Source organism: Acaryochloris sp. CCMEE 5410, assembly GCF_000238775.2.
Classification (GTDB): Bacteria; Cyanobacteriota; Cyanobacteriia; order Thermosynechococcales; family Thermosynechococcaceae; genus Acaryochloris.
Map to the genome: position 1 here is coordinate 115,344 of NZ_AFEJ02000004.1, position 55,338 is coordinate 170,681.

Annotated in this window: 66 protein-coding genes and 1 pseudogene (2 of these 67 running past the window's edge); 15 read left to right on the forward strand and 52 right to left on the reverse strand. The window is 48.5% G+C overall.

Annotated features, from left to right (window positions below; all coding sequences use genetic code 11):
• On the reverse strand, nt 1-1,784 hold the 5' portion of the coding sequence (locus ON05_RS32805; protein WP_010480031.1) for a BTAD domain-containing putative transcriptional regulator. The gene continues 1,309 nt to the left of window position 1, outside the view; 1,784 of the gene's 3,093 nt are visible here — the first part of the coding sequence; its start codon is at nt 1,782-1,784; its stop codon lies off the left edge, out of view.
• 250 nt (nt 1,785-2,034) lie between these two features.
• On the opposite strand from ON05_RS32805, the gene ON05_RS32810 reads away from it, so the two are divergent.
• From ON05_RS32810 to ON05_RS32840, 8 genes and pseudogenes are all read left to right on the forward strand, one after another.
• Nucleotides 2,035-2,961 carry a hypothetical protein gene (locus ON05_RS32810; RefSeq protein ID WP_010480032.1) on the forward strand — a complete coding sequence of 309 codons (927 nt, stop codon included), beginning with the start codon at nt 2,035-2,037 and terminating at the stop codon, nt 2,959-2,961.
• 68 nt (nt 2,962-3,029) lie between these two features.
• Nucleotides 3,030-3,539 (forward strand): annotated as a pseudogene (locus ON05_RS32815) (OsmC family protein); the annotation flags it as partial.
• Entirely contained in the window at nt 3,508-3,606 is a 99-nt protein-coding gene (locus tag ON05_RS38860) for an SPW repeat protein (RefSeq protein WP_396150701.1), read from the forward strand. The pseudogene ON05_RS32815 and the gene ON05_RS38860, both read left to right, overlap by 32 nt.
• Before the next feature lie 273 nt (nt 3,607-3,879).
• Nucleotides 3,880-4,734: an Rpn family recombination-promoting nuclease/putative transposase gene (locus ON05_RS32820; protein ID WP_010480034.1), complete on the forward strand. Its 855-nt coding sequence runs from the start codon at nt 3,880-3,882 to the stop codon at nt 4,732-4,734.
• A gap of 369 nt (nt 4,735-5,103) precedes the next feature.
• Nucleotides 5,104-8,313, forward strand: coding sequence for a DEAD/DEAH box helicase (locus tag ON05_RS32825; protein ID WP_010480035.1), 3,210 nt, complete (start codon nt 5,104-5,106; stop codon nt 8,311-8,313).
• A gap of 53 nt (nt 8,314-8,366) precedes the next feature.
• Nucleotides 8,367-9,206 (forward strand): SWIM zinc finger family protein, encoded by an 840-nt coding sequence (locus tag ON05_RS32830; protein WP_010480036.1) that lies wholly within the window; start codon nt 8,367-8,369, stop codon nt 9,204-9,206.
• A gap of 138 nt (nt 9,207-9,344) precedes the next feature.
• The gene (locus ON05_RS32835) at nt 9,345-10,247 is read left to right on the forward strand and encodes a hypothetical protein (RefSeq protein ID WP_010480037.1); all 903 of its coding nucleotides are present in this window, start codon (nt 9,345-9,347) and stop codon (nt 10,245-10,247) included.
• Nucleotides 10,248-10,692: 445 nt separating this feature from the next.
• Nucleotides 10,693-10,932, forward strand: a complete 240-nt coding sequence (locus tag ON05_RS32840; protein ID WP_010480038.1) for a hypothetical protein — start codon at nt 10,693-10,695, stop codon at nt 10,930-10,932.
• 94 nt (nt 10,933-11,026) lie between these two features.
• On the opposite strand, the gene ON05_RS32845 is transcribed toward ON05_RS32840, so the two are convergent.
• The 5 genes from ON05_RS32845 to ON05_RS32865 form a co-directional block, all read right to left on the reverse strand.
• The gene (locus tag ON05_RS32845; RefSeq protein WP_010480039.1) at nt 11,027-11,521 is read right to left on the reverse strand and encodes a hypothetical protein; all 495 of its coding nucleotides are present in this window, start codon (nt 11,519-11,521) and stop codon (nt 11,027-11,029) included.
• 339 nt (nt 11,522-11,860) lie between these two features.
• Nucleotides 11,861-12,355 (reverse strand): hypothetical protein, encoded by a 495-nt coding sequence (locus ON05_RS32850; RefSeq protein ID WP_010480040.1) that lies wholly within the window; start codon nt 12,353-12,355, stop codon nt 11,861-11,863.
• An 81-nt stretch (nt 12,356-12,436) separates the two neighbouring features.
• The gene (locus ON05_RS32855) at nt 12,437-12,841 is read right to left on the reverse strand and encodes a hypothetical protein (protein WP_010480041.1); all 405 of its coding nucleotides are present in this window, start codon (nt 12,839-12,841) and stop codon (nt 12,437-12,439) included.
• 176 nt (nt 12,842-13,017) lie between these two features.
• A complete protein-coding gene (locus ON05_RS32860) occupies nt 13,018-13,683 on the reverse strand; it encodes a hypothetical protein (RefSeq protein ID WP_010480042.1) in 666 nt (221 codons plus the stop codon).
• Nucleotides 13,684-13,995: 312 nt separating this feature from the next.
• Entirely contained in the window at nt 13,996-14,625 is a 630-nt protein-coding gene (locus ON05_RS32865) for a Crp/Fnr family transcriptional regulator (RefSeq protein WP_010480043.1), read from the reverse strand.
• A 388-nt stretch (nt 14,626-15,013) separates the two neighbouring features.
• Here ON05_RS32865 and ON05_RS32870 point away from each other — a divergent pair, with 388 nt between their 5' ends.
• Together ON05_RS32870 and ON05_RS32875 are read left to right on the forward strand one after the other, a co-directional pair.
• Nucleotides 15,014-15,802 carry a PD-(D/E)XK nuclease family protein gene (locus ON05_RS32870; RefSeq protein WP_010480313.1) on the forward strand — a complete coding sequence of 263 codons (789 nt, stop codon included), beginning with the start codon at nt 15,014-15,016 and terminating at the stop codon, nt 15,800-15,802.
• 40 nt (nt 15,803-15,842) lie between these two features.
• Nucleotides 15,843-16,328 (forward strand): SRPBCC family protein, encoded by a 486-nt coding sequence (locus ON05_RS32875; RefSeq protein ID WP_010480314.1) that lies wholly within the window; start codon nt 15,843-15,845, stop codon nt 16,326-16,328.
• Nucleotides 16,329-16,447: 119 nt separating this feature from the next.
• Here the strand turns inward: ON05_RS32875 and ON05_RS32880 are convergent, their stop codons facing one another.
• From ON05_RS32880 to ON05_RS32995, 24 genes are all read right to left on the reverse strand, one after another.
• Complete coding sequence (locus ON05_RS32880) at nt 16,448-16,816, reverse strand: hypothetical protein (RefSeq protein WP_010480315.1); 369 nt, start codon at nt 16,814-16,816, stop codon at nt 16,448-16,450.
• A 16-nt stretch (nt 16,817-16,832) separates the two neighbouring features.
• Complete coding sequence (locus tag ON05_RS32885) at nt 16,833-17,708, reverse strand: DUF5131 family protein (RefSeq protein ID WP_010480317.1); 876 nt, start codon at nt 17,706-17,708, stop codon at nt 16,833-16,835.
• Between the two features lie 40 nt (nt 17,709-17,748).
• On the reverse strand, nt 17,749-18,375 hold the full coding sequence (locus tag ON05_RS32890) for an MT-A70 family methyltransferase (RefSeq protein WP_010480319.1): 627 nt from the start codon (nt 18,373-18,375) through the stop codon (nt 17,749-17,751).
• Between the two features lie 82 nt (nt 18,376-18,457).
• Nucleotides 18,458-19,585, reverse strand: a complete 1,128-nt coding sequence (locus ON05_RS32895; protein ID WP_010480321.1) for a hypothetical protein — start codon at nt 19,583-19,585, stop codon at nt 18,458-18,460.
• Nucleotides 19,586-19,735: 150 nt separating this feature from the next.
• Nucleotides 19,736-21,088 carry a DNA (cytosine-5-)-methyltransferase gene (dcm, locus tag ON05_RS32900; protein ID WP_039781910.1) on the reverse strand — a complete coding sequence of 451 codons (1,353 nt, stop codon included), beginning with the start codon at nt 21,086-21,088 and terminating at the stop codon, nt 19,736-19,738.
• Nucleotides 21,089-21,090: 2 nt separating this feature from the next.
• On the reverse strand, nt 21,091-21,252 hold the full coding sequence (locus ON05_RS32905) for a hypothetical protein (RefSeq protein ID WP_175307289.1): 162 nt from the start codon (nt 21,250-21,252) through the stop codon (nt 21,091-21,093).
• A 12-nt stretch (nt 21,253-21,264) separates the two neighbouring features.
• Nucleotides 21,265-22,314, reverse strand: a complete 1,050-nt coding sequence (locus tag ON05_RS32910) for a phosphoadenosine phosphosulfate reductase family protein (protein WP_010480325.1) — start codon at nt 22,312-22,314, stop codon at nt 21,265-21,267.
• A 10-nt stretch (nt 22,315-22,324) separates the two neighbouring features.
• Nucleotides 22,325-22,540 carry a hypothetical protein gene (locus ON05_RS32915; protein WP_029315703.1) on the reverse strand — a complete coding sequence of 72 codons (216 nt, stop codon included), beginning with the start codon at nt 22,538-22,540 and terminating at the stop codon, nt 22,325-22,327.
• Between the two features lie 48 nt (nt 22,541-22,588).
• A complete protein-coding gene (locus ON05_RS32920; RefSeq protein WP_010480327.1) occupies nt 22,589-22,843 on the reverse strand; it encodes a hypothetical protein in 255 nt (84 codons plus the stop codon).
• Between the two features lie 180 nt (nt 22,844-23,023).
• Nucleotides 23,024-23,281, reverse strand: coding sequence for a hypothetical protein (locus tag ON05_RS32925; protein WP_010480329.1), 258 nt, complete (start codon nt 23,279-23,281; stop codon nt 23,024-23,026).
• Between the two features lie 100 nt (nt 23,282-23,381).
• Nucleotides 23,382-23,765, reverse strand: coding sequence for a DUF4326 domain-containing protein (locus tag ON05_RS32930; RefSeq protein WP_010480331.1), 384 nt, complete (start codon nt 23,763-23,765; stop codon nt 23,382-23,384).
• 428 nt (nt 23,766-24,193) lie between these two features.
• Entirely contained in the window at nt 24,194-24,511 is a 318-nt protein-coding gene (locus ON05_RS32935; protein WP_010480334.1) for a hypothetical protein, read from the reverse strand.
• Nucleotides 24,508-24,954 carry a hypothetical protein gene (locus ON05_RS32940; RefSeq protein ID WP_010480336.1) on the reverse strand — a complete coding sequence of 149 codons (447 nt, stop codon included), beginning with the start codon at nt 24,952-24,954 and terminating at the stop codon, nt 24,508-24,510. Before ON05_RS32940 ends, ON05_RS32935 begins: the two co-directional genes overlap by 4 nt.
• Nucleotides 24,951-25,190, reverse strand: coding sequence for a hypothetical protein (locus tag ON05_RS32945; RefSeq protein ID WP_010480337.1), 240 nt, complete (start codon nt 25,188-25,190; stop codon nt 24,951-24,953). Before ON05_RS32945 ends, ON05_RS32940 begins: the two co-directional genes overlap by 4 nt.
• Before the next feature lie 120 nt (nt 25,191-25,310).
• Entirely contained in the window at nt 25,311-25,469 is a 159-nt protein-coding gene (locus ON05_RS32950; protein WP_175307290.1) for a hypothetical protein, read from the reverse strand.
• A 72-nt stretch (nt 25,470-25,541) separates the two neighbouring features.
• Nucleotides 25,542-25,697 carry a hypothetical protein gene (locus ON05_RS32955; RefSeq protein ID WP_175307291.1) on the reverse strand — a complete coding sequence of 52 codons (156 nt, stop codon included), beginning with the start codon at nt 25,695-25,697 and terminating at the stop codon, nt 25,542-25,544.
• A gap of 400 nt (nt 25,698-26,097) precedes the next feature.
• Nucleotides 26,098-26,313: a hypothetical protein gene (locus ON05_RS32960; RefSeq protein ID WP_010480341.1), complete on the reverse strand. Its 216-nt coding sequence runs from the start codon at nt 26,311-26,313 to the stop codon at nt 26,098-26,100.
• An 85-nt stretch (nt 26,314-26,398) separates the two neighbouring features.
• Nucleotides 26,399-26,629: a hypothetical protein gene (locus ON05_RS32965; protein WP_010480343.1), complete on the reverse strand. Its 231-nt coding sequence runs from the start codon at nt 26,627-26,629 to the stop codon at nt 26,399-26,401.
• Between the two features lie 85 nt (nt 26,630-26,714).
• Nucleotides 26,715-26,837, reverse strand: a complete 123-nt coding sequence (locus tag ON05_RS32970; RefSeq protein ID WP_255345118.1) for a hypothetical protein — start codon at nt 26,835-26,837, stop codon at nt 26,715-26,717.
• Nucleotides 26,838-26,937: 100 nt separating this feature from the next.
• A complete protein-coding gene (locus ON05_RS32975; protein ID WP_010480345.1) occupies nt 26,938-27,117 on the reverse strand; it encodes a hypothetical protein in 180 nt (59 codons plus the stop codon).
• A gap of 314 nt (nt 27,118-27,431) precedes the next feature.
• Complete coding sequence (locus tag ON05_RS32980) at nt 27,432-27,659, reverse strand: hypothetical protein (protein ID WP_010480346.1); 228 nt, start codon at nt 27,657-27,659, stop codon at nt 27,432-27,434.
• A gap of 97 nt (nt 27,660-27,756) precedes the next feature.
• Entirely contained in the window at nt 27,757-29,163 is a 1,407-nt protein-coding gene (locus ON05_RS32985) for a DUF3560 domain-containing protein (RefSeq protein ID WP_010480347.1), read from the reverse strand.
• Nucleotides 29,164-29,232: 69 nt separating this feature from the next.
• On the reverse strand, nt 29,233-30,321 hold the full coding sequence (locus tag ON05_RS32990; protein ID WP_010480348.1) for a class I SAM-dependent methyltransferase: 1,089 nt from the start codon (nt 30,319-30,321) through the stop codon (nt 29,233-29,235).
• A 62-nt stretch (nt 30,322-30,383) separates the two neighbouring features.
• Nucleotides 30,384-30,677: a hypothetical protein gene (locus tag ON05_RS32995; protein ID WP_010480349.1), complete on the reverse strand. Its 294-nt coding sequence runs from the start codon at nt 30,675-30,677 to the stop codon at nt 30,384-30,386.
• 314 nt (nt 30,678-30,991) lie between these two features.
• Between ON05_RS32995 and ON05_RS33000 the strand changes: the two genes are divergently transcribed.
• Both ON05_RS33000 and ON05_RS33005 read left to right on the forward strand, forming a co-directional pair.
• Nucleotides 30,992-31,189: a hypothetical protein gene (locus ON05_RS33000; protein ID WP_139026144.1), complete on the forward strand. Its 198-nt coding sequence runs from the start codon at nt 30,992-30,994 to the stop codon at nt 31,187-31,189.
• Between the two features lie 174 nt (nt 31,190-31,363).
• Nucleotides 31,364-31,882, forward strand: coding sequence for a nuclease-related domain-containing protein (locus ON05_RS33005; protein ID WP_236619150.1), 519 nt, complete (start codon nt 31,364-31,366; stop codon nt 31,880-31,882).
• A 228-nt stretch (nt 31,883-32,110) separates the two neighbouring features.
• On the opposite strand, the gene ON05_RS33010 is transcribed toward ON05_RS33005, so the two are convergent.
• A complete protein-coding gene (locus ON05_RS33010) occupies nt 32,111-32,449 on the reverse strand; it encodes a hypothetical protein (protein ID WP_010480353.1) in 339 nt (112 codons plus the stop codon).
• Between the two features lie 173 nt (nt 32,450-32,622).
• Between ON05_RS33010 and ON05_RS33015 the strand changes: the two genes are divergently transcribed.
• A complete protein-coding gene (locus ON05_RS33015; protein WP_010480355.1) occupies nt 32,623-33,447 on the forward strand; it encodes an RNA polymerase sigma factor RpoD/SigA in 825 nt (274 codons plus the stop codon).
• Nucleotides 33,448-34,058: 611 nt separating this feature from the next.
• Here ON05_RS33015 and ON05_RS33020 read toward each other — a convergent pair.
• The 16 genes from ON05_RS33020 to ON05_RS33095 form a co-directional block, all read right to left on the reverse strand.
• Complete coding sequence (locus ON05_RS33020; RefSeq protein ID WP_262562564.1) at nt 34,059-34,688, reverse strand: pentapeptide repeat-containing protein; 630 nt, start codon at nt 34,686-34,688, stop codon at nt 34,059-34,061.
• Nucleotides 34,678-36,363 (reverse strand): hypothetical protein, encoded by a 1,686-nt coding sequence (locus ON05_RS33025; protein ID WP_010480635.1) that lies wholly within the window; start codon nt 36,361-36,363, stop codon nt 34,678-34,680. The genes ON05_RS33020 and ON05_RS33025 overlap by 11 nt, the downstream gene beginning before the upstream one ends.
• A 116-nt stretch (nt 36,364-36,479) precedes the next feature.
• Nucleotides 36,480-37,670, reverse strand: coding sequence for a hypothetical protein (locus ON05_RS33030; RefSeq protein ID WP_010480636.1), 1,191 nt, complete (start codon nt 37,668-37,670; stop codon nt 36,480-36,482).
• Between the two features lie 2 nt (nt 37,671-37,672).
• Nucleotides 37,673-37,891 (reverse strand): hypothetical protein, encoded by a 219-nt coding sequence (locus ON05_RS33035; RefSeq protein ID WP_071826400.1) that lies wholly within the window; start codon nt 37,889-37,891, stop codon nt 37,673-37,675.
• Between the two features lie 211 nt (nt 37,892-38,102).
• Nucleotides 38,103-38,786: a hypothetical protein gene (locus tag ON05_RS33040; protein WP_010480637.1), complete on the reverse strand. Its 684-nt coding sequence runs from the start codon at nt 38,784-38,786 to the stop codon at nt 38,103-38,105.
• A 110-nt stretch (nt 38,787-38,896) separates the two neighbouring features.
• Nucleotides 38,897-39,244, reverse strand: a complete 348-nt coding sequence (locus ON05_RS33045; RefSeq protein WP_010480638.1) for a hypothetical protein — start codon at nt 39,242-39,244, stop codon at nt 38,897-38,899.
• Nucleotides 39,245-39,276: 32 nt separating this feature from the next.
• On the reverse strand, nt 39,277-39,408 hold the full coding sequence (locus ON05_RS33050) for a hypothetical protein (protein WP_255345120.1): 132 nt from the start codon (nt 39,406-39,408) through the stop codon (nt 39,277-39,279).
• Nucleotides 39,409-39,489: 81 nt separating this feature from the next.
• Complete coding sequence (locus tag ON05_RS33055) at nt 39,490-39,882, reverse strand: hypothetical protein (protein ID WP_010480639.1); 393 nt, start codon at nt 39,880-39,882, stop codon at nt 39,490-39,492.
• 118 nt (nt 39,883-40,000) lie between these two features.
• A complete protein-coding gene (locus ON05_RS33060; RefSeq protein WP_010480641.1) occupies nt 40,001-40,360 on the reverse strand; it encodes a hypothetical protein in 360 nt (119 codons plus the stop codon).
• A 67-nt stretch (nt 40,361-40,427) separates the two neighbouring features.
• Nucleotides 40,428-40,784: a hypothetical protein gene (locus ON05_RS33065; protein ID WP_236619166.1), complete on the reverse strand. Its 357-nt coding sequence runs from the start codon at nt 40,782-40,784 to the stop codon at nt 40,428-40,430.
• Nucleotides 40,785-40,794: 10 nt separating this feature from the next.
• Nucleotides 40,795-41,226 carry a hypothetical protein gene (locus ON05_RS33070; RefSeq protein WP_010480646.1) on the reverse strand — a complete coding sequence of 144 codons (432 nt, stop codon included), beginning with the start codon at nt 41,224-41,226 and terminating at the stop codon, nt 40,795-40,797.
• A gap of 117 nt (nt 41,227-41,343) precedes the next feature.
• Nucleotides 41,344-41,859 carry a YlqD family protein gene (locus tag ON05_RS33075; RefSeq protein ID WP_010480649.1) on the reverse strand — a complete coding sequence of 172 codons (516 nt, stop codon included), beginning with the start codon at nt 41,857-41,859 and terminating at the stop codon, nt 41,344-41,346.
• 95 nt (nt 41,860-41,954) lie between these two features.
• Nucleotides 41,955-42,326, reverse strand: coding sequence for a hypothetical protein (locus ON05_RS33080; RefSeq protein ID WP_039781985.1), 372 nt, complete (start codon nt 42,324-42,326; stop codon nt 41,955-41,957).
• Between the two features lie 23 nt (nt 42,327-42,349).
• Nucleotides 42,350-42,985: a hypothetical protein gene (locus ON05_RS33085; protein WP_010480653.1), complete on the reverse strand. Its 636-nt coding sequence runs from the start codon at nt 42,983-42,985 to the stop codon at nt 42,350-42,352.
• A 205-nt stretch (nt 42,986-43,190) separates the two neighbouring features.
• Nucleotides 43,191-43,616, reverse strand: coding sequence for a hypothetical protein (locus ON05_RS33090; RefSeq protein WP_010480657.1), 426 nt, complete (start codon nt 43,614-43,616; stop codon nt 43,191-43,193).
• The gene (locus ON05_RS33095; RefSeq protein ID WP_010480659.1) at nt 43,616-44,752 is read right to left on the reverse strand and encodes a ParM/StbA family protein; all 1,137 of its coding nucleotides are present in this window, start codon (nt 44,750-44,752) and stop codon (nt 43,616-43,618) included. The genes ON05_RS33090 and ON05_RS33095 overlap by 1 nt, the downstream gene beginning before the upstream one ends.
• A 397-nt stretch (nt 44,753-45,149) precedes the next feature.
• Between ON05_RS33095 and ON05_RS33100 the strand changes: the two genes are divergently transcribed.
• On the forward strand, nt 45,150-45,572 hold the full coding sequence (locus ON05_RS33100; protein ID WP_010480661.1) for a hypothetical protein: 423 nt from the start codon (nt 45,150-45,152) through the stop codon (nt 45,570-45,572).
• A gap of 16 nt (nt 45,573-45,588) precedes the next feature.
• On the forward strand, nt 45,589-51,207 hold the full coding sequence (gene mobF / locus ON05_RS33105) for a MobF family relaxase (protein WP_262562565.1): 5,619 nt from the start codon (nt 45,589-45,591) through the stop codon (nt 51,205-51,207).
• Here the strand turns inward: mobF and ON05_RS33110 are convergent.
• The 5 genes from ON05_RS33110 to ON05_RS33130 form a co-directional block, all read right to left on the reverse strand.
• Nucleotides 51,204-51,404 (reverse strand): hypothetical protein, encoded by a 201-nt coding sequence (locus tag ON05_RS33110; RefSeq protein ID WP_010480862.1) that lies wholly within the window; start codon nt 51,402-51,404, stop codon nt 51,204-51,206. The genes mobF and ON05_RS33110 overlap by 4 nt on opposite strands.
• Nucleotides 51,405-51,465: 61 nt before the next feature.
• On the reverse strand, nt 51,466-52,389 hold the full coding sequence (locus tag ON05_RS33115; RefSeq protein WP_262562566.1) for a hypothetical protein: 924 nt from the start codon (nt 52,387-52,389) through the stop codon (nt 51,466-51,468).
• Between the two features lie 31 nt (nt 52,390-52,420).
• Nucleotides 52,421-53,632: an FF domain-containing protein gene (locus ON05_RS33120; RefSeq protein WP_262562567.1), complete on the reverse strand. Its 1,212-nt coding sequence runs from the start codon at nt 53,630-53,632 to the stop codon at nt 52,421-52,423.
• A gap of 106 nt (nt 53,633-53,738) precedes the next feature.
• On the reverse strand, nt 53,739-54,128 hold the full coding sequence (locus ON05_RS33125; protein ID WP_262562568.1) for a hypothetical protein: 390 nt from the start codon (nt 54,126-54,128) through the stop codon (nt 53,739-53,741).
• Nucleotides 54,125-55,338 carry the 3' portion of a type IV secretory system conjugative DNA transfer family protein gene (locus ON05_RS33130; protein ID WP_262562569.1) on the reverse strand. 208 nt of this gene lie beyond the right edge of the window, so 1,214 of the gene's 1,422 nt are visible here — the last part of the coding sequence; its start codon lies beyond the right edge, outside the window — the gene reads right to left on this strand; its stop codon occupies nt 54,125-54,127. The genes ON05_RS33125 and ON05_RS33130 overlap by 4 nt, the downstream gene beginning before the upstream one ends.

The following is a 55,338-nucleotide window of genomic DNA, read 5'->3' on the forward strand; positions in this document are numbered from 1 at the left end:
CGCTCTGCCTGGTGACTGGGGTGCAAAATATTGGCCGTTTCCAGATTTTCTAAGTCCGTGAGCAGTTGATTGAGGGAGCTATCGGCAATCTCTAACAGAAGCATTGGATCGAAGCTATGGCCTAATGCTGCTGCCCACGGCAGCAGTTTCTGGGCAGTTTTGGGCAGACCTTGCAGACGCTCCTGAACCAAGCTAGATAGATTTCTGGAATCTCCAACATCCTGAAATGGGGTTTGAGCAACCGCTATCGCCAGCAAGGGATTCCCCCCACTATCAGCATAGACCTGGCTTGCCCGAGCAGCTGGGGTGGAATCAGAAGTATTGTAGGTGATTAATTCCAGAATATCGGTCGCGGTTAGGGGAGATAAGGGTAGGTCCAGTAGTCTATCCTCTCGCTGAAGTGTTTGGTGTAGGGTTGCGATCGCTGAATGCCCCAACAAGTTCTGCCTACGAGCACTACAGGCAAATTGAACAGAGGTACCTCTAAGGATTCTTAGACCATAGTGGAGAAGAGCGATTGAGGCTTCATCTAGCCAGTGAATGTCATCAAAAATAATCATGAGGGGCGGTTGTTGCTCAGCCATTCGAGCTATCAATGTAATGACAGCATCAAACAAGCGACCACGATCTTGGACAGTTATCTCTGTTTGGCTCCATTCAGGCAATAGAACGCCTATTTCTTCGGGTAGGTCTGCTGAAGCCAATTTGACAGAACGAAGTGCATCAATCCAAGCCCCATAGGGACGCAATGTTTCCGCAGCAAACCCTTGTCCCCATAGGAAGGTGCCTCCCTGTGCTTCAACAATTCCAGCAAACTCTTCTAGCAGACGAGTTTTACCAATTCCAGGCTCCCCCTCCAGAAGCAACAAGTTGGAGGAAGTGGTTGATAGCCATGTTTGCATCACCTGCCATTCCCGACTACGTCCCACGAATGGCGTCTGAGGGGATAGCTTCCTTGGCTGTCGGGCAACCTGACCCGCGATTAGTGTACTGGTGGTATGAGTTGGTGGGGTAATTGTGAGATCTTGTTCTGCAATCAGTTTTTGGTATAACGTCTGCATCTCAGTATTCGGATCAATGCCCAATTCTTCTCGGAGTTGGGTCATGCATTGGTGATAGCTTTGCAAAGCACTGGTGCGATCGCCTTGTTGCAGATACAACTGCATTAAGGTCAAATAACCTGACTCACTCAACGGTTCAAACTGGAGGAGTTGTTGACAATATGAGATAGCGTCGCGAACCTCCCCCAACGTTACAAGACATTGGATCAGCTCGGTTAGCCCCTGAACCATGAGTTGATATAGACGATCCCGTTCAGGCCCAATCCAATCGTCATAGCAAGTCGGTAGCAGCTCGCCTTGATAGAGTTCTAGAGCATGTTTAAGGGGTTCGATCTGATTTTGGGGATTTGCTTCGTACTGGGTAACTTGGGCCAGTGCTATTTCAAATTCAGCTACATCTAGCCAGCAGGGTAACTGAGGCTGCCATTGAATCGTCCGTGCCGTCACTTTCAAAAACTGATCGGCTGCGGGCAGCACCTGACGCAATCGATATAGCTCCCGTCGTAAATTGGTTTTGGCATCTGTTTCTGTAAGGTTCGGCCAAAACAAATCTGCTACCAATGAACGGGGTTGAGGTGTTTTCGCTTTAAGGACGAGGTAAGCAACTAAGGATTGATACCGATCTGTCTGCAAATTGGCAACAGACACCCCCTCATAGGTAATCCGCAGATGACCCAATAGATGGATACAAAGCTGTCCAGAAGATAGCTGACCCGATTCCATACTTCTACAACATCAGAGCAGAAAGACATCTATCACCACAACATTGGTGGGTTTAAATCCCTACTGGCAGCATAGTTGAGTCCCTTTTTACTTGGGCAAACAATGCACATACTTTAACCTTCCAATTGAGCCGGAAACGGCAAGTGGACGATTGCAGGACGTTTAGGCGACGCCCCTCCCATTAATTTGAAAACAAGGTCGAAACCACCCCTAATCTTTTTTCAATTCACCCATCTTGAAGGGACGTCTTATGAATACCTTGCTCCATAGTCCTGACCCTTATTTATCCATTCTGAAAGATGCAGCCAAAGTTAGCTGGCAGGTAGAAGATGTGTTGGGGGCAGGACAGTCTCTAGACTTCACACAGCCCTTTCTACCGGAGTCGTTAACACGGACCCAGATGCTCACTTGCCTTAGTCCTGCGGAACAACTCAAGTTGAACCAGATTCGTGGGAACAGCTATCTTCACCTATTTGGCCTGGTGGAAGAGTTCATCCTGCCGCTGGTGATGGATTACGTCAAAACTATTGGCTGCCAGGACATCGAGGCCACACAAGCCTATCTTGGCTTTGCAGAGCAGGAGAGTAAGCATATCCATCTGTTCCGGCAGTTTGCGGAGGCTTTTGCAAGCGGCTTTGGTAGTCCCTGCGACTGTATCGGTCCTGCGAAGGCAGTTGCTGACTTTGTACTTCGGCACAGTCCCCTTGGTGTTGCTTTAGTGACACTCCACATCGAATGGATGACTCAACACCACTTCTTGGAATGTGTCCAAGATCGTCAAGGAACAATTGACCCTCTATTCTTCAAGCTGCTGAAATACCACTGGCAGGAAGAAGCCCAACATGCTCGATTAGATGCCCTCATGGTGCAGTCGATGGCTCAAGCTTTGGATACAACTGCGATTGCCACAGGCATTGATGACTATCTCACCATCATTCAGTACCTCCAGGCTGGATTAGTTAACCAAGTGCAGCTTGATCTCACCAGCCTGGAGTATGCGATCCATCGGCAGCTGACGACAACTGAGCGGGAGCATATCAAAACCGCACAAGCAACTTCCTATCACCAAACTTTTCTCCTTTCCGGCATGACCCATCCCCGTTTTGTTCAGACTGTGCAACAGATCAGTCCGACCCGGTATGGCCGGATTGCCGAGCTGACGCAGATGTTCTCCTGAAGGTTCGGTTCAAACGCCTTAACCCCTGACTCAATTCCCCGTTCATTCAATTAATAAGGAGTTTATTGATGAATACTCAACAGCTACAAACCTTAAATGGCTACGACCCCAATGAATTGAAAGGAATTGCAGATGCGGTCGCCTCTGATCCTAAGCAAGCCAATATCACCTTCCAAGTCTCAACTGCTTGGGTGGATGGTCCCCGCTCCATCTCGCGCGTCAAGTCCTACGAATGGGGCAACGAAACCTATGACCGCGACTTCACTCTAGTGATTGATGAACCAGAAGAGGTGGGGGGGACCAATCTTGGTCCCAATCCCCAAGAAGTTCTACTCTCAGCCATCAATTCCTGCCTCTTAGCCACGTTCACTGAACTTTGCACCGTGGAAGGCATTCAGCTAGAGAAAGTTGAGATTGTCAGTAGAGGCCATTTAGATTTGCGGGGTTTCTTTGGTTTAGATGCCAGTATCAGTCCTGGTTATCAATCTCTAGACTGGACGTTAATCGTTAAGGGAGATGCCTCTGCTGAACAATTCCAACAGATTTATGAAGCAACTATTACCGCATCCCCCAATCTTTGGAATATGGCTCATCCTGTCACCTTGGTGCCTCAACTTCAGATCGAAGCATAGCGCTAGAACTTAGCCTCAAGCGTACTGGACAAGAATGCAAGTATTGATGGCCAGCCTTGAGCCACCTCCCGCATTCTTGTCCAAACCTATTATTCTCAACTGTTTGACCCATGCTAAGAGAGACAACTTGATGCTGTGACAACAGGAGACTTTATAAGTTTATAATCGCTCACTAGCAAGTCTCGTCACGAAAAATAACCACTCAACCCCCATTGGATGACTATTTCTTTGAGGGATGCTTGCCAAAATCTTTGAGCCTGCCCCTACATGCTGATATACTCCCTGCATGTTTGATTCTACCTGTAAGTTCCTTGCAGAGAGCTTTTCCAGTGATTATGCCTCTTGGCTTCTCGGTGAATCTATTCTTCTGACTGAACTCAGCCCCTCAGAACTATCATTAGAGCCGATCCGTGCCGATGCATTGATATTGCTAACTTCTGAGGAATATACTTTGCATGTGGAGTTTCAGACTGAGCCGGATCCGAATATGCCTTACAGGATGGCGGATTATCGTCTGCGAGTCTATCGTCGCTTTCCCCACAAACAGATGAAGCAAGTGGTGGTCTATTTGACACCCTCAAACTCAGATTATGTTTACCAGACAGCCTTTGAGATTCCTGGGATGCGTCATGAATTTGATGTCATTCGTCTTTGGGAACAACCCACACAACTTTTCCTTGAATCAACGGGTTTACTGCCATTGGCGGTTTTAACCAATACTCCTGATCAAGCCCAAACCTTGCGCCAGGTGGCTGAGCGAATCGATGCTGTTCCAGAACTGCGAGTACAAAGTAATGTCGCAGCCTCAACTGGGATTCTGGCTGGGTTAACATTGGAGAAGGATTTCATCAATCAGGTTCTGCGGAAAGAGATTATGCAGCAGTCAGTTATCTATCAAGAGTGGAAAGAAGAATTCCTACAAGAAGGTGAACAGACGGGCATCCTCAAAGGCAAGCTTGAAGGTGAACAATCTCTCATTCTTCGCCAACTCACTCGGCGCATTGGTGACGTTTCCCCAGAGTTGCGATCGCAGATACAATCTCTCTCCCTCGATCAGATTGAAGCCCTCGGTGAAGCCTTGCTCGACTTTACAGAATCCTCTGATCTGGTGGACTGGCTGCAGGAAAACCACACCGATTAACAGGTATTCCGCTCACTCAGATACACAGGTGGCACATCGGTAATTTGAGCCAAACGCAACATATTTTTGACCACTGAGTATGAATTCTATGATCACTTCAAATGATCCAGGGGGTTTATTCCAGATTTTTGTAAAACAATTGTGTTCAAGCGCTGTGCTGACTGTTCAACGCGTTAGTACAATGTGTAGTCACGCTTTCAACATAAAATACTCGACCCATATCTTATGTTCGCAAAAACTTACACCAAAAATTGTGTATAACCCAGAAGACTTGAACGTTAGGATTCAATCCCACTAACCAAGCCTGATACAGTTTGATTATCCCTCAGTGATGGGATGATGCTTGGTAGCCAACACCTGAGTTCAGTCATGAAGATTCTCCACGGAACCTGGATTCCTGATGAAACAGCTTTTATCCAAAAAGGGGCTTTCTATCTTTGGGTGGAAACCACTGAACCCAGTCACAAGCACACATCATCTCGGACTGTTCATCCCTGCCAGTTAGGAAGGGATGAATTAGAAGCCTTTCTGGACAATGAGTTAGGCGTGAAACCAGGGCGTCCGCTAGAGCAGTTGATTTCTCCTCGTTATTTCTTACTTCCCAGCGCAGATCAAGCCCCATTGCCTTCCCTAGAATTGGCTCGTTACCTAGAGCAATCAACACCTGAGACTTTTGAGTGGCAGTATTGGCAGGTAGATTGCTTTGAGGTCAAGACCTGGGTCAAAACAGGGCAGTACGAGCATCAACCCGTAACCGATATTATTAAGCTGCTCAATGAGCTGCACTTCATTGCCCTGCATAACCTTACTCAGATGCAGTTGGGGGCAGACTTACTGTTTTGGTACCACTACACCCAAACCCTCAAGCCCGTGCTGCTGAAAGACCAGTATATTCCAGCCCTGCGCTATCGCGAGGTATTGGCTGGTAAACGCCCATCCCAAAGGAGTAAGGCCAAGTCTAAAAAAACTCAAACCCAGCCCAATTTTGAGATTTACCCTGCGTGGGAAATTGTCAGTGAATCCTATGAGGCTGAGCTAGACCGATTTGTGGACTATATGCCCCTAGCTTGTGTCTGTGGATTTGCAGAAAATCCTGAAGTCCCCACTGTTTATGATCGCAAAACGCTCCTGCGACATTTTTCAGAGTATTTGCTCACTGAAATTATGACGACAGCCTACCTACCCACTAGCTATACGAAAAAAATCGCTAGCACCTTGCTAGAAGATTGTCTACGTGCACACAAGGGGCTGCATTATGCTCAAAATACCAATGAAGAGCTTTATCAGCAATGGCGCGTGTGGCGAGATCGCATTCGCCACACCCAAACCTCGATTCCCTTTTACCTCTGCTTCCAACTCCAAGATCCCCCCACCTCCGAAGACCCTTGGCAATTGCAATTCCTCGTTGCCCCCAAACCAGATCCGTCCCTGCAAATTTCTCTTGGGGAGTATTGGCGGCTCAAACCTAAACAACATCAGGAATGGCAAAAGCAGTTGGGTGAGAGCTTTGAACAGCATCTACTACTAAACTTAGGGTATGCGGCCCGGATTTATCCTCAGCTTTGGCAAGGGTTAGAAACCGACCAACCAATAGGCATTCCGCTAGATATCGGTGCGGCCTTGGACTTTTTACAAGAATCAGCCTGGGTTTTGGAGAATGCAGGCTATAAAGTCATGGTCCCCGCCTGGTGGACACCCAAAGGGCGTCAGCGGGCAAAAATCAAGCTGCGGGCTAAGGGGAAGTCTTCATCCAGTGCCAACGACAAATCCAAGAGCTACTTCTCTCAAGAGCGGTTAGTGCAGTATAAGTACGAGCTAGCTATTGGTGACCAGAAGATTTCGGAGGCGGAATGGCTGGAGTTGGTTCAAGCCAAATCACCCCTCGTCCAATTTCGGGGCCAGTGGATGCATTTGGATCAGGACAAAATGCAGGAGATGTTGACGTTCTGGAAAACTCAACAGGCCGAGAATCCAGACATGACACTCTTGGATTTTATGCGCATGACAGCGGCAGGTGGGGAAGATGTTGAAGTGGATTTCAACCGCGATAAAACCCTAGCCCAAATGCTGAAGCAGTTGCAGGATAAGAGTCAATTAGATGCAATCTCAGACCCCCAAACCCTGCAAGGGACGCTTAGGGAATATCAAAAGCGAGGGGTCTCCTGGCTGCACTACCTGGAGCAGCTAGGTCTGAATGGTTGTCTCGCCGATGATATGGGCCTAGGCAAAACGGTCCAGGTGATTGCCCGCTTAGCTCAAGAACGCGAGCAGTCTGCTAATGGTGAGCCCATTCCCCCAACACTATTGATTGCCCCCACGTCCGTCGTGGGCAATTGGCGCAAAGAAATTCAGAAGTTTGCTCCCCATTTGAGGTCCATTGTTCACCATGGTAGCGAGCGGGCTAAGACTGTTAAAGACTTTGAATTGATGGTGGAGCAAAACGATGTGGTCATCACCTCTTTTTCCCTGGCCCGCAAAGATAGTAAGTTATTTGATGCAGTTCCTTGGCATCGGATTGTATTAGACGAAGCCCAAAATATCAAAAACCCCAAAGCAGCTCAAACCAAGGCTATTCTCAAGCTCTCCGCCACCCATCGACTGGCTTTAACCGGAACGCCTGTAGAGAACCGATTATTAGATTTATGGTCCATCTTCAACTTCCTTAATCCAGGGTATTTAGGAAAGCAAGCTCAATTTCGCAAAAGCTTTGAACTGCCGATTCAAAAAGATAATGACCGCATGCAGTCAGCCACCCTGAAGCGGTTAGTGGAGCCGTTTATTCTGCGGCGAGTCAAAACCGATAAATCCATCATCAAAGATCTACCGGATAAGGTGGAGCAAAAGCTATACTGCAACCTCACCAAAGAGCAAGCCTCTCTCTATGAAGCCGTCGTCAAGGATATCTCAAGTGATATTGATGAGATGGAGGGCATCCAGCGCAAGGGCATCATTCTCTCGACCCTACTCAAACTCAAACAAATTTGCAATCATCCCCGCCAGTTCCTTCAAGATGAAAGTGACTTCCTCCCTGAACGCTCCCATAAACTTAGCCGCTTAACAGAGATGATCGCGGAAGTCATGGAGGAAGGAGAAAGTCTGCTGGTATTTACTCAGTTCACAGAACTCGGTGATGCTCTGGAAAAATATCTGCGCCAAGTCCATCATTACAACACTTTCTATATTCATGGCGGTACCAACCGCGATAAACGAGAACGGATGATTACCGAGTTTCAAGATCCTGACACTGGCCCCTCTGTCTTTATTCTGTCTCTCAAAGCAGGTGGGGTAGGTATTACCCTCACGAAAGCCAATCATGTCTTCCACTTTGATCGCTGGTGGAATCCCGCAGTGGAAGACCAAGCCACAGACCGAGCCTTTCGCATTGGACAGCAAAAAAATGTGTTTGTCCACAAATTCGTCGCGATTGGCACCTTGGAAGAGCGCATTGACGAGATGATTGAGGACAAGAAGAAACTCGCAGGGGCAATCGTCGGTTCAGATGAGTCTTGGCTGACGGAACTGGATAATGAATCATTCAAAAAGCTGATCACTTTAAGCAAGAATGCCATCTTGGAATAACAAGAATATTAAAACTGAAACTGACAAGCATCTGAACAACAAAGGAGTTATCAATGGCAGAATTTAGTCGAACCTGGTGGGGACAGCGCTTTCTTCAAGCCATTGAGCAAATTACTGATGCAGGTCGGTTAGGACGAGGGCGGTCCTATGCCAGAGGAAATAAGGTTAAGAGCTTTACTATCAAAGGTGGGTTGGTTCAGGCTGAAGTTAGAGGTTCGGTGAATCCTTATTTTGGGGTTTACAAAGAGCCTTTATATCAGACCACTATTGAATTTCACCCCATTAGTAAAGCAAATTGGGCGGCTGCGATCGCTTTTATCGCCTCCAAAGCCAGTCTGATTTCACGACTGATGCTCAATGAGATGCCCGATAACATCGAAGATGCCTTCACCAAACTAGATCTAAATTTACTCCCTCACCGCAACTCAAATTTCACCGCTCACTGCACCTGTCCAGACTGGAGTAATCCCTGTAAACATATCGCTGGGGTCTATTACCTCTTAGCCGCCGAATTAGACCAAGACCCGTTTTTACTCTTTGAACTGCGAGGACTCTCTCGGGATGATTTGCAAAAGGAATTGGCAAAGTCTCCCCTTGGACAAGCGTTGTCAGCCGAACTAACGGCTCAACAAACACCATTTCAGCCAGATGAGACTTATTACACTCAGCCCATGACCACAACAGCTCCTGACTTGAATCACCTCAAAGACTTTTGGCAAGGAGAAAAGCGACTGCCCCAAACCATTAATGCACCTCCAGCAACAGGGGTATCTGGGATTTTAGTGAAAACGCAGGGAGATTTTCCCGCTTTCTGGCCAAAAAATCAGTCTTTTATCGAGATAATGGAAGAATTCTATGATCGCGTTCGAGACAAGAGTGCTTCAGTACTTTGACATCAATTTTGGATTACTGCCATGTCAAAATCGTCTCGAAATCCCCAATCTAGCCCCATTAGTGATTAGATCAAGTGAATCGTATTCTGGGAAATCTCCCAAAACTGCTAATACATTCACTGATATCTGCAACAAACTATGGCCGCTGACAACAAATACTCCAAAGTACTCCTTGAGTTAAAGACTCACTACCAAGAGACAATCGCTGAGCTTGAAGCTCAAGCAAGTCAACTCAAGACCAAAATCGCGTCTCTGGATACGTTGATTGAAGACCCATTGTTAGGTTCTGATATCCTTTCAATCCTTCAAGGTGAAGCAGACTCAATAGAATCAGAAGCGCCAGACTCAATAGTTACCAACACAGTAGAACCTAAAGCCAAGTCTAAGAAAACTACTCAAAAAGCTGCTTCAAAGAAAAAGCCTACAACTTCTAAAAAGCCAGCTTCAACTGCAAAGTCAAAGGGCACAGTAAAACCGGAAGTTGAAGCTGAAGCGCCCCAAAAGAAGGCTGCTCAGAAAGTGTCACCCTCATCTGGGAAGAGAAAGTCTCCAACATCCAAAAAATCAGCCTCTGCACCAAAATCGACACAAAAGGTAGAGCCTAAAGTTGAAGCTACTTCCCCAAAAGCCGCTCAAAAAGCTTCCTCAAAAAAATCCTCAACCCCTAAGAAAACAGCTTCTCAGAACAAGGCCAAGAAAACTCAAAAACAAGCAGGCCGTTCTTCATCCAGTTCTCCGAAGATGAACAAACCCTATGACCAGATGAGCAAAATTGATGCAATTACACAGATCATGAAAGAGCAATCTGGAAATTTGGTTCACATGGATGATTTGATTTTGAAGCTATATGGTGAACTGAGTGGCGATACACTCAAAGTGGAGCGCAAACGAATGCACAACACTATGTATCAGGGCACCCAGAAAAATCTATGGGTTAAATCTCCTAATGTACCCATGAGTTATATCTTTGAAGGAAAATCACAGGCTCAATCCAAGGAATCCAAACCAGACCAGGCCAAGAAATCTCAAAAGAAGACCTGATGAGAGAATACTAGATAGCAGGGTTCAGCCAAGAGTCATTGCCTCAATCACGTGGATGCCATCATTCTTGTGATCGAGACTGCCTGAAAGTCACTCCTGAAAGCTGCAAGATCAACGAGCTAAACCCCGATCAGTCAATAGATTTAGGCGCATTGACTCTAGTATTTACGGTATTATTTCTTCTGGCGGTATATTATCGATTATCGCGTGACTAATCCTTTGATGCCTCACGGCGTGGCACATGGGAATGATTGCAGAAAAGCCACCCATTCTTGTTTAATTCGACTCGTCGCAGCAACAAGCAGTTCTCCCAGACAGGCAGGCCCACTTCACATACATTGAAAGTTAACATGTGCGATCGCATGTCCCAACCAACTGATTACTTGGGAACTATCTGGCTATCAAAAGACTCAACCTCACCAACGCAGGCAATCGGAGGTTCCAAGTGGCTGATACCATTCACGAACATAACGAATTAGGGCAACATATATGGAGTCTAAAGAATCTAACAGAACAGACCAAAGCTGCTGCTAAACGAGCTGAACAACACTCCCGTTCTATTGGGCAAGTTAGTCTGACCCAGAAATTATTGGATATCCAACGACAATTATGCATTCTTCAACTCAGACTCAAAGATTCTGAGATTCAGGAATGGACTGGAGAGCAAATGCATATACCCTTCTGAATCAACATGGGTAGTAACGGTTTAACTTCTCCATCACAGTACCAATAGCTACAACCCCCTTAAATCTGTCATAGTTGCGAATATCACTCGAAATCTATTCTTCAAGAGTTGCTGCAACTGAAAGAAAATAGCTACCCTTTTGAGGCTGTAAGTCAAAACTAGTAATAAAACGCTTGCAATCTGAGAAATAACGGTCTTTCCTCTCAATTAACTCGTGGATTAGACTTTGCATTTCCGCTTTAATGGTTTGGTCCATTTCAGAGGTTAGTTGAGGTAACATGCTGTCCATTGTTTCTTGCCGATTCTTTTTAGGTATTAAGGCGATATTCCAAGCTAGTACAGCAAGACCTAGCAAGCTTTCCACTTCTGCAAAATCATGGGCTGTTTCTTTGTAAGGTTCAACAAACGCCTGCAAAATCTCTGACATTTTGGCAACGCCCTGCGGATTCATAACCATGTTCTCAGAAAAATCTTTGCCAACTGTTTTCTTGACCTTTTTTCGCAGCCGCTTGTAAGATTTGTCGGCTGCTTGTCCATAATCCTGCTCTTGATGGATTAATTCACTAAAACCTTTTGATTTTCTAGCCATAAGAGTTTTCACGAATAGTTTATGAGATAGGAATTAAGTCGCATTGGAACATTACTGTCGCCAGAGATGAAGGCTGGCAATCAGGAAGAAGCCACCTATCACGACTAGCAACACAAAACGATGACCGTACATGGCTTATGCTCTGCATGAACCTGTTGACTCTATTCTCACTGCTAGAGGGTGTTAAAGCATAAAAGCTCAAAATAAAGACACCATAAGGATAGGCAGATTGCTAAAGAGATGCAAACCAACGGATCGGTACGATTTCCACCTCCCCATCAAAGCACCCATAGCAATAGACCCATCCAATTCACAAGGATTGAGTAGATAATATAAAGTCTATTCTTCGAGAGAAGAAGCAACGGAAAGAAAATAGCTATCCCCTTGGGGTTGCAAGTCAAAATTAGCAATATAGCGCTGACAGTCTGAGAAATAACAGTCTTTGCGCTCTATCAACTCATGGACTAAGGTTTGCAAAGCCGCTCCACTTTTTCGGTTCATCCCAGAGGCGACTTCTGACAACATGCTTTCTATAGCTTCTTGGCGGTCCTCTTTGGGTAATAAGGCGATATTCCAGGCAACAACAGCAAGACTCAGCAAGCATTCCACTTCTTCCAAACCATAAGCTGTTCCTTTGTAGGGATCAATAAATTCATTTAAAATATCGGACATTTTGGCAACGTCCTTCGGATTAATGGCTATGTCCTCAATAAGGTCTTTGCCAGTTGCTTCCTTGACCTTTTTATGCAACCGCTTGAAGGATTGAGCGGTTGTTTGTTCAACATCTTGTTTTTGATGGAGTAATTCACTAAAACCTTTAGATTTTCTAGCCATAATGGTTCTTCTGATGAGTCTTCTTGAGATTAAGCAACCAGATGCAAACTAGATTAACAAGAACAGGCCACTTGCTTCTTGCTATTGAGGTTGAGTCGCATGAAAGCTGATTTCTTGTATCCAGACATTGGTAAAATCTTCAAAATTTTCCCCAGGCACAAGGACATGGGTAGACTCGTGTAGGGTTGCAATAAATGCTTCGCGCCATAATTCCCAAGCCCGAATTGAGGGTAGCTCTAAATCTGCGCAGTATTCATGCCAGCTATCTTTCTGAAAAAGTGAGGGACCGTTGAGAACTTGCTTAAATTCAACTTCAATCAAGCCGAAATCAACCAGTTTTTGGATGAAAGGTGGATTTTTGAAGGGTGGCTTTCTGAGATCGGTGATCGGGGTTTCATAACAAAGCCGCACGGTCATCCCAGGATACTTCTTGGCTGTTCTCAGAAGCGCCAATTGAGTCTGAGTTAAGGACGGGATGCTGATCATAGTCTCACCTCACGCAGAATCATCTAACAGCCCTTACGGATACCCTTTGATACCCATAAGGACGCTACTTTCTAGTTCGATTTAGCTCAATCACCACCCAACCTTAAGCTACTGCCAGCTTATCAAAACCACCCAGCCCCCAGGTTCCCCCAGAGGCCAGGTCGCCAGTTGCTTGCCTAAGATTTAGCGGCTTCCCTCCTCATCATGCTAGAGAGCGATGATTCGACTTTCTTCTTAGCAGTCCGACGCTTCCCACCGCCACTAGCCACAACAGGAGCCGGGTCTTGAGGAACGGCCAACTCATCATCCAGTGGGTCAGGATCAACAGGTGGATCAAGGACTTGGACAGTGGATTCATCCTCTGTGATGATTGGCTCATCCTCAGCCACGGGTTCAATCTCCTCCAGGTCTTCAGTAATTTCAGGAGCCTGCTCCTCAGCCTCGACCTCAGAATTATCCTCGACCGGGCTGTCGGCCAGGAATGCCTGGGTCTGGACCTTGAACCAATCGATAGCCTTATCGTGAAGCTTCCAATGGGCATCAATCCGATCCGTGAGCTGGGACTTGATGAGCGCTTGGACGAATACTGTCTCTTGCTGACAGCCTTTGCGGTAGACCGCCACAGTTCGTTCCTTGACCTCCTCAAAGATGGGGCCATGCTTCTGGCTCACTTTGGATAGGCCCCAGGAGCAGAGGGCAGTGAAGTTTTTCCATCCTTGGATTTCCTTTCGGATAACGAACAGGAAGGCTTTGTTTGCAGCTAGGCCCACTTGGGTAGCGGCAGTGTCGATGACTTCGGTGTGGTCGGCTTGTTGGATTTTGACAGAAGTTATCAATTTCATGAGTGTTGTCCTTTGAATAATGAATAGTGGAACGACTGGCATGTGCAACCGAGTCGGCCATGTGGATATTGAGAAAATGCAAAGGCGGTCTTTGGGCCTCGCGTGAGAATATACCCTCGGGAGAAATCAGGCTCGATGTGGAGCCGTGGTGAGGTAATTTTGAGAAAAACTTTGGGTGGGAATGCCCCACTGCCTAGCCACTAGGGTAGCGTGGATAGCTTGGTGCTACAAGGATTGGGGGATTAGAGTTTCTGATCGGTGGAGGGAGGATACTAGGCAGAGCTAATGATTAGTGTGCAGGTGGTGAGAATTCTAAAACCTAGAGCTGTGGACAACTAAATGACGAGTTCTGTCGATAGATAGCCATCCTTCCTTTCGCAGTTCACCAAGAACGCGAGTGGCCGTCACACGAGTGACCCCCGCCAGATCTGCAATTTGTTGATGAGTTAATCGAACCTTAATTCGAATACCTTCTGGGGTCTGCTCCCCTATTTCTTTGCTAAGCAACAACAGCAACTCCCGACAGCGAGCGCTCACAGGATGGAGATGAACCAAGGCTAGCAAGTCTTCTGCCTGCTGTAAACGCCGATTGAGTTGAGACAGAATTCCTTGTGCCAGTACAGACGATCGCTCCAGTTCTATCTGAGTGATCCGCATCAGCACTACATCAGATAACGCAATCACTTCATAAGGGTCAATCTGGGTGAAGGGCAAACCAAAGGGCATCTCTGGATAAGCCAATCCCAGGATCGCCTCATTCCCCTCACTATCGAAAGTCCGTAGTTGAAGGATTCCCCGGCAAACCACCCAAAGTTCTTGAGAATGCAACGGAATCGTGATACCCCGCTTAAATTCGTAGGTTTGGCGTCCCTGATAGACCTCTTCGAGTAACTGCGACCCATTGTTGGGGGATAAAGTAGGTAAAATCTGGGTTGGTGGCATGGGTGAGTCCTCTGATGTAGCCTTTACACTCAAATCTCAATGTTGGGGTTAAACCTGAGTTAAGAGTCATTCTCAATAGAGTTACAACTAATCCCTGCAGAGTCATCCTAAATATCAATTCAACGTCAAACTATATCCGCTGAAATTCATATTTTACGTATGCTAGCAATTCTGTCGTAAAGTTGTCAGGTTTTCATTTCATATTCACAGTTGAGAAAATTATCAATATGATCTTCAACTAAATTCATTGAGATTTACTTATTTTCAACCACCCAGTCATGCATTACAGGCCAAGACTGGGACAAAAATATCGATACTCTGATTACGTTATTGTCGAAGCGGAATTAGGCTCGATCTATGATGAAGCTAGCCTTTCCAGGTGCCCCAGATGGCTTATCCCCTCTCAGCCACTAAACTCATCACCTACCAGCAGTGCCCCAAAGCCTACAACTTCAGATATGAGCGGGGACTCTCTTCACCCTCTGCCTTCGGTTCGCCTGCCTTTGGGATTGCCCTTCACAAAACTCTCGCAGATATCTACAAAGACTGGAATTACGATTACCCCCTGCCTTCCCTCGATTGGTTTACCGTTTGCTGGCAGCACCACACTGGAGAGATGAAACCTGCTCAGATTCATGAGGGGTGGATGGCCTTGCAGCTCTATTACGAGAAATACGTTGCCCCGCTACCCCAGATTCGTAAACCACTTGGCGTCGAGGGCAAGATCAAGGCCAGCTTCCAGGTGAACAATATCGAGTTTTCCATCACAGGTCGTTATGACCGCTTAGACTATACCGATAATGGCCTGGAACTGATTGACTACAAGACGAGCAAGACGATTGGCCCGTCTGATGGAATTGATCTACAGCTAGGACTTTACTTTTTGATTCTGGAACAGATCTACCCAGAAGCACTTGAAACGCTGAGTTTGATTTATCTACGGCAAGGTCAGAAAGTTTCATTTGATGTGACGCCTGAGCATCACCAGCAGGTACGGGAATTGATCGGGGACATCGCGGTAAAGCTCAGAGCAGATGATGAGTGGAAACCGGAAGTTGGTGAACACTGCAACCACTGTGGTTATCAGAAGTACTGTCCCGCGAAGTCCAAGAAGCCAGAGCCATTACCAGAGGGGACGAAGGAAGCGCGGCAGGTTCAATTAGTGTTGGGATTGTAATCAACACTTTAGTCATCCAAAGATGAGAATCTAAAAAAAAATGGCACACTACAATTTCATTACAGTTTGGGACATTGATGCCCCTATTGAGGACGTTTGGGAGCAACTGATTCACTCTGAAGATTGGCCTCAATGGTGGCCTGCTGTCCAAAGTGTTATTGAATTGGAAAAAGGGGATGAACAGGGGATTGGCAATATCCGTGAATATCATTGGAAAACTCCTCTCTCCTATGCTTTAAGCTTTAAAACTCGTTTAGTTCGCATTGAACCACCAATACTGATTGAGGGAATTGCAAGCGGAGAAGTGGAGGGAAAAGGAATTTGGGAACTTCAATCCATACCTAAAGGGACTCGCGTCCATTATTACTGGATTGTAGTGACAACCAAACTCTGGATGAATCTACTAGCATTGCTGCTTAAACCACTCATGGAGTGGAATCACAATGCAACTATGAAACAAGGTGCCCAAGGTTTAAGCCAAAGGATGGATACAGAGGTAACTTGTCAGGAGATGGCTGATTCCTAAGCTTTGGAAGTAAAGATCATGCAAGCTTTGATGATGCCCTTCAGTCGCAGTTGTAATGTTGTGATTTAGAGGGAGCTAGGAAATATGCCAGGGACTCTTGATCGAGCAACCAATAAACCCTATAAACACCTACGACTAGCATCTCCCAGCAAGAAAACATGGACGAGTTGCTGTGCAAATGCTATCGGTACTACCCAATGAGCGCAGCCCACGATCAGATACGCCTCTGGTTCTCCGGTGAAATAATAATCGAGACTGACGTTGCATTTGTTCACTGAGTCATAAAACATACAGGACAACTCAAAAAACTTGGTTGGGGCCATTTCCAGATTCACAAAGCCCTCAATGATAACTTCTGAAGTCTTAAAGAGTTGGATTTCGATCTTCAAGTGTCCTGGCCCAGATATTTCCAAAGTCTGAGATTCCATGCCGACTTGAGTCTCAGGCTTCAGACCTACTCGCCACCCTTCAATCTCCTCACTCCTCATCCGCAAATCACCTCCATTATCCAAACTCTGGGAATTCCCGCACTCGAAGATCCTTGGGCCATTCCTCAGCATCTCCACCCTTCGCAGAACGGAGCTTTGGAACACCCACGGGATTACTGCCAAGCTGCTTGATAAACACGGGGATATTGGCTGACTTGCATTGGTCTCGAATCAAGCGAATCCAAGCCACATCACAAGGCCGAGCGCCTGGGCCAGACTCACCCCCGGTGATGCACCAGATCGGAGACGATGATGCCAGATTAAGGTCTACTGCTTCCAATAACGGCTCACAACTCAAAAACCGGATGGAGGCTGGTGTTTGCCCGAGCAAAGGAATTCGCTCGTCTGCGGCCTTTTGGTTCTCAACTGATACACCTAACCAAAGATTAGATAGGGGCCAATCCCACTGACATGATTCAAGGTCGGCTAATACCTTGTGGTTGACATTGGCGGATCGGCCCTTATCAACAGCGGCAATCCGAATTCTATTTTTGGCACTCCTGAGATAATCCCGCATTCGTTTTGGCCGTTTGGTTAGCATCTGTACGGTAACCTGGGGGTTGAGCGCGATTGCAGCAAAGATCTGATCCAGCCACTCGTCTTTAACCGCTGAATGAAACGGGTCAGACATCGAGGGCATGAATACTCGGGTCGGTTTGCGGAACTTGAATAGCTTCTCCAACTGCTCAGGGACAAAGTTCACCTGACCCGTCCAGTTCCCTTTCTCATCGACAACACCGTGATACTGAGGAAATTGTTGCAGTCGTCCTGACTTAGAAGCTCTGGCCGCATAACAATGTTCACAACCGCTGCTTTTTGCTCCCTTGGCTCTAACCTTTGTACAACCCACCAAACAGTTGATAGTATGATCGGTCCATTCGATAGTGGTCATGTCTGTTTCTCCAAAAGTTTTTATCAGGCTTGCTTCAGCCCTATACTTCCGCTCCCCAACACTCCCAACCCGGACGAGGGCACCGAGAGAACAACTCGATACGCTGACCGCCCAAGGCATCCCCCAGTCGATCCGCCATCTGGTAGAACTCTTCTGGCTTTTGAGAGTGCTGACCAAGGGGAGCCTGGAATGCGGTGGGAATATTAGTCAATCCCAGTGCCATAAAGGTTTTAGCCTTTCCTTTGCGGCCTATAAGAACGTGTTCAGTTGCATTTCGACCGTAATGTCCTACACCGAATCTAATCTTGGACCTGTCTAATGTCGTCTTCACCCACGTATGTATGGCTTTGTACTCAAATCCCCATGCCTCCATAACTCTGAACGCCACTGGCAGATGGTTGTTTGTCGTCCACAACAACAAATATGAATCTGGAGCGGCAATCGAACTCACGGGCATTGCCATGATTTCTTCATCAGTCATCGCTGGGTAAGGGCACCGTCCCCGATGGGTTTTGTCGGATTCCCGGAGATGGTAGCTCCAAGGTGGATCAGCCGCTATCAGGGAGAATGCACCCACAGGGAGGAGTGGGGTATTCGGAATAAGGTTGAGCGTGATGGCAAGCTTCTGCTGCCCACGCTTATCGGTTGGTGCGTACATGGTTTTCATGGGTGATTCCAATGATGAATAAGGTTGTCATGGGGAGAGTGGCAGCACTCACAGACGACCGCTCTCTGTCTGGTCAAGTCATTCAAACCAGCGAGAGCTGCTTGACCTTCCCGGTTGCCTCTTGCCAGGTCTGCTCAAAGTAATTCGGTCGATGCACCTTGTTCTGGATAAAGCCAGGGGCCGCAACCCAGAACCCTTCACAGGCCAGGGACTCATCGGGGTTTCTTTGATAGTCATAAGCCCTGGTATAGGTCGGGTCTGAGGTATCGCAAGCACAGCCGTGTTGCTTGGCAATCACACTCACTTGGGTATCAGCAGCACGACGAGGCATCGGATCAGACACTCTCATGACTCGCCTACTGATCTGCTTGCCTTGATAAATGCGCTCGACTCGGTAAACAGCCCAATCAATTGAGTCCAGGTGATTTACGGCCATGTCCCTGACGAATTGGGGGGCAACCTCCCAGGCAGAGCGACTGGCATATAGCTTCATTCTGGGATTGAGAGCAAGCGCAGCAGCTTCCAAGGTCAGGGCATACTGGCCCGCCTCCGGTTCAGACTCCCAGCGCTGGCCCGCCTGTTCAGGCCTGCAGAATGGGCAGAACACACAAGCTGACTTGAGCCAATCCGCCCCGGTCTTCTCACGGATATAGTCAATGCAAGTCTCCCTGTCCCAGCCCCACTCTTGGAGCGGAAATCGGTAGTCTGACCCCATGCAAGGATAGTCCACGCACTTGGCTGAGCGCTTCTCTTCTCCCTTGGCATAGCCCAGGTAAGGACCGATAGCCTCACCAGAGAGATGATCCGTTATCCAACTATCGATGACGACACCTTTGAACTTCATGGCACAGGTATGCGCTCCACTCACGGGTTGGCTGGTGCCCGCAATTCTCAGGGAATGGCCGAGAGTGTAATCGCCTTCGATATGGCAGATTTGGGGATTTCGAGTGTCGCTGAGGACGGTGTAGCCATCTTTTTTAGAGTGGCCCGCCTTAGCGACCTGGACAAAGCGGATCTGGCGCTGTCGGAGCAAGGGCAAGAGGTGAGTCTCGACCAGACTCTTGGTGGATTGATGTTCGTTGCCTGTCTGAGCGGTTATCAATATCAGATCATCAAAACTCGCAAAAGGGCGGGTTCGGGGGTTATAAATCCAGGAAAGCAAAATTGCGGTTGAGTCAACTCCTAAACCCCAATTAAGTACATGGATCATGAGTGACTCCTGAAAACATCGCCCAGAAAGAAATAAAGAAACATGCCAAAGTAGATGGATTGCCAGAGCAGCCACCAGACAAGGGTGTAGCTATTCATGATTACCTCCCGAGTTTTCAGAATCCAGATAGAAACTGAAATATTTGTGGTTTCAAAAATTGGGGGATGACAGGGATTCCAGGCAACGAGTCAGAATCATCCGCATCACTGGTGGAGTGACAGCGTTGCCAAGCTGTTTGACCCTCTCTCGCTTATTTCCCAGAACTTTGTAATCCTGAGCAAAGGCCATTGCTGCCTGGATTTCATGGGGCTGCAACATGCGGAAATAGCAATCCTCAACAGAAATAGAATGATCCGGTTGCACCAAGGCATGACGATCCGCAGCAGTAATAGTGGGAATGGCAGCATCCATGCCACAGACCTGATCTGAGCCGCTGTAATAGCTGGTTAGAAAGGGTTGAACCAGAGAATTATGGTCAACTGTGGTGATTGTGGGCAGTGGATCACGGATGCTAGCAGCCTGTGCCCCGGTGTAGTTCCGCACAATAAACGGTGTTGCCAAGGCCATTGTTTGGCGGGCAGTGTGGGTGGGAAGAATCCCCTCCACACTCCGAACCCGACTGCTCGTGTCATTGCCGTAAGCCGTTTCCACCAGGACAGGATTGTTGAACTTCTGCAGCCCTTTACGGATGCGCTCTAGGGTCGCTGGCTTCAAGGGTCGTTTGCGTTCACCTACTTTGGTACTGGGATAGCTCCAGTCGATAGCTGTGTGTGCCGGGGTATAGTATGGCTCCACCACCTGGGCACAACTAGGACAGCGGTATACATATTGATTGCGCTTGCCGTAGCGCCCCCACTTCTTAAATGGGTTTTTCCAGGACTGAATAGCCTCGACTTCACCGCATTGGGAGCAGTGGGCCAGCGGGGTAAAGCTGAGGTTAGGTTTGGGGTTGTTTCTCCTCCAGAAGACGATGTACACCCGGTCTCTGCTTTGAGGTGCTTCAGCAAACATGCTGTTGAAGAAGACTGCCTCATGGTCATACCCCAAGGTATGCATGGCATTGAGCCAGCTATCGAACAGTATCCAGTGGCGCACCTCGACCACGTTCTCGACAACGACAAAGTTGTACTGATGAACCTCTGAAAATCTGACGATGTCCCATAAAGTAGCCCTTGACCTTTCTTCAGCCGGGTCAATGGTTTGGGGGTTGAACAAGTCCATCTGGCCCAGGTTCTTGCGCTTTCTCCCTTTGGCTAAACTATGGTTTGTGCATTCAGGGCTAGTAATCAAAATATCGGTACTGGGATAGCGGCGAGGGTCGCAAGCGCTGATGTCTGTGCAATCATGAGCCGTATTAGGGAAATTGGTGTTGTGGGTTTCCACTGCCTTCTCCCAATGATTGATTGCCATGACGATTTCACAGCCTGCTTGGGCAGCACCACTACTCGAACCGCCACAGCCGCAAAATTGATCGGTGACGGTGATATAGGATTTCTTCTTCATGACTAAGCCCCCAAACGATTGCATTCTCGACAGAACCCTTTGCTATCGAGATGTGAGGGTCTGTACCACTCGCCACAGGCACGGCATTGCTGCTTAGGCTTTGGGCTAAGACTTTGCTTGATAGTTTGAACAATCCGATGCAGAAAGCTGTGTTCTGATTTCATTGCTATTTCTCCTTAAGTCGGGCCTGCGTCCTCCCCAAATGCGCCCGCAGGCAGAGTCCAGGCATTCGGGTCAATGAGGATGGGTGCTGTATAGTCTTGGCTCAGGGCTAGCTGGAGCTGGTCAGGATGCTGGTGGATGGCCTCATAGACCTTGCCCTTGGTCGCCATCTCTGGGATGGAAAGCTTGTTGTCGATGGTATGCTGAAACGCTTGCTCGTACTGGTGCAGCCGCTCTGTGCGTTCTGGTGAGATGGCTAGATTGGAAGCCCATTGGTTGGGTGAGCCAAAGATACAGAACTGGCAGCTCAACCGCCCCCAGCCCAGATGGTAGGCAGGATGGGCCTGCACTCCCCAGCGCTGGATTGTTCCCCAGATTTGCTCAGTGGTATAGGCATGGACGGGACGCCAGTGGTCAATATGACGCCTGAGCTTATGGCTGTCCCGCCGATCAGTCCGGTGAGGCTCAAAACTCTGATACTTGGCCCTAGCTGCACTCTCCTGCGCCCGTTCCCCTGTGACCACCAGAGTTCGGGAATGGTTGAACCGGGATTGGTTGGCAATGGCGGTGCTAAGAACATCAATCTTCAGATACGAAGAACACCAGCGGGTTTTGAGGTCAGCGGTTTTGGCAGGAAACTTGCACCGAGTTCCAGGCTTGCCTTGCCCTCCAGAAACTTGCTCTCCATCAGGCGTTTCAAAGTGCGTGGGTGCCTTGGGTTGGTCCTTGCGACACATTTCGCGTTCTAGCCCTCCCTCCAGCCAACTCATATACAGAGGAAGGTCGAAGGCTTGGGCAAATTTGCGGCAGTAGTTCTCAGTGACAGGCCAGTCAAACAAAGTAGAGCTTTGGGGGTTGACTGGAGTATTGCTTAGACCATCGACAAGGTGGTGATGCAACTCAATCTTGCTCCTGTCCACTCCCAGCTCCATCAACCGGAGCAGACAACAGATAGAGTCCTTGCCTCCAGAGAAGGCAACGATGATGCAGTCATAGGTGGACAGATCAGGGAGCGTCGAAACACCGGGCACCTGGAGGGGCAAGACCATTTGGGTGGCGCTCATGATCCTGCCCCTAACAACACAACTTGAGTCGAACAGCGGGGCGTAAATCTGTGATTTTGACTGTGGTGAAGTTCTTACTCCACTCCCCGGATTTGTCCTTGGCAATCATCAGAACGTGCTGTCTGGAGACTGTTGAGAACACCTTGAGACGGGTGCCATTCTGTCTCCTGAGCGTTCCGAGGAAGTACACAAGATGATGCTGAGGCGAGTACACTAAATCGCTCATGGGATTTTCCTCCAGTATTCAATTGGTTAATTTGGGTTGTGGCTACCGTTAAAGTTCGAGATAGGTGACGGCAAATGCACCTTCAATATCTGCAGTGCATTTTCTAAAGCAGATGCAATCACCGTCTGGTTCTAGGAAGTACTCCATCCAATATTCATGGCGAACCTGATGAGCTTCAGCAGGGCAATCTGGATTGACGGCCTGAGCAAAAGTGGCTGGATCAAAATGACCGAGGGCATAGCAGCCTTGCAAGCCACCAATCCAATCACAGCCCACTTCCCGTAATTCCAGAACTTCGATCATGGGACTGTCTCCTATTTCTATTCATAAGCAAACAAAAGGATGAAGTTGCCACCCTTCTGTTGAGGTCGCGATTTTGCTGTGGTGGCTCACCCAAATCTGGCGGACATTGGGCAGATAAAATATAGATGTATTCTTCTCCGGCAACTCCCCAAACGGTGGGTTGCCCTTTATTTCGAGTTCTCAAACTTGGGCCAAGACCTTCAGGCCCACCTCCGTTTCGTCTCCTTCGTCCATCTCTCGTAGATTCTTCAGGTATTCTGGTGTTGGATAAATTCCCCGTGGTTTCCCACAGTCTTCACAGAGCCAACGACAATAGGGGCGACCAGAGGATTTATGGATCAATACTTGGGATGAGATCGCAAACTTCAGTTGATGACAACTATGGCAACGACGAATTCTCGGCACCTCTTGGAGCCGCACAGGTTGATATTGAAACATGGTAGATTTCTCCTAGATAGAAAATCTCAAAGATTCAACTTGAGGCGATTCTTACTAGCTGGAATCGCCTCATTTTTTATTCGATTGATTCACTACAGCCCTAGATGCCAGCGTCCTTGTGCTTCCACTCCAGGTAGGATTTAATGACATCGCCGTGGCAGGCCAGGGGAGCACACCAGCAGAGCAACTTCACTTCTGGCATGGCCTCCAGCTTGGCTAGCTCTGCCATCACTTGAGTACGATTGGGGCGCTTCCACATGCCAGACACAGTGACGTTGTATTTGTCAGCCAGACCTGGGACCACATCAACGGGATTGGCTCCCAGGTTGGCGACTTCATGGAGGTATTCACGGAACGCTGCGACCACTGCCATTCGCTCAGATTCATGGAACATATGAAAGGGATTACCAAGGACGCTGGCACGGTCGCAGCGGTAGCCCTTGACATTGCGATTATGGCGAAGATTAATGACGGTGATTGTCATAATGATTCTCCCAAAATAAAGTGGGAATCAAGACTACTTAAATTGCCCTAATTCTTCATAAATACAGCAGTCATGAAAATGCAGAAATGTATAGATAGTAAGGATTGTCTTGGTGAACGTGATAGATTTATAGGCATGAAACAGAAGCATTTTATGCTTTAGTCGGGGCAATTTTCCTGACTATGGATTGCCCTTTTACTCATTCGGCTAGACTAGTTTGTCAAAACCCACAATATAGAATCTGAGACTGTGTTAAATTTCATTCAGATTGTATGAACAGCAATCATTTGAGGGCGATCTAATATACTCCAGGTCGCCCTTTTCCATACCGCTTTGTCATCCTTCACCTCAATTGGGGCATCCTCATAGTTGTGAGTACGGATAACTACTTCAAAACCATCAACGAAATAGATCTCGACAGCTTCTCGTTACTGAAGCTGTCTTTTTTGTCTCAAGCTCCCCTCGCACCAGGCCATCCAAGATTTCGCCAACTGGCAATCACTGACTTCATCCGGTAGCTCTGCCCAGAACAACTCGAAGGCTTGCTGAGCCTGCCAGAAATACTCAAAATACCCCTCGCGCACCGACCAGTTGCACAACAACAAATTGCGGAGAAACAGAGCTTGGTAAGGATGAAGGCGACCGGGGTAAACCGGAAAACCCTCATCCTCACAGAAGCCCTTGATATCTTCCCGGCAATACTCCGTTAGAGTTTTCAGTGCTTGCCAGTCGATGGTCAGGTTCATATTCCAAACTTTTTCTGAGCAGAGATGAACAAGGTGCTAGCCGCACATTTGAGCGTTTCTTCACTAACTCCAGACTCCCCTAGCGCTCTGGATGCCTGTTTGAAACAGAACGCATAAAGATCAGCCCGACTCGTGATGTAACTTGCGATCGCACTTTTCACTTCTCCTTCCAACTCCCCAGTATCCAGGGGTGGTGTCTCGACCACCGGGGACTGACCCGGAGCCGGGGCTTGCTCGACCAGGCTGTACTTCCCTTTGGCATCCTTAGCGACCTGAACAGGTTGGCCTTTGCGGAGAGCTTTGAGCGCTGCATCATCGGGATTACCCCAAATCTTTATATCTTCTCCATCAGGGAGTGTGATTTTTGCATTAAGTCTTGGACCATGCTGGGTATCCCATTCTTTAGCGGGAAATTTGACCTTAGCAGTTAGTATTTGTGTCATTGTTCTGCTCCTTCTAATACGTCCATCAGTCCTGGCAAACTCTCATTGGCAGCAGCCAGCAGATCAGGAGGAATCACCGATAACACTTGGGGAGAGAACCCCCAGATCAAGATTGCCGGGTCCAGTTGTCCAGCCCTGGCAAATGCAATTGCTTGATCAATCGATAATTGACACCAGGCATTCTCTGGATGGGGAGCTGGTACAGGAGGCAAAGTCGGTAGGGTAGTAGTGGTCATAGGATTTTCTCCAGATAGGCGAAACCCCCAGCGAATCAGCCAGGGGAATTAATAGGTGTGAAATAAATTAATAGGTGTGATACGAGGGGATTGGGAAGCGCTTGGTGGAATAAAGGATAACTATTGTGCTTTTTCTCGTAACCCTTCTAGCTCATGAATCCAATGCTCAATCATACTCAGAACGTGGTTACGGCTAGACCAATCACCGTTAAACCCTTGAATTGCATGGGTTTGCAATTCCTTCAAAAACGCTATGTCTTTTTTGATGTCTTGTTGCATGGTTGAGTCCCCATGAAGAATTTAGTGCTAATCGATTCAGGAGTACATGGCTGAGATCGCATAGTCTCTGCTTTAAACCCTGCTCCAATACACTAGCCGCAACCCCATCGCAGCAACATACTCCCTGATGACCGACCCAAGGCATTCCTGGGTTTGGGCTTGCTGGAAATCAATCAACTGGAAGGAGCGGCCATTCCAGACTTCGATTTTGGCAGCGTGAATTTTCATGGGATTGCCTCCGGTGATTCAGAAGGAAGCCCCCCGGCAGTGAACCAGGGGGCTGATTAGTGTGAGGGAAAAAGCAAGGATAAGAAAAGAAAGAGAAAAGTTTGGGGGGGGGAGGGGGCTGTTAATTGGGTTGCAAGGTTTGGATGTATCCTTCCAATGATTTAAATAGGGAAAACCCCGGACAGGAGATGCCGGGGTTTTAGGGAGTAACCGAAGATCGAGTGACAAACCCAATCGGTGAGAGAAGAAACTCAAAAATGAAGTATTGAAGCTTAAATACTAGATAATGCTACTTATTTGTTAGGTATTAGACTACATTTCTAGACCTAATCAAGTTGTAAATCTGGGTACATATTAATCAAGTTCTCAACCAATCAGGGAAAAGGACGAGAAGCTGGCATCAAGCTTTGGGAGCTGCAAACCCTACCCTGGTACGATCCAGGATGGTTTGGACTGCTCTGATGCCAAGGGGATTATCAAGCCTGAGACTGGGATTTTGAGAATTCGGGTCAAGGACCCAAGCGATACCTTCAAAGCGTTTCCCGCACTCCACAGCAGCATCAACCCTGATTTGGTCATCGACCCAGACATAGGCATAGGTTATCTTTGGAGGCATGGGTCCAGCTCAATGAAAGGACATAGCAAAGCACCCTAGCAGAAAGGGCCAGGGTGCTTTGCAAGTATTGGGTGAAGGGATGGGGCTAGCTCAACACGGCGGGAACGATGATGGCAATCACAGCCGTTGCAATCAAGCCAAAGGCCAAGTTAATGAGCAGTTTAGAGGCTTCCCAATAGGTATCTGTTCGTTCGTTGGCGGATCGAACGTCTTTATCAAGAGCTTCGACCTTTGTTGTTAGCTCCTGAATCTGGCTCGACATCGTTGTTAAAGCCTGTTCGATCGGATTATTACTTTCAGGGGTAGATGCTGTCATTGCAAGCTCCTTGGTTACTGTCATTGTATCAATCGAAGAAGAAAAGCACCCCAGCCCGGAAGCCAGGATGCAGAGGAATGTGGGCCTATTGCTCGTCATATAGCTGTTGCAGTTGGTCAACCTGAGAAGGACTCAGGTCCAACTCCCAAACAACCTTGAACTCAGCTTCGGGATATTCGCAGCCTCCGTCAATGAGTTTATTGAGCATCTGTAATGCTCTCTCTATAAGACTTTCCATAATCACGTTCTCTGATTATTCCTGAAACAAAGCAGGGGCAGGATGCCCCTTGCTTGACCTGGAACTAACTCTAGGTATCTTCTGGGTGGGTATCAGGGACGAAATGACGGGAGTCTCCAGAATCAAAAGGCTGATGCTGGTAGCCATCCTGGGTCGGGACTGAGAGCCATTTCTTAGGAGTAGTCCAAGGCTGACTTAATTCAGCGTCAGTTCTGGGTTGCCAAGCTTGACTCATTAAATCGTTTAACATTGGCTCATACCTCTTAGTAGGTGTACAAGTGAGAGCCGCTGAAGTTCTGCCAGGAAGGACAGCGGCTCTTTCAATGAAAGTTTTTGAATTTGTCTCTAGTTTTTAGCCTTAGTCGGCATCGCCTTACGGTCGCGGCACCAGCTACAGGTGTTTGCTAGCAGTTGGGGGAAGGTCGCTGTCGCCCGGTCTTTTGTTGTTTATCTATGATTGTATAGTACAAAATTAGGCCAGAGAAGTCAAGCATTTTTAGGCGTTTTTATATAAAAAATCCCGATCATTGACCGGGATTTAAATAAGATTCTCTGTTGTATCGCTTAACTCTGTTTTTCAGCCTTTTTTCGCTGGTAATACTTTTTCATCCACTCTCGTTTATATGCCTTGCGAGCCTCTGTTTGCTCAAAACGCTCCTGAGCTTCCTTGACTTTCTGTTGGCCTTTCTCAGTAGATTGATATTTCTGCACTCCTTTACGCAAGACTTCTTTGCCCTTCTCAGTTTGAGCATATTTTTTGCTTGCCCGTTTCTCGGCTTCGCTGCTTGCCAAGGCTCAATCTCCTCTACTCAAGACACTATTCGTACAGTGTAGTGTTTTCCTGATCCAAGCTTCCAGCCCCAGCATATAAGCCAGGGCTGGAGAACTGCTATCGATGTGTTTTGTACTCAACTGAGAACGGGAAACCACCCAACGCTTGTTCTAGTTGCTCTATTACCTCCACAGAAATCGGTGACTGCCAACCAAAGCTAAACACCAGTGTGTGCGAGTAAAAGATGCAGTTTTCAGTATTAACGCCGTGGTCTAGGAGCCAGGTAAACCCGTCGAATTCCGTTTGTGCTTTCGTTATGGCCTTGTCATACTCCTTTTTGATATCAACCCGCTTTTTCTCCGCTTGCTGTTGCTGACGTGCAGCGTTGGCCTTGGTTTGGGCATCGACAATTACGGGAACCAAGAACTGTTGCTCATCCTCGGTCAACTTTGCACGTTTGGATCTGCGCTGATCATCAGGCATCAGCCGCAAGAGGTGATAACTATCAGGGGAGAGATAAGGTGAGCCGATGCAGTGATCGCAAAAGACTAGCTCGGTATCGTGGGGGTGTTTGTGGCCGCAATAACCACAAGATTTTGGCAAGGTGGGATCTGGCTCAGGCTTGGACACTGGAGGGGCGACCGGGACAGGCTCTAGAACTGAATCCAGTTCTCGTAAAGCTTTGAGGACTTGATCCACTGCATAGCGACCAGCACTGTTCAATCTACGCTGAAAAATTCCCTCTCTCGTCCGGTTGAAGGATTGACCTTTGACGATTCTGTAAGCAGGCTTGGTCAGACGCCGATCAAAGTCGAGCTGAATCCGGTTCACAACATTATTTTCAATGACGGTGACGCCCAGATCATCATGGCGGGTTTCTGCTGATTCTCCTTGCTCTGCTATGCGTTCGAGGTCAGCCTTTAACTGTTCAATCCGTTGTTTTGTATTGCGGATCGTGGCGTTATTGTTGGTTAAGGAATAATTGGGGTATCCAATTCGGCCACAAAAATCTGGGGTCAATAATTCTTGCGCTCTAGACTTGCTGATATTAGCCTTCTCCGCTACGGCCTTGACTCGTGCCTCTCCTTCAAGCTTTTTGGTTGAGCGGATGATTTTGTTAATCCGCTTCATCTCATCTTGGAGTTGTTGCAGCCCTTCAAGTTTGTGTTTCAATTTTGCGATCGCGTCAGGATCGTCCGAAGAAATTGCAGTATTATTCTGGATGCCCTCAAGCTTATCCTGGTAACGCTGGGCAGTATCAGCGTGTTCCGCAGCTTTGTCATAGTTTTGATTGACGCGCTTGCGGTAAGCCCGATCTCCCTTCTCAGAATGGTGACCCACGAGGATCGGCTGTCCAAGGGGGATGGCTGAGGCCATCTTTGAGGCAGTCTCATAACGCTGTTGGGACTCTTTCTGGTGCTTTTCAGCTAGTTCCTCGTAGCGTTCAATCTTCCGCTCTTTCTTGTCTTCAACGTGCTGGCGACGTTGCTCTAGAACGTCTTGAACGACTTCGGGATTATTCATGATGGCAATTCCTATGATTGATGGGATGTGGCGAGTGGGCGGTTTGATGGCACCGCTTAGGCCAAAGAATTAGGCAACAGAGGACGTTTGAGACTCAAACAGCGGTAACCCTGAAAACTGGGGGATGCTGGTTATGTCCACTCTGACGCCAAGCATCAACCTCGCGGCTTGCTCAAGGATCTGGTCGTCCCAGTACAAGAAAGTATTGCTCTCTTCCATGAACTGATAAATGCATTCCATGATCCGGGTTTTCGCAGGGCCAATAGTCTTGGTGTATTGCAGTTGAGCGTGCAGATTGCCATCAGAGCTAAGGGATTGCATCAAATGATAAAGCGCCACAGAAGCGAACCCCTCATAAGGCTGAAAGAATTGCTGTTCATCGCTCAGGGACCAATCACGCAGTTGCAGAAGCAGGGTAGATACCTTTGTTCCCTCAAAACGAGTGGGATTGTTCTCGACATAGCCGCACTTGCCAAGTAACCTTTGCAAATTCATCGCACTGCTATTGTTGCAATTGCAGGCAATCGACTCGGGCACAATCGCCGCAAGGGTGCCATTGTGCTTCAATGCTGCATGAGCCTTGAGAACATGTTGAACCCAATTGAAGCCCTCAAACGGGGGATTCATCGCAATCAGGTCATAGCGTTGTGTTAAGTTGACGCTTAAAAAATCCTCGCCCACGACATCAAATCCCTGGCCCTTCAGAATCTCCTGATTGATAGGATCAATCTCGTAGCAATCAATGGTTGCGTTTGGGTATCGTTCCCGTAGCTCTCTTGCGATCGCACCTTTGCCCGCTTCAGGTTCCAGAATGGTGAATGGAAAGTCTGACGCTTCGGGGAAGTCTGCAATAAGGAGCAAATCATCAATTGCTGCCTGTGGCGTTTCAAACAGGCTGTAAGGGTTAGTCTTGGGATATCTCCCTTGCTCTAAGAGCAATTGAATCTGGTCAGATGGGTCTTTGAAGCTCTCGTGATAAGAGCCATTCCAGAAAATACCCAGACTATGGATCAGGGGCTTGAATGCTGCATAATCCTTTGTGGACATCTGGACTGAAAGATCAACTCGATAGCTATTGCCATTACTGGAAACTTGAGCAGATTCCAGCGCCTCTCTATGTATAGACTTGAGGCGTTTTGAAGAAAAAATGATGGTCATGATAATTCCCTTCGTGGCGAGTGGGGATGAAAACGGGAGGGGGCAGAGGTGCCCCGGATGGTCTAGAACGGTTCGTCTGCTTCATCCTCAGCTCGGAGCTGGCGAGATGTCGGCACCGTTTGCCAGTCGGCAAGTCTGGAGCTAGGACCGTACTCGGACAGCACCCAGGTTCTGAGCCGATCACCTAATGAACCGACTCTGTTCTTGACAATGAAGTAGATTTCCTCAAGTTCACCACCGTCACGGACTCCAGGCCAATGCTCGACCTGACCGCAGACTAGGGTCACTTCAGGATAGAGAGGATCGGTAATCTGTTCGTCAACCTGTTTCTCAAGTTGCGTTAATGTAGTAATCATCTGTATTTCCTTTGGTAAATGGTTTACAGAGAGAGCCGCTGAAGATCTGCCAGGAAAAGCAGCGGCTCTTTTTCAATGAAAGTTTTGTCTCTATCCTTTGATTGCTTCTTCTAGCTTCTTTACCCAGTCTGGAAGACCTTGTGCTTTGCCTAGAAGATCATGTCTCTGGACTATTTCGGTGGAAGCCTTTCGGGGCGCTTGCCTTTCCTTTTAGTATGCTATTATTGTACACAAGCTATGCACAGCTTGTCAACACATTTACCCCAAGTTGTGTTTATGCTGTTGCTAATTTCATGCTAAAAAGGAAGACAATAATGGCAAAGGTAAAACTTGTTTATAAGCCATCTATGGCAGAAACCAAGCGTCCTCGTGTTGTGGCTTATCTTGATGACGAGGAAATGAAACAAAAACTTGAGATTTTAGCGGACAGACGATGCCGATCTGTTAGCAATCTTCTGCTAGCTCTTGTCAGAAATGAAATTGAACAGGCTGAAAAGTCTGGCGAGATATAACCAGAACTCAACACTCGCCTCATTAAGAGAATGGCTAAACCAGGACAATCAACTAGGAGAATGGCCCGACAAAGAAGGCTCAAAGCTTTCTTATCTTTCGGGTTAGCTCTGTTCATGATTATTCAAGGAGATTCAATCCTTCGATCACTGCTCAAGTCTGACTCACAGGCTTGGATGATCTCAATCACCATCAGCGGGGTAAGCATATTAGGTGGTAATCGTTTCTGGAAACGAGCTGATCAAGCAGCCCAAGGAGCCAGAGCAGAGGAGATGGTTGGAGCAACCTTGAACCAGCTTCGAGCTTATGCCTGGACTATCGAGCATGATATTCCTGTACCAAGATGGGGAAATGTCGATCACCTCGCCATCTCGCCATCAGGGAAATACTTCTGTATTGACACTAAATCAGGCAAGGGCACCATCGTTCTCAAAGGACATGAATTATCCAAGCAATACGGCAGAACAATTTACCCTTTCCCAAAAGGCAAAAGCATCCTCAAGGCTGTAAAAGGACAAGCAGGACAACTCCAAAAAAGTAGGGCAGCTACTTGGGTAAAACCAGTTTTATGTTTTGTTGGAAGCCAGGTTGAAAAGTCAATCTTGAATACCCAGGTGCAGGGTGTATTGCTGACCGATGTTCATTCAATTGCCAGCATTCTACAAAGTATGAGTGTCCACCAAAGTTTGAGCTAACTAAAACATTGCGATCGCAACCCGTATCACTCAACCCAACAACCCCCAGCCCGCCCCTAGGACCTGTCCTAGGAAGCTTTGGGGTTCGCCTCTGGCAGTTCAGCAGGCCCACTGTTCTTCTGGTGGTTGTTCGGGTGGTGGAGGTGTGAGGAGTGGTGGTATTGTTTGTGCGATCGCAGGGTTGCACTGAAGATAAGATCACCAGCCTGGTATTGGGAATGTTCTGGGCTAGTCCTCGTAGCTTAGGCTTTCTGGGTACAAAGCCGTCAAAGTGGTTAAGACTCGCTGAATACCCTCTAGGGCTTCAATGAGGCCAAATACCTCCATGTCTAGATCAGTCGCTAGATCAAACATTTCTTGAGCACGAGTTGTGTCGCCTTGGTTAACGACATCCATTGCCAACTGATGAAGGTTGAGTAAGTTGGTTCTCATCTCAGGGGGTTCCCAACCAGGACCATCTCCCAGAATGCCTCTAGCCTCATCGAGTAGATCCACGGCTGCGAGGAGATTTGTCGTCTCAAAGTTCTCATACAGATTCTGCCACTCTTCATCAGTCATTTGAGGCATGAGCCGCTCCAATTTCTCCAGCTTCAGTGCTTAGTGTAAGCCGAATGTTCACAACAAAATCGCAGGCATCACTGAATTACTTCCTCGCAGTTTCTTAAGAAATAACACAGGACCCTTCCCATACCAGGCATTTCGGGGTATTCCTCTATCAACGATGTTTGCAGGATTGGTTTATGACCACTCATACAGACAGCACTGGCGCTTATCTCAAAGAAATCGGACGCTACCCCCTTCTATCTCACGAAGAAGAAATCCAACTTGCCAGACAAGCCAAAGCTGGAAACCTTCGGGCCAAACAACGGATGATCGAGTGCAATCTGCGCCTGGTCGTCTCCATTGCTAAAAAGCATCAGAATCGGGGCTTGCCATTCATGGATTTGATCCAGGAGGGCAGCATCGGGCTGAGTAGAGCCGTTGAGAAGTTCGAGCCAGAGCAAGGGTATCGCTTCAGTACCTATGCCTATTGGTGGATTCGGCAGGGAATTACCCGCTCGATACAGAATAATAGTCGTGTGATTCGCCTCCCGGTATGGCACTGGCAGACGGGGAATCAAATCAAACAGACTCGACGACAGCTCTCTCAAGAATTCGGTCGTGAGCCTACGCTTGCTGAAATTGCACAAGCAATGGAGATTGACATCGAAAAGCTGAAGCAAAACATGCACCATCTTCAAGATGTTCTCTCTCTCGACATGCGGGTGGGGAAGGAAAAAGACACAACATTGGGGGAGCTGATTGAAGCAGATCATTCGACATCAACCTATCTTGAAGTGCTAAACCAGAGCGAAGAGGTATCGAGCTATTTATCACTGCTGGACGAACGACAACGCTATGTGGTTATCCAGCGGTATGGTCTAGAAAATGGTGAACCCCGAACAATGAAAGACATTGGTCAACAGCTTGGCCTCAGCCGGGAGCGAATCAGGCAGATTCACGAAAAAGCGATGAGGAAATTGCAGAAAAGCAGTGACCAAGCGACAAAGGCCAAAACTGCCTAGAGGCACAAAAAAGAGCTGACACTTGAGATTGATAAGTTTAGAGAAAACTATCTATCTAGCATCCTTACTAACTCATTGATCCAGCCGTAATACTCATCACTCTTGTAAACACGAGAAAGGTAGCACTGAGCCTGGATCTTGTACACCAATTCTTGGGCATGGTTCAAATCACATTCTCTAACTTTTGACCAATCAGGATTAACAGCAAATCTTTCAGTTCTTAGCAGCACCATCCGAGTTTATGCTTCGTTCTTTGGATAAACCTCAAAGCCCTCTTACACAAATGCCACCACGTCAACTGTATCAATACAGCATCATTTCTCCGTGATCAAAATCACGGAAATTGCTTTCTTTCGGAGGAATAAGCCATTTTTTTGCGATTAATGGTATTCATGCTAGTCATGATGCCTAGAAGAGGTGACTACATAAAGCATTGAGATTGCAAACAACGAAACCCAAACTATGGGCTTATTGAAAGATTTCCAAAAACTCTTCTTAAGTTCCATCATTGTCAACTCTCGTAGATAGACACAGATTAGGGATCTGAGGATGAATCGCTAGGCTTGTTCATGGGGTTTTAATCCTTCAGTAACCAGAATTCTGGTAGCACCTCAGAACTTCGCAAGGCTGATTTGCGCCCCATCCAAGTTCACCCCTCTCCAGCTCCTAACTCTAAATATCGTGCGATTGAGTGTTGCCCCCCTGAGATCACTGCCCCTAACAGAGGCAGACCTGAAATCCGCATCCGTTAGATCTGCTCCTGCAAAGCTGGTGGATTCCAAATTGCAGCCCACAAAGATGGCATTCTTGAGATTTACTCCCTTGAAGCTGGACCCCTTCAGATTCGACTCCCAAAAGTCGATACCCGTCAGATCCAGCCCTGAGAAGTTGCCACCCTCAATTTCTAGCAAAGGGAAATATCGCTCCCCGGCCTGATACCGCTCAATGATTTTCTTAGCCTTACTTTCAACAGTGTCATCCAGCCAATAAGGACCGTAATGTTCATCTAGCCACGGCATCCCCGTCCCGTGATTTTTCTGCTGTAATAGGTACTTACTTAGCCCTCGCTGGCTGAATCGCCAGTGACCATCGATGCAGGCACCAGGGCAATTACCTTGCAGGGTTGCATTCATCAGGCTGTCTTCGGTCAGCCCCAGGAACGCTGCGGCCTCGTGGGGGAGCAGTACCTTGTCTATCTGTGGGAGCTGGTGGGTGCTGGTGCTGGTGTGATTAGTTTGCATGGTGCGGACCTCCTTTGAATTCCCGACCCTGGCAGTAAAGGGGACCGCTGATCTGTAAACGCGAAACGTCTTCTTGAATTCTCAAGTCTGCGTCATCCCAAGAGAGTCGCTCATTGGACGGGAAGACCACGATCACATCACTTTTGCGAATGCAAGCCTGCTCTCCGTCTCCATAGAAGAGCTGAAACAGGCTAGGGTGTTCTTCATCAGTTTGAAGCGCATAACAGGACTCCCCAAACTCCTCTGCCTCTGTCTCGCTATTGAATGAGCAAAACGGCACTTCGATGATGTACTCACCACAGTCCCATCCCGTAATTGATCTGTGCTGAGAATTCCAAGGGTACTGGGGTAGTCTATCGACATTGAGGCGACCTTCCATGATTGCCAGCAATTCAGAATAGACTCCCCAACGGAAACGCGATAAGTTGAGCCACTTGAACCAATTTTTATCAGATGGCCTGATATTAGGATCTTGAGGGCCTTGCCATATACACAGTAGGTCAATTTCTATTGCTGAATCGTCATACTCGCAAATCTCATAGCCAAAGAACTTGATCAGTAGGTGACAGACGGATTCTGGCATTGGTTCACAATCCGAGATTTCATCATATCGGCCTTGCTGGTGGTAGTCATAAGTCGTGCTATATCCCTCAGAAATGAGGTAGTAGGCATCCAGCTTTGCTTGGGTATGGGTTCTGGTTGGATGTCGAACGCAAGTCATCTTGCTTTTCAGATAACTGGCCTCATGCGTTATCCAGAAAATACTTGGATTGGGAGGCACCTTAATCACTTTTTCTGTAGCCACTTCCTCAATCAAAGGTATGTCAGCACCCGTGGCTAGATTTACCTTTCCGCCAAGGATATTGAGGACTCTATTCAAGCTATTCAGATTGAAGTTTATTACTGGGTCGAAAACCCAGCCTCTATCGGAATGGCGATGGGATGCATAGACCCGTTTCCAGTCATTACCACCGATGAGTTGATTAATCGTGATACGATTTCCCAGCTGCTCTATGTCTATCGTCGGGATGCCCTCAAATGGTCGGCCAAATACTCGCTGGGTAATGCAGAAGCTCTCAGGCTCATCAGTGCCAGCCTCAAAAAACTCGATAGCTTGCTCATAAATATTGTGAATATCAGCACCTCCACTACTTGGATTTGCAGCCAAGGATGCTTTTGGGTTGTCGATGTATCTTTCGTAATCCTCAAATCCTTGAAGCGTCATGGCATGAACCTCAAGGGCCAAACCTGGCTTATACCGTCGGTGGTTAATACCTGCCATTAATTCAGGGTTTAACAGGCAATCTGCAAGGTCGGTGTGGGTCTCTTCATCTGAGAAAAACAGATGCTTCCAATTCCAAACATCGTACAGATCTATCTCGTCTAGTTCTGCTTCTGGGTCCACATTTGGCTGATGTGTTGCACCATAATACTTCTGCAATAGGTAGCAAACATGCTCTGAAAATATGGCTTCTTCTAGGTTTGGGAAGTCTTGAATTGCATTACGTCCGTATTCCCATGCGTCCCAGTGGATTGAAAGGATATGCAAAATGGATTCAACTAAATCAAGCTTAGTGCCGGGGAATGTAATGTTTGTTTCTGTTGGCTTATTAATGCGAGGGCCAAAGGTAATCCAGTAAACGGGGTTACCCACGGGAGTAACTGCGGTTTGCATCGCTATTTCCTCCATTGATTAATAGGTATGAAGTGGATAATTTGCCTAGGCATTACAAGTTCTGTGCAGAATTTGAAGTGCCTAGGCAATACAAATTCCAGAGGGAAAACAAAAAACTAAACAGCAGGATTCAACTCAGGCTCAGCATCTTTCTGTGCCCTGTCTGCGATGGATTCAGCTAAGCGAGTGAAATAAGCCCGATCCTCAGCGGTGGTGTGGTCGAAGAAATAATTGTGTCCAACACCCCGGATGTCCTGATGACTGAAAAATCTTGCATTGCGATAGATGTGATTCAGGAGATCATGATCGGCGCATCGAGCAACATTGATCTCGTACTCTCCCTTCATAAAAAGGTATGTGCCATCGTCGTACAGAGTGCCGCCCTCGGCATCTTCCATCGGACTCCCAAAGGCAGTGATGATTTGCGCTAGATGGTCAAAGATGGGTTCTTCAACTCTCTGCTGAGGTTGGGGTATTGGATCGGGAGCAGCAGATTGGCGTTTAGCATGAGATTGAACACTCTGGGAATGCATACCCCGATCAATCCTGCGGCGCTGGATAAACTGAAAACCATCAAATAGATGACGTGCAACCTGACGGGCATAGTCCTCAATCCCTCGCTGCTCTTCTTCAGGTGTTTCAAACCCCTCCTTCTGTGGCTTGATGCAAAGTTTACAGTCACTGGGGAATGCAGAAGCTTCAAACCGTGCCCAGACAAACTTACCCTCAAGGCTCCTAGGTTTCCGCCCGTGAACAATCTCCAGGTATCCACTCCGATCCGTGACATAGAAGCTAAGGTATTCGTGATAATCCTCGATGGCTAGCTGGCATCGCTGTAAAACATACTGATAGAAGCCTTCAAACGTCGGTGCTGGCGGTAGTGGCTGAGAATGCTCAGCAATTGCCATCCAGTACTCGCTGTACTCCAGATCCTGGCTCTCAAGTGCATCAATAAATTGCAGGGCTTGGGGAATATGCTCGTGTTGGAAAACATTCGAGCCACAGTGGATCACACCAAATTCTCCGAGTCGTAGCTCTACTCTGATAGCTAGTGAGCAATTGCCCAGCTCCCCTTGCTGCAAATAGACCGGACGAATGCGACGACGCCAGTATTCATCAGCCAAAATCTCCATAATGACTGCATCACCTTCAGGGTCACAGTAGTCAGGGTGATCAGCTTGTTCATCCAAGCTCTGAGCAACACTTTCAACTTCCTCATCCGAGTGGCAAGGCTTCAGGTCAAACCAGCGGTTGGGGTCAATCCTAGTGTCTGGATCAACCGTAATTGTCCACGTTGATTTAGTCATAACTACCACCCGTAAAATCGCTGGACAATACCCACCCGGATGCTCTCAGCTATCTGAGACTCAGGTGATATCAGCGGATTGAACTCACTCAACCAGGACGAAACCCGGTCAAGGATCTGGTCTGATGGCAGTCCCGTGCATGGATCTGGGTGCTGTCCGTAGTCGGTCTGGTGGTCGATCCAAGCTTGCTCGATGTAGCCGTAGAAAGGGGTTCGTTCCATTGGGGTGTACCTCGATATAATTGGTAAGATTCGATCTAACGCCCTCCCAGAGCCGGAAGTGATGGTAGGGCGTTTTTATTGTGGTTTGGGGTGAAGTCTGAGAGGTGGTATCAAGGACGTGATGGCCGCTGCTTGCTGTCCGAAGGTTTTAGGCCAGTCGGAAACCATCGGATTGCTGCATTACGCCCCCCATACTTAAAACGGTGCGTCATCAAGGGGTTAGCTTTGGAATAGAAGTCTCACCGTGCTTGCGCTCAAACTCCTCAATGCTAAATATGTTCAACAAATCAGCAACAGCCGTTTTTAGACCAACCGTTATAATCGCTTCTCGGCCTGCGTAACCAATGCATATTCCAGCTAGTTGCGAAAGATGTTTTTCATACGTCGCAAAGGGTATCAGGTTATTTTTCGCAAAAATGCCCAGCTTAGCCAAGCGAGTTTGCACAGAAGGGACAGCCTCAAGCAGACTTTGCTCATGATCTATGAATACTGGAGCCAACGGAAAAGCGTCATGAATCTTCTTATAATTGTTGATAAGTGTCGTCAGGTTCCAACATTCATAGATTTGTGGTCCGGCAATTTGGCGAAAATCAAAAGGACCAACTTTGGTGTAATCTGTTGCGATTTCCCACGGTTCCCAAAAACGGTAAAACTCTACCCCACGAGTAGATAATTCAGACCTGGCAAGGAAAAAAGTTCGAGCAGTTCGCTCCCCGTAAAACTCAGGACTTAGACATAGCCTTACCCCAAAAATAGCTCCCTGTCCGACGATTTCTCCTTTAGGGAGTTTGGCTTTTAGCTGCAATATAGCGGGTTTCCCAAAGGTTATCCGGGTATCACTACCTTCTTTCCTTGCTAATCGCATATATTCTCTAATTTTCGTTATTCTGAACATATTCTCACCTTTTGTTGGATGAATTAGAGATTGTGAGTCAGCCTCTAGGACACCTGTTATTGATAGCTGCAGTCCTAGAGGCGAGAGAGTCCAGGTGAAGACCCTCAAGGTTAGCCCTCGCAGATAAAAGGCAAGGCAACCCTGGTTTCTGCCAAACACTGTTTGACATTACCTTTAAGTGTCTGCAGGCGTTCTGATGTGGCCTCACCATCCATGTCATGAAAACATGCCTCACCAACGCGCCAAGCAATACTTTGCAGCAAACAAGGTGAGGGGGGTGTCGCTTGGGAGGCAATCAAAAAAGCACTTTCAAGCAATTTAAGGTAACTGCTTGTGCAAACTTCATTCCCTTCAAGCCGATAAGCTCCCGCCTCTAAACTCAAAGCGTAGTATTCCTGTAGGACAAGCAAGGAAGCCTCTATCAATGAGCCTGGATTGCGATTTTCGACTGGATTCATGGGGCTTTCTCCATGTTTTGTGTCACGGGTAGCTATTCGGCGGGGCGGTCTGTACGGAACTGGAATTGAGTGCTGGTGTTTTCAAGGATTGTGCGGGTAATCGCTTCCCGGTCTTGTGGGTGGCACCAGGGCAAAGGGGAGGTTGGGCATGGTTTGTGGTTCATGGGTGGAGTCCTTTTTTAGGTGTGAAATCTGGGGGGCTGGCAGGGGGGTAATTGTCGTTGGTATTGTTTTGCGATCGCAACTCAAAAGACAGGTTGAAGCAGCTTATTCCTGTGGGCATGGACTCCGACAGACCGCTGGTCCAGGACAACCCAAATAATGGCTTCAGGCTTTCCCGTCTCTACCGCTTCAACACTCGGCAAGATAGTGGGGGAATCGATTTCGACTAAGACCGTCTTGACCCATTCCAAGGAAGCGACAAAGACATCTTTGCCATTGGTATTGTGCAAAAGAGAGCAAAGGCATAACTTGAAGGAGCCTGGGATGTCCTCTCGCAGCTCTATGGCGGCTTGATGGAATTTAGCCTCGTATTGTTCGAGCAAAGCGCCGATACAGGCCGAAGAATCGATAATTTCCTCCTCCAGCGTTAACAGCACTCGCTCTGAGGGGATATTGATTACAGTTGAGTCTGGCATGTCTCTAAATCCTTTCTAGGTATAACTTCAGTAAATTTAGTTGGGTAATTGTCGTTGGTATTTTTTTGCGATGCTCGGAGAGCGGCCTTCGGCCATCGCGGATGTGATACTGCGCCAATTACTCCGGCCTAAGCTGCTGATAGACCAAGATTGCCGACACATCAAAGACGAGCATATAAAGGACAAGGAGATGCCCCAGAAAATCGGGCACTGTTTCAGTCCTGGCATAGAAGACCTCTAGAGGAATGGAGTGATAGATGACACCCAAGGCGTGCCAGCAAAGATAAAGAATAGAAATGGCAACACTCGCCATGACCTGAATCAAGAGCTGAGTGAACAACACGGTGCACAGTTTTTTTCCCAGCGCCAGCACCGAGCATCGATGAAGCAGAAACCCTTCGTACACATCAACCAAATCTTTGCCGACTGAATAGCCGATGTTGATGACGCCTGCTTGGACGGTACGGATAACTTTCATGGGTATCTCCTCATGAGTAAATTTGGGTAATTGTCGTTGGTATCAAGTTACGATCTCGTTTTCGGTATCATCTCCCGTCGTCTTTCCCGTTCTTGCCTCTGTAGGTGTCCCAAAGAAAGGCGACATGTCTCAGGCCAATGACACCCGCTCCACCGAGAAAGCAAACTAGCGAACCGTGATGAAGGGCATCATTAGCAAGGGGGTTATGGATAATCGCCTTGGACAGTTCTATGACTGGCTGAAACACAGGTGCTTCAAGGCGCAAGCGACCTGTGATTGGAGCTGGCCCGACCAAACCATCAACCATGAGCCAGCAGCCCCAACCCACCATGCCGAGGCGCAGGGCAATAACTGGCAAGGCTGAAATAATGTTTGAGAGTACTTCCTTTTTCAGTGGCTTATCTATGGGAGCTATGTTAGTCATGGGTTCTACCTCACTTGCTTTCTCGTGATTCAGATTCATGCGATTGAGCGGCAGATAATGCCAGCTTCATGAAAACGAAACGTCCCAGAGCATGAGCGGCTACCGCCGCAGGGAAAGACAAAAGCCACAAGGAAAAAAGCAGCGGAACTACCTGTGCAACGGGTTCTCCTTTAGCCAAATAGAAATTTCCCACTGGTGTGGGGATACTTGCCTCCCAAATCGTGGACTTGACCTCAGACTCTGGCAAGCACTCCGCCAAGGTGACGGGCACATACCCCAGTCGAGAACAATCACTGTCTATCAAATAAGGTGAAATTGTGAGCAAGCCAAATACAACACAGCTCACAGACATTGCACCTAGAACAAACTGGAGCGTTGAACCCACCTCTTCTAAAATCGTGGGTTGTCTTGGGACAGTCCTTGGACTCAGTTCAGTTAGCATCAGTCTTCTCCTTAGCTTGGTGGAATGGGTGACGGATGAATATGCCACCACCCCAATTGATGGGTCGGGAAGGGGCAAAACAATATGCCACCCTCCCTTAAATCAGCTAGGCCAATATCACAATTCGCCCCGAATCTCTTCAATCACGCCATCCCTCAGCACCATCTCAACCTGCATCTTGCGAACAAAGTGGTCGCCTTGCTTGACGTAGAAGAAGTTATCGACCTGACCTTGATCAACTTCCAGGCCCAGCTCCAAGGTTTGGACCTGCTCCAGTTGCTGCAAGACTTGGTTCTTTTGCTGGAGCAGTTCGTTTTTGCGTTCATTGGCCTGAGCCTGGATACCTTGGATTTGAGCCTGAGCCTCGGCAACCGTGCTGTTATCGGCTCCAACGATTTGGATGGTGTGTTGACTCAACTCCCCAACCATTTGTTGGACCTGGGTATCGAGCTGGGTGAGCTGTTCGTCCAATTGGTCAGATTGGGACTGGAGCTGTTGACGGGCTTCGTCTTTCCAGAGTGGGGTGACGATGGCTTTGACGGTGATCGGGCGATTGAGTAAGAGCTGATTATTTGATGGAGACTCAACCCAAAGTTCTGGCTTTGGTTGAGTGGGACGGTCTTGAGTAAGCATAATGATTGCTCCTTAATTAGATGGTTTTGAAGGTGACGGATAATATGCCACCGTTAATTTGCTAGTTGGTGGTGACAGGTAATATGCCACCAGCTTTATTGGCTCCAGTCGGAGGTGCCAGGTAATGTGCCACCGCTCTGATTTACCTGGTTGGAAGTGACCGATAATCTGCCACCTTCCGAATTTGGCTGAGTGGTGACGGGTAATATGCCACTCCTGTTATTTGCCGATGATGGGGCGATGGTCCCCCGCAGCCACCAGCCCCCAAACCCAGCGATAAGGGCGACGAGCACCACCAGCCAACCCCAATAGCTGAAATCGCCAAGCACGGCCATGCGGTAGTCATGCTCCCTTCGCTTTTTGGCATCCTCACGCAAGGCTTCCTGGTCCGCGAGGAGCATTGCCCGCTCTCGGACAGCGAGGGCCTCTTTCGACTGCATCGCCCAGACTTGGTACTGAGAGTTCATCAGCTCCAACAAGATTTGACGTTCTAAACTTCCCGGACCTCGGCCTCTAAACACTTTCCCGGCACCGTTTCGCCTTCAAGGGCTTCCTGGGCTTCCTCCTTCGCCCATTCTTCGGCAAACATCTTCTTCAAGTCACGACTCAGTTGCTGCATGTGGTACTTATGCGCGGCTTGGACAACCCGCTCTGAAGTCTTTCGAGCATTCTTGACGACTCGGCGGCAGGTTCGCAGTGAGTCAGCTTTTAAAGCTAACTTCATGCCCTCATCGACTTCCTCCACATCATCAATAGTCACTTCTTCCTCGGGTTCTTCGGTGCCCTGCAATTCAGCTTTGACCGCATCAACGGGGTCTATGCTCTCCTCAGAGACCCGCTCACAGACCAAGGTGAACAGCGGGTGGTACAGGTCATTGCCCGTCTCAATCCCCTCAGCAGTGATGGCTTTGTGGATGGGCTTAAGGTCAACCTGATGGGTGTCAGCGGTGTAGATGCACCAGGCATGGGTGTAGTTATCAGCCGATTTCTCTTCTCTCAACTTCACAACACCTTGCAAAGTTTCCAGGTCATAGCCGTCTTCACTCATTCCGCAGGCTCTCAGTAGATGACCGACTTGCTTGTCATCCATGCCGAGGGTTTGCATTAAATCATTCATAATAGTCATTCGTTTATTTCTCCAAATGTTGAACTGTGGGAATATATCACCGGGGTTTTGATATCGGTGGAGTGAGGGGGACATAGAAATATGCCCCCTCTTCCTGCTGGGATCAGTCATCCATAACGAACTCCTCGAATCTCGTCTGTGAATCATCACAAAGGAACATGCCACCAGCATTTTTTTGGTAGTGGCATGAGCCTTCCTAATCGAATCAGTCATCCTCCTTCAACCCTGCATAGATACTTATTGCAGGGCTATCAGAATCTACCGCCGGGGGTTCCTCTTCTTCTCTTGGAGGCACATAAGGCTCAGGGGGTGGAGGTTCCACGACCATTGGGGCGGCTGTGGATGGAGCTGGTGAGGGTGGCGTCAATTCAGGAGAACCCCCATCAGCAGTCACCATAATCAATGCCAATTCGTAAAACGTCTCAACCTGATCTCTTGAAATCAGGATGGCTTTGCGAACCTCAGCTACGGAATTGGTCCGAAGGGCAACAACCACTGGCTTAAAGACGGCATAGAGAATCGTCACGCACTTAGTCGCAAACGTTCCGTAGAAGTGTTGCTTGGATGCTTGCAAGATTTCCTTATACTCTGCATTAGGGTATACAGCATCTACTTTTAATCGCTCAGGCATTACACAACCTCCTTAACTGGAGCAGGTTGTAGTTGCGTCACAGGGGCTGCATGTTGTCGCCAAATCAGATATAGATCGATAAACCTCTGTTGCTGAGACAATGACAATCGAAGTTGAGCAAATGCTGTCTTGATTTCTTTGCGGACTGGAGCGAGGATATCAGCCTTGACCTGACATAAATCAGCTAGGTAGTCTCCCCAGAAAAAGGAACCTCCCCCGCCGACATAAACACGCTTAGAATTCATAAAGTCGGTATCCGCTGCCAAGTCATCACTCAGGTCAGTCCAGACTAAATCTTTGGCTTCTTTGAGTGCAGCTAACGTAATCGGCTTCTCCTCTTCACTGAGCATTGCCGATAATCCCCCTTCGCCCCAGGCCATCGCCTCCTCATACAGCAGCTTCGCCCCCGTCAATTCATTGCTGAAGGCAAACGGGAAGTTCCGCAAAATCTCAATGGTGCCGTACCCCGTCCAGGTGTAAGCATTAGGAACCACATTCGCCTGCTCATCCTTGAGGTTGATAATCGTCACATCTCTGTGACCAAACATCAGGATTGAACAGGGGTACACATTCGCATAGCTAGCAAATCCTGCACCCTCTGGATGAACCTGGACCCGAACGGGATTACATGAAACTGTGTCAATCCCATACTGGAAACTCCGAATATGCTTGAAAATTAGCTCCTCAGTTTCTCGGAAGTAGGGAGCTTCATTTGAAGGCAGCATCAGATCAATCTCAACATCCAGGGGGCTATCGATTTCGCTGATGTACTGACCCACGATTGACAGCACCTTAGCCACGGCATGGTGCTTTTTGATCCGATTCACCTTGGTCCGACGTACAGCCCCCTCGGCATACTCACCCACAATCCAATGGGCACCATCAAATGACAGGTGTGACCCTTGCCGATTGTTTACTAAGTTCAGCGACTCGTAATAGCTTGCCGTGACTTTGCGGATGGCACTCGATTGCAAAATCAAGTCCTCTACACCCACCTTGCCAGGGTGAGTGGTTTGGACAAGAACTTTGTTACCGGATGCCCCAGTATCGATTCCAAATTTGGCGATAGCGTTCATGGATTTTCGCTTCTCCATAATCAACGAAATAATGTACCGCCACCCCAAATCACGATTCACACAAATCCCCCTAAATCCCCACAAATCCCCTTGCAACTCCCCCAAATCCCCCTCGAAATAGGTGAGACTTGGGGGAATCCAGAGAATGACCTGAGAACTTGCAGGAAAGCTTGGAGTGGTGCTACTTTGAGGGCAGATTCAAGAGGTTCTGGAGGGGTCGCTGAGGCTCCCACACCCATCACCACTCCGAGGCACCGGAACGGAAATTTACCCAAGCGGACTGACCCTAAATTTTCGTAGTACATTCAGAAACATTTTTGTACTATCACGTAGTACTTCCGTAGTTGTTTTGTAACTTCACTCTGTAGTATTCAGTAGCATCTTTGTAGTTTTCATGAGAACGATCACGTTTGTGGTCGATGGAATCGCTTTTTAAAATTTCACAGCAGGTTTTCCCATGCTTAAAACTTTTCTGGTCAGACTTTGGCAGCACGTCACTCAAGGGTTCGTTCGTCCTCAAGCCAATGATCCAGTCGATGAGGTTGAGGAATTCAAGAGGTTCTACCGCAAAGAACTGATTGAACCTAGTAATCGGAGGAGGCTTTATCAACACGAACTGGTTGAGGCTTGCCGCGAACTTGGCTATAACATCCAGAGCGTCGAGCCAGATCCTGACATCGACCCCATGACTACCGCTGTCTGGGTCGGCTCCAACCCATTGGTCAAGAAGCTCGGCCCCTACGTCAGAAAAGTAGACCTCATAGCGACCTTTGAAGCATCCAAGAAACTCTCAATGTCACGGCACCTTGAAGCGAACCCAGAGCTTTATGAGGCACACAAGGCCGCAGTCGATGATTGTCTGAAACGTCTGGACAACTAAGCCAGAGGCCGATGTCATGAAGACGATGCGGACCATCTATGGAGAGATGATTGACTATTACGATGAGGATGAATCTCTCGTAGATGCTCCAGAGCGCTATTACAGCGAATCCGAGGTTATCACTGACATCGACCGCATGAGTACCGCTGTCTGGGTCGGCTCCAACGCGATTGTTCAAAAGTTAGGCACCTACGTTAAACGAGAGGACTTCAAAGCCCTCAGTCGAGGGTTTCTACCTGAAGCCTTAAAAAGTGTCGCGGGTGGTGCAGTCCAACGGATTCGGGGCAAGAAACCCAACGAGGAAGATAAAGAACGCCATGCCCATGATGTGGTGTTGTCAGCCCCCAAAAGTGTGTCGATGGCACTGCACTTGGAAGGAGATAACAGACTCTTTGATGCCCACATGGAGGCAGTCCTCGAAACCTTTGAGTTGCTTGAACGAGAGTATGCCCAGACCCGAATTCAGGTGAATGGGGTCCGCTCCGTCGTCGATACGGGCAATATGATTGCGGCGTTGATGCCTCATCACACGTCTCGCGATGGAGACATGCAGCTCCACACCCATATGCTGATCATGAATGGGACACAGGGACCAGATGGTCAGTGGCGGTCCCTCTCTCATGAAAAGCTAGCTCAGGCCAAGTGGATCGGCAGCTTCTACCGCCAGAAGTTGGCAGAGAAGGTCCAGCGGCTGGGCTATCGGATCTACCAAACCAAGGATGCATTTGAGCTAGTGGGCTACGACCGTTCTGATGTCGAAGTCTTTTCTAAGCGTCACCGGGCCATCGTCAAAGCCGTTCGAGATGAAGGGCTAGAAGTTACTCCAGAGAACAAAAAGCTGAAGGTACTCCCCACTCGCAAAGCTAAGCGGGGTGTGGGTAAAAAGCTCGAAATCATCCAAGACCATTGGAGAGAAGAAGCCCTCTCTCAAGGGGTGAGCCATCCGATACTGGCTGAACCTCTGGCCGTCATGCCTGACCCAGATAGAGCCAGGTATGAGGTTGAGAGTGCCATTCGCCATTATGCGGAGTGGTCCTCCATCTTTGAGAAGGACGACATCTATGCCTATGTCTTCAAGACCCTCAAGCGTCAGGGCATGGCTATGGAACAGGTGGATGAGGCCATCAAGCAAAGCAAAGAATTGATCCCCGTTGAGCGTGGTTTCACCACCGTCACTGCCGTTGAAGAAGAAGCCCAGATCCATCAGCGCTGGATGGCAGGCCAAGGTCAGGCACAGCCGATGGTCGCTAATCCCTCACTCCTGGGGATTTCGGTCAAGCTGAATGAAGACCAGGCCAAGGCCATACTCAACACCCTCTCCAGCTCTGACCGTTACCAAATCTGGCAGGGCTTTCCAGGGGTGGGCAAGTCCAGAACTTTGGGAGTACTCAAGACTTTACTGAATGGATCTGGCTTAAATATTCAAGGGTTCAGCCCCACGATTCCAGCGGCGAAGAAACTTCAGGATGAGCTAGGCATCACGACCAATACCGTTGAGCATCTAGTTCTACATAAAGCTGATGACAGCCCCAATCAAGTCTGGCTGATTGATGAAGCGGGCATGATGAGCCGACGACAGATGAAGATGATTCTGGAGAAAGCTGAGCCCATTGGGGCAAAAGTCATCTTCGTGGGGGATGCAGGTCAAAACTCTTCAATTGAAGCGGGCAATCCCTTCAAGTTTATGCAGGCCAATGGAGCCACCACTCACCGGATTGAGGAGATTGTCAGGCAAAAAGTTGATGTCCAAAAGCAGGCCGTTGAACTGATTGCCAGAGGTAGAGGAATTGCAGCACTAGAACTCCTTGATGCCAATGGATATGTGATTGAGTCGGGCGATAAATCTGATATGGCCCAAGCCGCAGCAGATCAGTACCTCGCTCTCCCCCTCAAAGAACAAGAGGAAACCCTGATTATCGCTGGCACCAATGAGGAACGACTCGATACGGAGCAAGCCATTCGTAGAGGCGAGAAACAAGCAGGACGGCTGGGAGAATCCAGCAAGATTGTTCAGCTCAAGTCCCGCAACTTGAGTATCGAGCAAAAGCGTCGGGCGGATTGGTATCGAAAAGGGGATTACGTTCGGCTACTGCAAACGTCTAAAACCGCATCCATCAAGCGAGGAGAACTCTACAAGGTGGAACGACGAGAGGGAGATGAGCTGGTGGTATCTTCCTTTGGCGGTCGGCTCTATCGATTCAAACCAGCGAAATACAAACTCAAGGAGGTCTACAGTGCCCATAAATTTGATGTGGCCGTTGGGGACAAGTTGCGGTGGACGACAACGATCAAAGAAAACAACTGGATCAACGGCCAACAGCTCACGGTCACCACCCTCGATGGCTTGAATATGAAGGTCAGGGACCATGAGGGACGTTCCCATGATGTACCACTGACGCAACCGCTTGCCTTGGAATATGACCGGGTGTGGACATCCTACCGCTCCCAGAGTGGCAACAAGAAACGGACGATTGTCATCACCACCAATGACCGTACCTCCAGCCGAGAGCCGTTCCTCGTCGATATTTCTCGACAAGAACATGAACTAACTGTCTATACCGAGAGCCTGAACAAACTCAGAAACCGAGTCGCCAAATCCAATGCCCAAAAAAGTGCTTTAGATCTAATCGAGGGAACCTATGGAAACCAACGAACAACAACAGAACGTCAACAATCAACAACAGAACGTCAACGAAATCAGAAGCCAACTCGGTCCCCTCACGGACGCGATCACCATCCTGACCAATCAAGTCGAAGAGGTCCAAGCCCAGAACCAACACATCCTAGACGAGAACAGAGAACTCAAGTCCCAGGTCAGGGAGCGGATCAACACCATTCCAATGGAAGTCAAAGCCGTTCTCAACCTGTTCATCCAGGAATTCAAGGAGGCGATGGCATCCAAGAAGCCCTCGGATATGAGCGAATCGATCAAGGAACTCGCCAAGGCAATGGACAACTTAAGGATGAAAATCGAGGATACCAGCGTCTTGCAGTTGACGATGAGCGACAAGGTATTGGAGGCCGCAGAGGAAATCATGCAGATCAAGGACCAGCTCCCCCGACACGCCCCACCCAAGACGGTCGCTCAGTAAAACGGCAAGCCAGTATACAAAACGGTTCACCGGAATATCACACAATCTCCTCAGACCTAGTTGGCTGGGTGAATACCTGGTCTGAGGAGCAAGAGCTATCAGCAAGCGGGTTGGAGGATCACTTGCTGGCTCTTGCCAAGGATATAGAGAATCTGACTCAAAGTCTAGAACCCAGTTCCTTTAGTGGTCTGGGCGAATTAGCTAATGTCGTTAAGGGGCAGCAAGGACAACAAGCCCTCGCCCAGAACCTTACTTATATTTCCCAGTCAATAAATAAAATTGACCAGACCATTGACCAGACCCTCAGACAGCGACGAATCAAGACCATTGCCGATGCCGTAGTGGAATGGCGAACGGGTCAGGAGCTGGCTAATGCCGTCACTGAATTGGTGGATGTTCTGGCTCAGGGCACTGAAGGGTTAGACCGGGCTATTATCCGGCTCCAAGCGGGGATTGAGGCCACCCAATATCTGGATGTTCAATTCCCCGCAATGGCTGAGTTGGTCGATGCCGTTCAGGATTGGCAGACTGAGGTGGAAGTCTCGGCGGTCATGGACGAAGTACAGGATTTGGTTGCCTCAATCACGGTGCCTCAATTCCTGGGCATGGATGACCTGGCTCAGGATGTCCATGACCTCAATGAAGAACAAGCTTTAGCTGAGAGTGGCTTGGTTGAGCAGTTGGCTGATTTGACGACTCAGATTAACGAGCTGGCTAAACCCCAGCAAGTTCAGTTTGAGGGCATAGAGCAGCTTGCCGAAATCGTAAGCGAACTCCAGCAAGGGCAATCCCTCGCTCAGGTGCAGCCCCAGCTCCAGGCCATCACCCAACAGATTGAAGCCTTTAACGCCAAGCAACCCACTTATTCTTTTGCCAGAATTAAGGAGCTGGCCGATACCGTTAGTGAGTGGAGGGCACATGAATCCATTACTCAGCACATTGGCGCACTCAATGATCTGACCGTTCGCGCTCAGCGAAGCCTGAAGACCTTCCCAGCTATGCTGCAATTGGCTAAATCCGTGAAGGCAATGCGCTCTGTGGATGCACTCATGAACGGGCCAGTCGCAGACCAACTCAAGGAAGTCGCTCGACAGTTGACGGACAAGGGGATGAGTGTCACTCCTAAGCCCAAGACCATTGATGATCAGGTGTTCTGGAAACCAGACTATACGGGAGTAGAACGACCTGACTATATTGACGAGAAGCATTGGAATGAATGGGTGGCGAGCTGCGTCCATCCTGATGTGATTGCCGCTCGGCTCCAATCCATTGCCGATGATCAGGTGATTGATCGGTTGCTGGGAGCCAAGATTGAGGACATCGCCACTCGCAGGCGGGATGGGTCTTTCAAGACGGTCCGTAGTCAGTATCATATTGAGCCAATCCGTGCCTTGATTAATGATCGGTCGCATCCTGAAGTGTTGAGCTATCAAGAGCTAGCTGAAGGGGGAGGCTGGTGGGCTGATGCTGGGGTTGACCCACTCACCTTTGAAGAACTCGGACCCAATGAGGAACCCACACTGAGTCTCTATGGAACGTTTAAACCTGATACTCCCCGCATCGACGTAGACAAGACCCGCAGAGCTAGAGCCAAAGACCCAAATGCCCCAACCAAATATCGCAAGTATGAGAATCCATTGGGAACCAAGCGCGAATTGTTTGAACGGGATATGGCCTTCCAACCCGTTCCAGATCACATCGCTGAGCGAATCTTTGATAAGTATGGTGTTGTGCAAACGGATGAGGAACGAACCAAAGGATTCTGGTACACCGTCTACAAGCATCCTGAGATTCCCATCTACCGGACTGAAGGAGACAAGAAAGATGCGGCATTAGTCTCTCAAGGAAGAGTCGTCATTGGCGGGCAGGGGGTCAATATCGGCTATCGGGCCAAGAACCAGCACGATGAAAAACTCGAAAGACGAGTACTGCATCCGCAACTAGACGTGTTTGCGGTTCCAGGCAGAGAGTTCAGGTATGCCCATGACTGGGATTCAAAGCAGTCCACGGTCTGGAATGTGCGCCGTGAAATGGTCAGAGAAGCTGAACTCATTGAAGAAAGAGACTGCGAGACATGGAGAATTCCTTGGGACTCTGAGAAAGGGAAAGGCGTTGATGACCTGATCGCTAATCATGGCCCCATCGCGTTTGAGCGGGCTGACAAGAATGCCTATCCGATGGAGCGGGAAATCACGATGCACTATCGGGGACAGTACACCCAGATTAAGAAGCGATTGAATCGCCACTTTGGATGCGCGGTCCACGATATTCCCATTTACCTAGAAGCGATGAAGGATGGGGACGAGATGGATGGCATTCGGGTCTTATGGGAGTCTTCCACTGCCCGATCCTTCCAGCATTATCATGACAAGCAGCACTATATTGAAGGCATCATCAAGCTCTCGGATGCCTATCGTAGACTCGTCAGAAAAGACGGTGACCCCAAGGCCATGCAAATCCTCGTCAATAGACTGAAAAAGCCCCGACCCATTATCAAGGTCGAGGCCAGAAGTCGGAACTTAAAGCGAGGTCGTGGGCGTTAGTCTACACGACGGGAGTCAACCACCGTACCGCCGTAAGGACTGATCCAATCAGAACCCGGCATGGGAGGTGGGCCTGGAACAATCTCTGTGCGCCTCCACCCAGATCTATCTTCAATTTCTATGAGGCTCCGTTCTTGAGGTTTGCGGTTTTCTGGAAAGACTCGGCTTTGAATATCGTCTGAATAAATTTCTGACATGGGATTTCTCCTTGATTTGAGTTACAACGTGAAACTGATTCGAGAGAATATGCCACCCCCTTTATCGGGACATGGAAACTTCTCGTTTGGGCTGTTCTTTCTTCTCAACAGGGGGACGGGCATTGTTCTTTTTAATCCTGGCAATGAGCTTGCTTGAATCTAGTCCTTTCTCTCGCCTCCGATTAATCGTATCTTTCTGTTCTTGGGTAAATCCAGCTAGCTCATCCTGACTTTCTGCGGTGGGACTCTCAGGCTGAGATGGGGTATTTTTGGACTCTACATTTATTTTCTCATCCCCAGCGGGCTGATTCTGAGAATTTAGTTTGGGTTCCTCAATCTCAGCCCGCTCATCTGTCGCTTTTGGCTTGGGAGCCTCTGTCTCAGCCTTCTGGCTTTTAGCTTCGCCTTGCTGCTCTTGATTATCCTTGGGAATGTCAGCCTCAGCTTTAAGGTCTTTCCCAGCGAGATTATAGCGATCTGGAAGCGCAATACCATTTTGGATTCTGAGAACCGTGCGAGTGCCCACTTTAATCGTCAGCGTCCCTTTGAAATTCTCAGGGTTTTTGAGTGCATCCTGAATCATCTGAGCCTGCTTTAGATTAACGGAACTGCGATCATGGTCAATCATTCCATCACCATCAAGCCGAAATATCTCTTGTCGATTCAAAATAACTCGCAGATTGCTAATCTCAATGCTACGACCCAGCTTCTCAACAATATCCTCGTTGATCATACGGAGTGGGTCAAGGTCTTTAGGTTCCGAGGCTTTCGCTTTCGGTGCTTCGGCTTCAGGTGCTTGAGAGGGTTCCGCCCTTTCTGGCTCTGAGGAGTTGTGGACCACAGCCCTCGCTTCCTCCTCACTCATACCCTCGTCTTGACCCTGCATCACAACCAGCTCGTCATAGTATTTCTGCAACTGCGGATCTTCGCTGATGTGTTCCTGGATATCGGCATAGGTTAGCTCTTCGTCCAAGGCTTTAGACAATAACACCGCATATTGGTCTTGGCTTGTGGATTCAGTCTGTACCTCTGCCCCTGCTCAAAGGCATCAAAGTTGGCCTCAGTGGTGACGAGTTTCTGAACGTCTTCAATGTCCATCCATTAACAGCAGCTTGAGCCACGACCTTCTGATCCAGCTCACTCAATAATTCTGGATTCTCACTGAGGCGAGACTGAATATCCTCCCAGGTCAGATCTGGATTCTTCTCAAATTCACCCAGTAGTTGGGAATATTGCTGTTGGGCATCCGTCGATAGTTCCACCGAGGGATTCACTACAGAAGCATTCACTTCCAATACTGTTTGAGCTTCAGGCTCCTGGGTCAGCTCCTGATTAACCTCTGGGGTGGGGTTCTCTAGTTTGTATTGCGCCTCCACTGACTTTGCGGTCTCAGCTAGATAAACAGAGGTATCTTGAAGCTTTGCATCAGCCATCTGAGATACATTTGGTCCCTGGGAGATAATCGCGGTTGCTTCATCCGGTCCTTTCCCAGCTTTGAGCGCTTGGTAGAAGACTTGCTTGTCATAGTCAGCTCCCAAGTCGGGCTGATTTTGGATAGTCTCCTGAATACGCTCATAGGTGAGATTGGGGTCATTCTGTTGCTCAGATAGGATCTTTACATATTCATCTCGTCGCTCCATATCGCGCTCTGTGGGGATGGAGGCTTGGTTCTGTGCTTCAGCCATTGTTGCTTGTCTCCTTTGTACGGTTTCCATTGCATTACGAACGTTCTGCTGCACTTGCTCTGGCAGCTTGCTCAGGGTCTCTTCAAACCAATTCTTGGCCCGGTTGATGTAGTGGTTGGTCATCCTCCACATATGGACCACGGGACGAGCCACCACGGTAGGAATGCCCTGTCTGGCATAGCTAATGGCAAGCTTGCCTGTATCAATCATGCTTTTCCCGATCACCGTCGGAGCGGCAAACCCACTCAAGGGCCGTGCCCAGGCATCCGTCTTTGCCAGCATGTCTGGGATTCTGACTTTCGTCCAATCATCAAATGCCCTCTGCCGGAACCAATGGGTCAAACCCGGTTGAATGTTTTTGGACATCTCCGCAAACTGATTCGTGAGCCGTGTTTCGGTAAAGTCATGGATACTGGAGTGCATCCAGTGAGTGGCTTGACCCACGGCACCCGCGACGAAGGGGCCAACGATGGGGGCATGGGTCGCTGCCACGGCTACCCCTGGCACCGCTGCCATCTGAATCCCTTTCTTAGCCACACGCATTAAGGGAGCCGCTTGGAAAAGAGTTGTTCTTCGTCCCTGAGTTCTTGATATTTTTGCTGATGAAATTCTGAAATTCAAGTTTTTCCATTATTCAAGTTCTCCATAGTTAGAGTCCTAATTCGTTCCGAGGTAATGTACCGCTACCGTCCAAACCCCGATTTTGGCCTCGGTTCCGATTCTGGTTGAGCTTGTGGCCGTGGGTTTCCACCGCGACTTTGAGTTGGGCACTCTTCACATACCGCTCCGCCATCTTGGTTGGGTCTTGCACTTTCTCGGCATAGTCGCTCATCCGTAGCTTGGTCTTAATCACATCCGTGGGGGTGTTATTCCGTATCTCCTGCTTCGCCAGTTCCATTGCCTGTTCAGCGGTCTCGATCTTGACCGCCACTCGCGGCTTGCGGAGGGCGACGGCATTGATGATGACGCTGTTGGTCGCATTCACGGCCTGCTGGCCGATTTGCAACGCTTCTCTAAACTGCTGTTCTTCGCTACTCATGCGGCTTTCTCCTCTTGTTGCTTCAATTTGTGGGATTCAACTTCTTGGGTAGAGGGCAGCAAGGCATCCGCAGACACCATGCGGTCGGACATGATTTGTTCTGGAGAATCTAACACCCGCTCTTGGGCTATCCGCTCCATCTGCTTATGGACATGGCTTTCGTACATCCGTTCACATTCGGTGAACCGCTGCATATCCGTTCCATTCCGTTTCTTCAAGTTGAAGCGCATCCGAATGGGCCGATCATCCATGCCGGGGTTGGTGCAGATAAATTCCCCTTTCTTCAATCGTTTGATATCTGAAGCCGTAATCAGCCGCTTCTTTTTCTCTTGCTCATTGCGGGAGCGGCTGTTGCCCATCTTCCCGTAGCTGCGAGACTTGGAATGGTAGTGCTTGGTGTACTCCCCCAAGTCCGCACTCAGGTCTTCTCGGACCTTGTAGCTCCCACTCTTAAAGATGAATTGGGTGGAGGTGTTGTCAAAGATGGACTCTGAGGTCTCCGACTGATATTTAATCTTGGGTTGGCTGTAGCTCTGCATGGATACAAAGGAATAGAACCCATAGCTCCGATCCAAGGACACCACTTCTTCAAAGCTTGGCAGCATCAATCGGGCGAATTCATCTAGGAACACACCAAAGGGCCGATCCCGTTCTGTATCCTCATTCAAGTTGCGCTGAATCAGTAGGTGAATAGCAACAGCGACTAATGGAGCCGTGGCTTTCTTGGCCTGTCCATCCAACTCAAAGAAGATGATTTGCTTGCCCGGTAGATCCAAGGGAATGGTCGATTGGGTAGGTTCGCGCCCATCGATGGACAGACAGGGGATGGTCTGACGGTTCACCATTGGCAAGAGGTAGTTGATGCCACTCGCTAATATGCCACCAGCGGTATCTTGGGTGCCCGTCACACTCATCAGGCCCACGAGCTGTTGCCTCACCCACATGCCTAAATCGCTATCTACCTTGAATGCGCCTTCTTGGTCGGCCATTTGAATCCGCTCTGCGATACCCGGCAGGCCCATCAAGGCCCAGACCATCGGTAAGTCGGAATAGTCTGCCCGCTTCGCCATCATCAATAGGGCTTGCAGGAAGTACTCTGCATGATTGTCGAAGAAGGGATGCTTGCCTGAAATATTGACAATCACGTTATCGGACAAGGTTGAGGCGATGGACCGCGCTCTCAATGAGTCATCCGCATCTTGCATAAATT

Bases quoted from the DNA above. Each gene is read 5' to 3' on its own strand.
- ON05_RS32860 (WP_010480042.1), bottom strand. From the start codon at position 13,683: ATGAAATTGATAACTTCTGTCAAAATCCAACAAGCCGACCACACCGAA.
- ON05_RS33120 (WP_262562567.1), bottom strand. From the start codon at position 53,632: ATGCGTGTGGCTAAGAAAGGGATTCAGATGGCAGCGGTGCCAGGGGTA.
- ON05_RS32990 (WP_010480348.1), bottom strand. From the start codon at position 30,321: ATGACCATCATTTTTTCTTCAAAACGCCTCAAGTCTATACATAGAGAG.
- ON05_RS32910 (WP_010480325.1), bottom strand. From the start codon at position 22,314: ATGAGCGCCACCCAAATGGTCTTGCCCCTCCAGGTGCCCGGTGTTTCG.
- ON05_RS32975 (WP_010480345.1), bottom strand. From the start codon at position 27,117: ATGTTAAACGATTTAATGAGTCAAGCTTGGCAACCCAGAACTGACGCT.
- ON05_RS33085 (WP_010480653.1), bottom strand. From the start codon at position 42,985: ATGACTATTATGAATGATTTAATGCAAACCCTCGGCATGGATGACAAG.
- ON05_RS33035 (WP_071826400.1), bottom strand. From the start codon at position 37,891: ATGGAACGAACCCCTTTCTACGGCTACATCGAGCAAGCTTGGATCGAC.
- ON05_RS33125 (WP_262562568.1), bottom strand. From the start codon at position 54,128: ATGAGTAGCGAAGAACAGCAGTTTAGAGAAGCGTTGCAAATCGGCCAG.
- ON05_RS32875 (WP_010480314.1), top strand. From the start codon at position 15,843: ATGGCACACTACAATTTCATTACAGTTTGGGACATTGATGCCCCTATT.
- ON05_RS32885 (WP_010480317.1), bottom strand. From the start codon at position 17,708: ATGACCACTATCGAATGGACCGATCATACTATCAACTGTTTGGTGGGT.
- ON05_RS33010 (WP_010480353.1), bottom strand. From the start codon at position 32,449: ATGCCTCAAATGACTGATGAAGAGTGGCAGAATCTGTATGAGAACTTT.
- ON05_RS32845 (WP_010480039.1), bottom strand. From the start codon at position 11,521: ATGGCTAGAAAATCAAAAGGTTTTAGTGAATTAATCCATCAAGAGCAG.
- ON05_RS33005 (WP_236619150.1), top strand. From the start codon at position 31,364: ATGATCTCAATCACCATCAGCGGGGTAAGCATATTAGGTGGTAATCGT.
- ON05_RS32915 (WP_029315703.1), bottom strand. From the start codon at position 22,540: ATGAGCGATTTAGTGTACTCGCCTCAGCATCATCTTGTGTACTTCCTC.
- ON05_RS33030 (WP_010480636.1), bottom strand. From the start codon at position 37,670: ATGACTAAATCAACGTGGACAATTACGGTTGATCCAGACACTAGGATT.
- ON05_RS33050 (WP_255345120.1), bottom strand. From the start codon at position 39,408: ATGAACCACAAACCATGCCCAACCTCCCCTTTGCCCTGGTGCCACCCA.
- ON05_RS32825 (WP_010480035.1), top strand. From the start codon at position 5,104: ATGAAGATTCTCCACGGAACCTGGATTCCTGATGAAACAGCTTTTATC.
- ON05_RS38860 (WP_396150701.1), top strand. From the start codon at position 3,508: ATGAAGCAACTATTACCGCATCCCCCAATCTTTGGAATATGGCTCATC.
- ON05_RS32820 (WP_010480034.1), top strand. From the start codon at position 3,880: ATGTTTGATTCTACCTGTAAGTTCCTTGCAGAGAGCTTTTCCAGTGAT.
- ON05_RS33020 (WP_262562564.1), bottom strand. From the start codon at position 34,688: ATGCAAACTAATCACACCAGCACCAGCACCCACCAGCTCCCACAGATA.
- ON05_RS32865 (WP_010480043.1), bottom strand. From the start codon at position 14,625: ATGCCACCAACCCAGATTTTACCTACTTTATCCCCCAACAATGGGTCG.
- ON05_RS32895 (WP_010480321.1), bottom strand. From the start codon at position 19,585: ATGATCCATGTACTTAATTGGGGTTTAGGAGTTGACTCAACCGCAATT.
- ON05_RS32995 (WP_010480349.1), bottom strand. From the start codon at position 30,677: ATGATTACTACATTAACGCAACTTGAGAAACAGGTTGACGAACAGATT.
- ON05_RS32930 (WP_010480331.1), bottom strand. From the start codon at position 23,765: ATGACAATCACCGTCATTAATCTTCGCCATAATCGCAATGTCAAGGGC.
- ON05_RS33015 (WP_010480355.1), top strand. From the start codon at position 32,623: ATGACCACTCATACAGACAGCACTGGCGCTTATCTCAAAGAAATCGGA.
- dcm (WP_039781910.1), bottom strand. From the start codon at position 21,088: ATGAAGAAGAAATCCTATATCACCGTCACCGATCAATTTTGCGGCTGT.
- ON05_RS33090 (WP_010480657.1), bottom strand. From the start codon at position 43,616: ATGCCTGAGCGATTAAAAGTAGATGCTGTATACCCTAATGCAGAGTAT.
- ON05_RS33000 (WP_139026144.1), top strand. From the start codon at position 30,992: ATGGCAAAGGTAAAACTTGTTTATAAGCCATCTATGGCAGAAACCAAG.
- ON05_RS32905 (WP_175307289.1), bottom strand. From the start codon at position 21,252: ATGAAATCAGAACACAGCTTTCTGCATCGGATTGTTCAAACTATCAAG.
- ON05_RS32940 (WP_010480336.1), bottom strand. From the start codon at position 24,954: ATGACACAAATACTAACTGCTAAGGTCAAATTTCCCGCTAAAGAATGG.
- ON05_RS32810 (WP_010480032.1), top strand. From the start codon at position 2,035: ATGAATACCTTGCTCCATAGTCCTGACCCTTATTTATCCATTCTGAAA.
- ON05_RS32880 (WP_010480315.1), bottom strand. From the start codon at position 16,816: ATGAGGAGTGAGGAGATTGAAGGGTGGCGAGTAGGTCTGAAGCCTGAG.
- ON05_RS32850 (WP_010480040.1), bottom strand. From the start codon at position 12,355: ATGGCTAGAAAATCTAAAGGTTTTAGTGAATTACTCCATCAAAAACAA.
- ON05_RS32955 (WP_175307291.1), bottom strand. From the start codon at position 25,697: ATGAAAATTCACGCTGCCAAAATCGAAGTCTGGAATGGCCGCTCCTTC.
- ON05_RS33040 (WP_010480637.1), bottom strand. From the start codon at position 38,786: ATGTTCAGAATAACGAAAATTAGAGAATATATGCGATTAGCAAGGAAA.
- ON05_RS32890 (WP_010480319.1), bottom strand. From the start codon at position 18,375: ATGAAAACCATGTACGCACCAACCGATAAGCGTGGGCAGCAGAAGCTT.
- ON05_RS32925 (WP_010480329.1), bottom strand. From the start codon at position 23,281: ATGTTTCAATATCAACCTGTGCGGCTCCAAGAGGTGCCGAGAATTCGT.
- ON05_RS32985 (WP_010480347.1), bottom strand. From the start codon at position 29,163: ATGAATAATCCCGAAGTCGTTCAAGACGTTCTAGAGCAACGTCGCCAG.
- ON05_RS33060 (WP_010480641.1), bottom strand. From the start codon at position 40,360: ATGAAAGTTATCCGTACCGTCCAAGCAGGCGTCATCAACATCGGCTAT.
- ON05_RS33055 (WP_010480639.1), bottom strand. From the start codon at position 39,882: ATGCCAGACTCAACTGTAATCAATATCCCCTCAGAGCGAGTGCTGTTA.
- ON05_RS32830 (WP_010480036.1), top strand. From the start codon at position 8,367: ATGGCAGAATTTAGTCGAACCTGGTGGGGACAGCGCTTTCTTCAAGCC.
- ON05_RS33075 (WP_010480649.1), bottom strand. From the start codon at position 41,859: ATGCTTACTCAAGACCGTCCCACTCAACCAAAGCCAGAACTTTGGGTT.
- ON05_RS33070 (WP_010480646.1), bottom strand. From the start codon at position 41,226: ATGCTAACTGAACTGAGTCCAAGGACTGTCCCAAGACAACCCACGATT.
- ON05_RS33100 (WP_010480661.1), top strand. From the start codon at position 45,150: ATGCTTAAAACTTTTCTGGTCAGACTTTGGCAGCACGTCACTCAAGGG.
- ON05_RS32945 (WP_010480337.1), bottom strand. From the start codon at position 25,190: ATGACCACTACTACCCTACCGACTTTGCCTCCTGTACCAGCTCCCCAT.
- ON05_RS32935 (WP_010480334.1), bottom strand. From the start codon at position 24,511: ATGAACCTGACCATCGACTGGCAAGCACTGAAAACTCTAACGGAGTAT.
- ON05_RS33110 (WP_010480862.1), bottom strand. From the start codon at position 51,404: ATGTCAGAAATTTATTCAGACGATATTCAAAGCCGAGTCTTTCCAGAA.
- ON05_RS33025 (WP_010480635.1), bottom strand. From the start codon at position 36,363: ATGCAAACCGCAGTTACTCCCGTGGGTAACCCCGTTTACTGGATTACC.
- ON05_RS32920 (WP_010480327.1), bottom strand. From the start codon at position 22,843: ATGATCGAAGTTCTGGAATTACGGGAAGTGGGCTGTGATTGGATTGGT.
- ON05_RS32960 (WP_010480341.1), bottom strand. From the start codon at position 26,313: ATGCCTCCAAAGATAACCTATGCCTATGTCTGGGTCGATGACCAAATC.
- ON05_RS32870 (WP_010480313.1), top strand. From the start codon at position 15,014: ATGGCTTATCCCCTCTCAGCCACTAAACTCATCACCTACCAGCAGTGC.
- ON05_RS32835 (WP_010480037.1), top strand. From the start codon at position 9,345: ATGGCCGCTGACAACAAATACTCCAAAGTACTCCTTGAGTTAAAGACT.
- ON05_RS32970 (WP_255345118.1), bottom strand. From the start codon at position 26,837: ATGCTCAATAAACTCATTGACGGAGGCTGCGAATATCCCGAAGCTGAG.
- ON05_RS33065 (WP_236619166.1), bottom strand. From the start codon at position 40,784: ATGACTAACATAGCTCCCATAGATAAGCCACTGAAAAAGGAAGTACTC.
- ON05_RS32950 (WP_175307290.1), bottom strand. From the start codon at position 25,469: ATGCAACAAGACATCAAAAAAGACATAGCGTTTTTGAAGGAATTGCAA.
- ON05_RS33080 (WP_039781985.1), bottom strand. From the start codon at position 42,326: ATGAACTCTCAGTACCAAGTCTGGGCGATGCAGTCGAAAGAGGCCCTC.
- ON05_RS32855 (WP_010480041.1), bottom strand. From the start codon at position 12,841: ATGATCAGCATCCCGTCCTTAACTCAGACTCAATTGGCGCTTCTGAGA.
- mobF (WP_262562565.1), top strand. From the start codon at position 45,589: ATGAAGACGATGCGGACCATCTATGGAGAGATGATTGACTATTACGAT.
- ON05_RS32965 (WP_010480343.1), bottom strand. From the start codon at position 26,629: ATGACAGCATCTACCCCTGAAAGTAATAATCCGATCGAACAGGCTTTA.
- ON05_RS33045 (WP_010480638.1), bottom strand. From the start codon at position 39,244: ATGAATCCAGTCGAAAATCGCAATCCAGGCTCATTGATAGAGGCTTCC.